The sequence below is a fragment of the Salinimicrobium soli genome (genome assembly GCF_048323655.1).
GTDB classification, from domain to species: Bacteria; Bacteroidota; Bacteroidia; order Flavobacteriales; family Flavobacteriaceae; genus Salinimicrobium; species Salinimicrobium soli.
Map to the genome: position 1 here is coordinate 230,687 of NZ_JBLUWW010000002.1, position 57,671 is coordinate 288,357.

The window sequence follows — 57,671 nt, forward strand, 5'->3', positions numbered from 1 at the left end:
TGCGGCCAGTGAATACCAGATGAACACCCATGCCATTGGAGATTCAGCAAATTATATTGTTTTGAAGACCTATGATTCTTTACTTGGAGATTCTGAAGACAGACGCTGGAAAGTGGAGCATTCTCAGGTGATCGATCCGGAGGATTTTCATTATTTCAGTAAGAATATCATTCCGTCGGTGCAGCCTACGCATGCTACCAGTGACATGTATTGGGCAAAAGACCGCCTGGGTGAAGAAAGGGAAAAAGGAGCCTACGCGTATCATCAACTGTTGGACCAGGCCGGAATTATTGCTTTGGGAACTGATTTTCCGGTAGAGAAGGTGAGTCCGTTCCTTACTTTTTACGCGGCGGTGACCCGTAAAGATCTGGATGATTACCCCGAAGGCGGTTACATGATCGAGCAGGCGCTTTCCAGGGAGAACACCTTAAAGGGAATGACGATTTGGGCAGCGTTCAGCAACTTTGAAGAAGATGAAAAAGGAAGTATTGAACCAGGAAAGTTTGCCGATTTTGTCATTTTAGACAGAAATATTATGGAGGTTCCGGAAAATGAGATTCCGAAGACGAAAGTGGAAGCTACTTATTTGGGTGGAAAGAAAGTCTACTAGAGAAGCTTCAAAAATGACATTTTTGAGCCTGTTCTTTGGAGCAGGCTTTTTATTTTCCGCCGTTGGCGATGAGGTCTTCATGACATTTTGAACCCAGTTGCATAGTTCCTTTGCTGAAGTCCAGAGTGGGGGACATTAAACACCCGGACACATTACAGTGCCCCTTTTCTGAAGAATTATTTGGATCCTTATACTCATGAGCCGATTGTGCCGGTGTTCCATTGTTTACAAGACCGAACAAATGTCCGAATTCATGCCGCAGGGTGGTATGTTCGATCGTACTGCGATTGCCGCCTGTTTCCAGGACAGATCTTTCGTAGATAACAATAGAAGTGTTTCGATAGGCAGTTCCGAGGCTTCTTTTATCAATTCCGCCATTTCCGGCAGAAGCCGCGTCATTGGCAGAATAATTATCGGCGAAAAAGATAAAGACTCCGAGATTTGTTCCGGAAGAAAAAACAGACCGGTACGTGCTTTCTACCTGCTTGACCTCCTGCAGGCTGTAATCGCCTACCCCTGGTGAGGGAATGGAATTGGTCACGATCCTTATTCCGTCAGGTTTGTACAGGTAAGTGTTCAAGAAATTTTCAAGTTCGGTGAGCGCAGCTGCCGTAGGTGCAAAACCTTCCACATAGACGATCTCCAAAGTCATGGAAGTGTAGCGATCATCTGTGAGGAAATCCTGCGAGGAGGTTCCTAAAGGTTTCTCGTTCGGGGGGATCTCATCCTTAGCACAACCCGCGAGGATGAACAGGACAACAAAAACTACAGGAAATTTCCTTAGCAGGTTAGACATAGGTTTCACAGTTATTTGAGGCTCAACTTTGCAAGATAATCGTAATGTTCTCCTTTTTTAACGCGTTCGCAAACAAAATTATTCTTTGATGCAGCTAAAGATAATGAATCAAAATCAAGATACAACCAATCAAAAACTTCTGAAGTCTCTCCCTTGTAACTCAGGCTGTAGCTGAGTTCGCCGTAATATCCTGCAGCTGCATCTACCCAAATCCCACCATCTTCATCAGCTTCAAAAAGGTAAATAAGATCTGAAGAATCTATCAAAACCTGGCCACCAGCATTCAGTAATTTCTTCAGTTTTGTGAAAAAACTATCCAGTTTCCGCATTTTTCCCACGATGCCTGTTCCGTTCATGAGCAACAGGATCGTATCGAATTTTTCTTCGGAAAGATCTTCAAAAGAGATATTTTTGGCATCCTTTACACCACGCTTTTTGCAGACTTCTATGGCTCCTTCTGAAGTATCAATAGCCAATACCTCCAATCCTTTCTCATTCTGAAGGTATAGTGCATGACTACCCGCACCACAACCAACGTCTAACACCCTTCCGCGGCAAAGTTGTAAAGCTTTTTTCTCGATCGGAGGCATTTCTTGATAGCTTCGGAAGAGATATTCTACCGGAATTACATCATCATCAAAGTCGGGAGAATGCACTACAATTTCTTCAGAATCATGAGATTCATAATATGCTTTAATGGCTTTTCCGAAGATATCGGGATTGTTTTTTTCGTTGTTCACGCGGTTGTTCTTTATATCTTTGCCGAATGCAGGAAGAGATTGATGGGCTCCCGCAAAGGGCCAAAGATAAGCATAAGGAGAACAAGAAGTTTTTCCAAAAACTTAAAAAGAAGCCGCCAAAAAATTTGGATCGCGAAATGCAGCAGCTGCATGACGAGGAATTTGAAAGAACCGATTGCCTCAAATGTGCCAATTGCTGTAAAACTACAGGTCCGCTTTTTACGAATAAAGACATTGAGCGCATCTCAAAACACTTGCGGTTAAAACCGCAGCAGTTCATTGATCAATACCTCAGGATCGATGAAGATAATGATTATGTGCTGCAACAAGTGCCCTGCACATTTCTTGACGCCGCTAATTACTGTATAATCTACGACGTACGACCAAAGGCCTGCAGCGAATTCCCACACACTAACCGGAAAGATTTTCACAAGATCTCGAATCTTACCATGAAGAACGTGGCGATCTGTCCGGCGGCGTTTAAGATTGTGGAGGAGATGAAGAAGCGGCTACCTCAGTAGTCGCTTTGTTGCAAGTTGCCAGCTGACGGTTGCACGTTGCATGTTGCACGTTTCAAGTTGCTTAATAAAAGAATTGCATTAAAGAAGTGGAAAAAGTAAATTGAGTTACTAATCTTTAAAGCTATGGCCGATTCTTACAATCAACTTGAGATCTTTCAAAAATCAATGGATCTTTTTTATACCACCCATCGCCTTAGCCATACCTTACCAAAACATGAGCTTTATGAGCTTGGCAGCCAAATAAGAAGATCTTGTGACGGAATCAATTCTAACATCGTGGAAGGTTACGGTAGAAAAAGATACAAAGCAGATTTTATTAAATTTCTAGTCTATGCCCACTCCAGTTGTGATGAGACAAAAAATCATTTCAAAAAGTTAACAGTCCTCTATCCGGAACTGGTTAAAGATCATCTATATCTAAAAGAAGAATTCAGTAATCTTAGTGCGAAGATTTACAACTTCATCAAATATGTCGAGAATAATTGGAAGACTTAACCAGAAAAAGGGCGCCTGCAAGATGGAACGTGCAACGTGGAACTTTAAACTTTTACTCGTAGAACAAATACTTCTCCCTAACCTTTGCAAATTCTTCCAGTCCTGATTTCCAGGTCATGCGAATCTCTTCTGCTGTCATGCCGCTTTCTATCTGCTCCTGAAGTTTTGTGGTTCCGGCAAGTTTGGTGAAGAAAGAATTGAAAAATTCCTCTTTTTGAGAAGTATTGTGGTAGGCATCTATAAGCCACTTTAAATTAATACTACTCAAAAATGGACTTTTTGAAAGGTCTTTTCCGTAACAGGTTTTTCCCTGATGTTTCGGATACTTTGCTCCTTCATTAGGCTCAGGTACATAGCTGTAATCATATTTTTCCTTGGGAAGGAAGGGAGAACCAAAGATCTGGAATTGTTTATCAGTTCCACGGCCGGCGTTTACATTGCTTCCTTCAAAGAAACAAAGGCTGGGGTAGAGGTTGATGGCCGTCGCATTCGGCAAATTAGGTGATGGATTTACAGGAAGTTCATACTTAAGATCATGATTGTAGTTCTCCATTTCTATGACCTGCAGGTCAGCCTTCAAACCATTTTTCAACCATTTTTGGCCATTGATCATTCTAGCATATTCGCCAATGGTCATTCCATGAACCACCGGCACCTGGTGCATTCCCACAAAGCTCTGGTGTTCGGGTTCCAAAATGGGGCCGTCAATATAATGTCCGTTGGGATTGGGTCGATCGAATACAATTACCGGAATATTGTTTTCAGCTGCTGCTTCCATCAGGTAGTGCAGTGTGGAGATATAGGTGTAGAAACGGGCTCCCACATCCTGAATGTCAAAAATGAGAATATCGAGATCCTTTAGTTGCTCGGGAGTTGGTTTTTTGTTGTCTCCGTAAAGTGAGATGATGGGCAATCCTGTTTTAGCGTCTTTTCCGTCCTTCACCACTTCCCCCGCATCGGCAGTTCCACGGAATCCGTGTTCGGGAGCAAAAACTTTTCTTATATCCACACCCAATTTCAGTAGGGAATCCACCAGATGGACCGGGCTTTTTTCGGTAGTAATAATGCTGGTTTGATTGCCCACAACACCCACTTTTTTACCTTTTAATAATGGCAGGTAGGCTTCAGTCCTTTCGGCGCCTAAACTTAGATTTTGGGTGTACTTCTCTTCCGAAGTTTTTTTAGTAGCAGTTCCGTTTTTCTGTGAGGAAATGTTTCCGCAGGCGGCAGCCAAAATAAGTAGGAATAAAAATGTACTTTTGAGGAATCTAAAAGTCATAAGCTACTCTTGAATCTGGAATTTTTTATAGCCAAACGCCTTATTAGTGCGAAGCAGCACAAAAGTAGCATTTCGGCCCCAATAATAAAAATAGCCATTGCGGCCATTTCCATTGGGGTGATCATGATGCTGGTGTCTTTTGCGACCGGACTCGGACTCCAGAAGAAGATCCGTGAGAAGATGTCTGCTTTTACCGGTCATATTACTATTTCCAATTACGACAACAACAACTCCAAGATCTCACTTACTCCGGTTTCCAAAGATCAGGATTTCTATCCTGAATTCACTTCGGTAGAAGGGGTGGAGCACGTGCAGGCCACAGCCTATAAAGGCGGCGTCATTCGCACAGCGACCGATTTTGAGGGTATTATTCTGAAAGGAGTGGGTGCCGACTTTAAATGGAGCAATTTTGAAGATTTTCTTGTGGCGGGGGAGCTTCCCGATTATTCTGATGGAGTTTCTGAGGAAGTACTGATCTCTCAGTACATCGCTAACCGATTAGGCTTTAAAGTAGGGGACAAGGTGGTAACTTATTTCCTTCGCGAAGACAGTATGAAAAGTCCGTGGGTGCGAGGGTTTACAGTGAAAGGGATCTACAATTCAGGATTTCAGGAATTTGACGAATTGTATATGCTGGGGGACATCCGGCATATTCAACGAATGAACAGGTGGAATGAGGATGAGATCGGGAATTTTGAAGTTTTTTTAGCAGACTTTGACGACCTGGATGAGAAAGGGCAGGAGATCTATGAAAACACGGGTTCTTTCCTGGATACGCGGACAATAAAGCAGAAGTATTATTCCATTTTTGAGTGGTTATCGCTCTTCGATTTTAATATCGCGCTAATCATTGGAATCATGATCCTGGTGGCGGGAATCAATATGATCACTGCTTTGCTGGTGCTCATTCTGGAACGCACCCAAATGATAGGGATCCTTAAAGCATTGGGAAGTAATGACTGGAGCGTGCGCAAGATCTTCCTGTATAATGCCGGATATTTGATCCTGTTAGGCTTGTTCTGGGGTAATCTCATTGGCCTTGGAATGCTGTACGCCCAAAAATACTTTAAACTGATCCCGTTAAACCCGGAAACTTACTATGTGACCGAAGCCCCTGTTTACATAGGCTGGGAATATATTCTGGGAGTAAACATTGGAACTCTGATCCTGTGTATGCTCATGCTGCTGCTGCCGTCTTACATTATCACCCGTATCTCTCCGGTGAAGGCGATGAAATTCGACTAGGTTCTGTAGGAATCACCTCTCAAAAATGCCATTTTCGGCACTCCTTTTGAAGCCTTTTATAAGCTGCTTTTTTTGTTACCTTTGCAGCCGAAATTTTTTGATATGGAATACGCTGAAAATATACTGGGAACTATCGGAAACACTCCGCTTGTTAAGATCAATAAACTTGCTGAGGAGATTGATGCCCTGGTACTTGCAAAATATGAAACCTTTAATCCGGGAAACTCGGTGAAAGACCGCATGGCGGTGAAGATGATCGAAGATGCTGAAGCTGCCGGACTTTTGAAGCCGGGTGGAACAATTATCGAAGGTACGTCCGGAAATACAGGAATGGGCCTTGCTCTTGCTGCCATCGTTAAAGGTTACCGCATGGTGTGCGTGATGGCCGATAAACAATCAAAGGAAAAAATTGACATTTTACGCGCCGTTGGCAGTGAAGTGGTGGTTTGCCCAACAGATGTGGCACCTGAAGATCCGCGCTCCTATTATTCTACCTCCAAAAGATTAGCTGAAGAAACTCCGAATTCATGGTACGTAAATCAATATGACAACCTTTCCAATACAAAAGCACATTACGAAAGCACAGGACCGGAGATCTGGAAACAGACCGATGGTAAGGTGACGCATTTTGTGGTGGGAGTAGGTACCGGAGGAACTATTTCGGGAGTGGGAAAATATTTGAAAGAGCAAAATCCGGATATTAAGGTGTGGGGAATTGATACCTATGGTTCAGTTTTCAAAAAATATCATGAAACCGGCATTTTTGACGAGAAAGAGATCTATCCTTACGTGACTGAAGGGATCGGGGAAGATATACTTCCGAAGAATGTGGATTTCAGCATTATTGACGGCTTTACAAAAGTGACCGATAAAGATGCGGCTATTTATACCCAGAGACTGGCCAAAGAGGAAGGTATGTTCCTTGGGAATAGTGCCGGTGCAGCGATGAAAGGTTTACTGCAGCTAAAGGATAAGTTCACTAAAGATGATGTGGTGGTAATCCTTTTTCATGACCACGGAAGCCGTTACGTTGGAAAAATGTTCAACGATGACTGGATGCGAAAAATGGGATATATCGAATAATACCCTCCAAAAATGACATTTTTGAAGCCTTTCGTTCTTGCGGAGGGCTTTTTTATTTCGGTTCAAGTCTGTATTTTCGGAAGCTTAAAACCACAGCATGAGAAAATTTACCTGTTTAGCCGTCCTGATCCTGAGCCTGATTTCCTGTAATAATTCTTCGGAAAAAGAGGTACCGGATCCGGTAGTTTATGAAGAACCAATGACCTACCTCGCTCTGGGAGATTCCTATACAATAGGCGAAAGTGTAGCAGAGGAGGAGCGCTGGCCGATGCAGCTGGTTGATAGCCTTCAGAAAAAAGGAGTGAGAATAAGAGACCCAAAGATCATAGCCAAAACCGGATGGACTACAGCAGATCTCTTGGCAGGAATGGATGAGCAACTGGAAAACGGCGTGCGGTATGACCTTGTCTCGATTCTCATTGGAGTGAATAATCAATATCAGGGAAGATCAATAGAAGAATATGAGCAGGAGCTCAGAGTGATCTTTGACCGGGCACTGGCACTTTCATTTCCGGGGAAGGCCGGCGTGTTTGCAGTGAGTATTCCAGATTATGGTGCTACGCCATTTGGGGCTTCAAAGTCTGAAGAGATTGCAAAGGAGATCGAAGAATTTAATGCTGTTTTTCAAAAAGTTGCTTTAGAATATGGTGTGGATTTTTACAACATCACTCCCATCTCAAAAAGGGCAAAAGACGAGCCTTCTTTAGTAGCCAACGACGGACTTCACCCAAGTGGGGAAATGTATAGTCTCTGGGTAGAGGAATTTTTAGATGAAATACTGGCAAAAGTCTCTTCAGAAATTTAACTAAAAGCGGGCGTTTTTAGTTTACTGGTAATCAGTTAGATGTGGGTTAATTATCTATATTTATCTGATGCAGGAAGATTACTTACACTACTTATGGGAATTCCAGAAATGGAAGCATTCTGAACTTTTGAGTTCAAAAGGAATCCCTGTACAGGTGATCTCACCGGGTAATCATAACCACCTTTCAGGACCTGATTTTTTCAACTCCCGCTTACTGATAGGGGAGCAGGAATGGGCAGGAAATGTGGAGATACACCTGAGAGCTTCAGATTGGTATCTCCATGGGCATGAAACCGATCCTGCCTATGACAATGTAATTCTTCATGTGGTGTGGGAACACGACGCAGAGATCTTCCGAAGAGATAATTCTGTCGTCCCTGTACTGGAGCTTAAGAATTTGGTCCCGGAATCTGCTTTGGCCGGTTATCGTCATTTAATAGAAGGGAACTTGCGCTGGATCAACTGCGAGCCCGATTTTTCCACTTTTGATGATTTTATTCTGGACAATTGGTTGGAGAGGTTGTTCTTTGAGCGGCTTGAAGAAAAATCCCGCTTCATTCAAACTCTTCTTGAAAAGGCCGCCGGCGATTGGGAAGAGGTGCTTTATCAGCTTCTATTCAAAAATTTTGGGCTCAACATTAATGGAGAGGCTTTCTTTAGTATTGCAGCTTCAATTCCATTTCAGGTAGTGCGAAAGTGTGGAGTGCAGAGACAGAAGCTCGAGGCGCTTTTTTTCGGTCAGGCAGGAATGCTGGAAAAAGAGGTGCAGGAACCCTATTTTTTGGAGTTGAAGAAGGAATATGAATATCTGAGGAAGAAATTTGATCTGAAAAGAGAAGGTATAATCCCTGTTCGGCATTTTCGATTACGTCCGGACAACTTTCCGGAACTGCGGTTGGCTCAACTGGCATCCGTATACCATTCAAAAAGTTCACTTTTTCAGCAGGTAATCAAAGCTGAAAATTCCACTGATCTTAAAAATCTGTTTTCCTCGGGACCTTCAGATTTCTGGCGAAGCCATTACACCTTTGAAAAAGCTCATTCGCAAAGAAAAAAGCAGCCCACTTCCGCTTTTTTGGACCTGCTGGTGATCAACACTCTGGTGCCGCTTCAGTTCACATACTTCAGGAGCCTTGGGAAAGATATTGAAGACAGGCTTCTGGAAATCATGCAAAGTTTAAAGGCTGAAGATAATTCAGTGATCAAGAAGTATAATATGCTCAGGCCAGGATCCGCAGAAAATGCGTTGCGTTCTCAGGCTTTACTGCAACTCAAGAAAGAATACTGCGATCAAAAACGCTGCCTGCACTGTGCGCTGGGGGTGAATTTATTGAAAAATCAGCAGCAAGTTTAGTATCTTCGCACTATGCAAGACCGAATGTATCAAATACGCAGCTACTTTGAACGACATGGCTTTTACGTGTCATCGAGGTTTGCCGATAAGCTGGGTATGCGCGCGAAAAACGTGCGGCTATTCTTTATTTATCTCTCCTTCGCTACCTTCGGGATTGGTTTTGCCATCTACCTGACCCTTGCCTTTTTGCTGAAGTTCAAAGATATGATCTACGCGAAAAGGACTTCCGTTTTTGATCTGTAGCAATTAAAGAAATTGTCCGAAACCTGTCACATAAAGGCTTCGGTTAACGTTTTCTTTGCAATTTAACTCATGAAAATTTGAAAACGTTAATTTTTTTAGCATCTTGCTTCGCCGTAAAAAACAATCCTAAATTTAAATTTTAAATAGATCTTATGAGAAAGTACTTGCTTTCATTTCTGTTTTCTTTTTCAATTTTAACCATGGTGGCCCAGGAGCTGCAGGTAAAAGCTGAAATTGGAAATCCTTCCAAGGTTATCAATAACGGTTTTATCGAGCTGCAGGTTGAAGGAGGAACTCCGCCATACCAGTACAAATGGTCGAGTCAGCAAACCCCTTTGGACTCTCCGCGTTCTGAAAATCTCGTGGAAGGTGTGCCTTACACCGTGACTGTGACCGATGCTGCAGGAAATAAAGTACAGGAGGAATTTACGGTACCAGCAAAGGCCATTACCGAACATTTTAACGGCACCTTTGCTCCTATAGTGGAAAGCATGGGGAGTGTCCTTTTCTGGGATCCTTTCTCTGCAATTGGAATTTATGATCCTGTTGTTTATGCAGATCAAAAACGAGTGCCTGCACCACGTTGGACTGCCACCGTTGACGCAAAATTTGTGCTGAAGGAATGGTTGCAGCCGGAAGGAACAAGAGTTCAGAAAGGTGATCCTCTAGCTATTGTGTCTAAAGACGGGGTTGATGCCACTGCTTATGCTAATGCTTCCGGTACCTTAAAATATCTTGTAAAAGAAGGAGGAGTTATTTACAACTCTGAAAATAAAGAACACGTTATCGAGCAGGGAGCTCAATACCTGGCAGCTATTCAGTATGATGAGCCAATTGCCCTGGTTCACCCTAACGGTGATCCTCAAACCAAAGATATTCCGTTCATTGTGGTGTGGCTTGTTTTTGGAGCATTATTCTTCACCCTTAGAATGGGCTTTATCAATATTAGAGGCTTCAAACATTCACTTCAGTTAGCTCGAGGAAAATATGACGATCCTAATGCACCGGGACAGGTAACCCACTTTCAGGCTCTTGCTACTGCGGTTTCAGGAACTGTAGGTTTGGGTAACATTGCCGGGGTGGCTGTAGCAGTTTCACTGGGTGGAGCCGGAGCTACTTTCTGGATGATCATTGCAGGACTTCTTGGAATGTCCTCAAAATTTGTAGAATGTACCCTTGGTGTAAAATATCGTTTCATCAACAGCGAAGGCCGTGTTTTTGGTGGTCCTATGAACTATTTGCGTTACGGGCTTGAAAGAAGGAATATGAACGGACTTGGAAAATTCCTTGCCGTATTCTTCGCTATTCTTGCTATTGGAGCTTCTTTTGGAGGTGGTAACATGTTCCAGGCCAACCAGTCTTTTGTGATCCTGGCCGGGCAGTTCCCTATCCTTGAAGGTAACGGATTCATTTTTGGTCTTATCGTTGCTGTAATCGTGGGTATCGTAATTATTGGAGGGATCAGCAGTATTGCAAAAGTTACTGAAAAGATCGTACCTATCATGGCCGCAGTATACGTGCTGGGAGCTTTGACAGTGATCTTTGTGAATATTGAAAATATTGGACCTGCATTCTCAGCTATCTGGGATGGAGCTTTTAGTCCGAGCGCACTAAAAGGTGGAGTCATAGGTGTTCTGATCGTTGGTTTCCAACGTGCAGCTTTCTCCAACGAAGCGGGTGTTGGTTCCGCGGCTATTGCACACAGTGCGGCCAAGACGAACAACCCTCCTTCTGAAGGATTTGTTTCTCTGTTAGAGCCATTTATTGATACAGTCGTAGTTTGTACGCTTACCGCTTTAGTATTGATCTTTACAGGTATGCACGAAGTAGAAGGTGTTGGAGGAGTTGAACTTACTTCAAGCGCTTTTGGAAGTGTGATCTCCTGGTTCCCTTATGTACTCGCAACGGCAGTATTCCTGTTTGCATTCTCTACAATGATCTCCTGGTCATACTATGGAATGAGAGCCTGGACTTACCTTTTTGGAAAGAGCAGAAGAACTGAGCTTGTTTACAAATCCTTTTTCCTGGTGTTTGTAGTAGTTGGAGCCTCAGTAAGTTTAGGAGCTGTACTTGACTTTTCAGATATGATGATCCTTGCGATGTCATTCCCTAATATTATTGGGTTATATATAATGTCTGGAGAAGTGAAAAACGACCTGAACGAATATCTTCGTAAATTGAAATCTGGTCAGCTTTTCCATAAACCTGAAAAAGAGAAAGTGAGAAAGGCTTCTTAAACTTTCAAAAATGAATAATTTTAAATCCCATTTTGCTTTCAATCGAAGTCAGCGAAATGGGATTTTTCTTTTGGTGTTCATTATAGTTGTGTTACAATTGTTGTGGTTCCTTGATCCTTTTGCTTCCGAAGAACCTGTCAACGCGAAAGAGCAGCAGGTGGTGGAGAAGCTTCAGCATCAAATCGACTCGCTTAAACAGATAGCTGTAAAAAAGGATTCTATTTCTTTTCAGCCTTTTAACCCCAATTTCATTTCAGATTATAAAGGTTATCTCCTGGGAATGTCTGTAGAAGAAATAGACAGGCTGCATTCCTATCGAGAAAAGGAACTTTGGGTTAATTCTGCGGAAGAATTCAGGCAGGTAACAGGAGTTTCTGATTCTTTGCTGAAAAAGATCTCACCCTACTTCAAGTTTCCGGAATTTGCTTCGGTTTCACCGAAAAAGAATAATACTCAAAAAGGGCATTTTTCAGTAGTATCCAAAAATGACATTAATTCTGCTACTTCCGAAGATCTAAGGAAGATCAACGGAATTGGAGAAAAACTATCAGCCCGGATTATCAATTACCGCCAAAGCCTTGGAGGTTTTAGAGGAATGATCCAGGTGCATGATGTATACGGACTTTCCCCGGAGGTGATTGGGAGGGTAGAAGAGCGGTTTGACGTAAAGAACAGTCTTCCCAGGCTGAATATTAATACGGCAACAGTGATCGAGCTTTCAGAACTGCCGTATTTCAATTACGAACTTGCCAGAGAGGTAATTTCTTTTCGGAAAAACAGGGATTCCATTACTTCCTTCGAGGAGCTGCGCCAGATTAAGGGATTTCCGGTTGAAAAATTAGACAGAATTAAATTATATTTGGCGATCGACTAAGGAACTATTCATTCCTTATCCCCCGAAAAATTCAGATTAAAAAAATTAATCCAGACGAAACATTTATGAATAGCAGATATTTTACAGAAGAACATGAACTTTTCCGGAAAAGCTTTCAGGAGTTTTTGCAAAAGGAAGTTGTGCCTCACATTGAGAAATGGGAAAAAACCGGAACCATAGAGCGTTTTATCTGGAAGAAATTCGGAGACATGGGGTATTTCGGTCTTAATTATCCTGAGCAATACGGTGGACTGAACCTTGATGTTTTCTATACGGTGATCTTTCTGGAAGAACTACAGAAGATCAATTCGGGAGGTTTTGCGGCGGCTATGTGGGCGCATGCTTACCTTGCGATGACGCACGTTGCAAAAGAAGGAGATGAAGCTATTAAAGAAAAATACCTCGCAGGAAGTATTTCTGGAGATCTTATAGGTTGTCTTTGTATCTCTGAACCTTCAGGAGGATCTGATGTGGCCGGGATGAGAACTACTGCCGTTAAAAAAGGTGATAAATACATCCTTAACGGTTCGAAAACTTTTATAACAAACGGGGTTTATTCCGATTACCTGGTGGTGGCAGCAAAGACCAATCCTGAGCTTAAGGGCAAAGGGATGAGTATTTTTATTGTCGATCGTGACACGCCGGGTATTTCAGCGACTAAACTCGATAAGCTGGGCTGGAGAGCTTCAGATACTGCAGAGATCGCTTTTGATAATGTAGAAGTTCCTGCTGCGCATCTTATGGGTGAAGAAGGAAAAGGATTCCCTTACATCATGCAGCATTTTGCTTTTGAAAGGCTGATAATGGGAATCAATGCGCATGCAAGAGCAGAATTTGCACTGGATTATACCTTAAAATATATGAGCGAAAGGGAAGCTTTTGGCAGCACGATAGATAAATTCCAGGCGCTACGTCACCGCATTGCCGATATGGCCAGTGAAGTGGAAATGGCTAAAGAATTTAATTACTCCATTGCCGAAAGAATGGAAAGGGGAGTATATGTGGTGAAAGAAGCCAGTATGTCAAAACTTCTTTCCACAAAAATAGCTGACCAGGTTATTTATGACTGTCTTCAGTTCCTGGGTGGGTATGGTTATATGGAAGATTATCCGCTTGCGAGGTTGTCAAGGGACAGCAGGCTGGGTCCTATTGGTGGAGGAACCTCTGAGATCTTGAGAGAGATCATTGCCAAGATGGTGATCGATAAAAAGGAGTACAAGCCGGCGGCGAAGTAATTAAGTGTTACATGTTCCAGGTTCCATGTTATTAGATTTGGAGTTTGGTACTTTAATTTTTGGAACTTTTTTAAAATTATATTGTGAGATTGTAATTAAGGATTATCTTTGCAGCTCGAAAACAATTTCTAAAGAAAGGAGGTGACACTATGTTAATTATACCAGTTAAAGACGGAGAAAATATTGATAGAGCGCTGAAGCGTTTCAAACGTAAATTTGATCGTACAGGGACAATGCGTCAGTTGAGAGATCGTCAGCATTTTACTAAACCGTCAGTAGAACGTAGGGCTCAAATCCAAAAAGCTGAATACATCCAGCACTTAAGAGATCAGGAAGAGATCTAGAATCAATTCCTAAGCCTGGTTCTTAGGTATATAATATTAACTGTTGATAGATAAAAGTTTCTAACTTTGTCTGTCAACAGTTTTTTTATGCTCCAAACCCGGTTTTTTGAATATCTCGAACTTGAGAAGAATTACTCTTCTCATACTATTACTGCTTACCAAAATGACCTGGGTTCTTTTACTGAGTTCTTAAAAATGGAATTCGGAGAAGAAGATCTTCGGCGGGTGGAATACCGGCACATAAGGTCATGGATAGTGACACTGGTGGAAAGCGGGCTTTCCAATAACAGCATCAACCGGAAAATATCTTCGCTTAAGGCCTTTTACAGATTTCTTCAGAAGACACGGGAGTTGGAAATTTCCCCTCTTGCAAAACACCGGGCTCTCAAGGTTTCACGAAAGCTGCAGGTGCCATTTTCTGAAGATGAAGTTACCCGTGCCTTATACGCAGAAGCAGGGGAAGGTTTTGAAGCTCTTCGGAATAAATTAATGGTGGAGTTATTCTATTCAACCGGAATACGGCGCAGTGAACTTATTAATATCCGCCTTAAGGATATCGATCTTGGTAACTCTCTTCTGAAGGTTACCGGAAAGGGGAATAAAGAGCGCTACATTCCTTTGCTACCTCTTGTTAAAACTTCTGTCGAGGCTTATTTGCCGGAGCGTAAAGAGGTGGAAAATGCCGATTCTCAAGGCTTTTTATTCCTCACGAAGAAGGGTGTTAAAACCTACGATTCGCTTGTCTATAGAACAATTAATAATTATTTTAGAGGTATCTCGAGTAAGTTAAAACAAAGCCCGCACATCCTGCGGCATTCTTTTGCTACTCACTTACTGAACCAGGGTGCTCATTTAAATGCTGTAAAAGAACTTTTAGGACATTCCAGTCTCGCTGCTACCCAGGTTTACACCCATAACAGTATGGCTGAGTTGAATAAAGTTCACCTGAAGGCACACCCGCGGAACAGGAAGAAGGGATCTCGTTAATTGTTTAACTAAACCTCAAATTTTATGAAAGTCAACGTACAATCCGTAAACTTCCATGCAGATCAAAAACTGGTAGATTTCATTCAGCGAAAATTGGACAAGCTGGAGAATTATTATGACAATGTGATCTATGCCGATGTGTATCTAAAGGTTCAAAACACCAGTGAAAAGGAAAACAAGATTTCCGAAATTCTATTGAGTATTCCGGGAGACGAGATCATCTGCAAAAAGAAGGGTAGGCGGTTTGAAGTAGGTGTGGATGAATGCGTTAGTTCCCTGGTGCGCCAGCTACAAAAACGAAAACAAAAATTTAATGCTCAGGTAGCTTAAAATATTTTTAAGAAATGTTTTGAGAACTGAATAAAATTAATACATTTGCAGTCCGTTAGAAATAGCGGACTTTTTTTGTGAAAAAGGTTGTGAAAGGCCGATGTAGCTCAGCTGGCTAGAGCAGCTGATTTGTAATCAGCAGGTCGTGGGTTCGAGTCCCTCCATCGGCTCTGAAATTTTGAAAAAAGGAAGTTTTTATCAGGCTAAGAATTTGATCTGATAATGTTTAAAAAAGCTTCTTTTAGAGTTCTTAAAATTTTGAATAAAAAGCTTTGGAAGATAGTTTTATTTTCTATTAATTTGCGGCTTCAAAAAACAAGCCAATCCGAAGTGATGGTTCTGTGAAATATTGGAAAAGGTAAAAATTGGGGAGATACTCAAGCGGCCAACGAGGACAGACTGTAAATCTGTTGTTTTTTAACTTCGCAGGTTCGAATCCTGCTCTCCCCACCAAGAATTTTCAAGAGATTGCTTAGAAATTTTACTTTCTTAAGCGATCGAATGAAAAGGCTTTAGTAAGGGTTCATCCTTACAGGATCATTTTCTGAAGGAAAATAATCCATACATCCAACAGAAGTATTTTATGCTTCAATTAATGCGGGAGTAGCTCAGTTGGTAGAGCGTCAGCCTTCCAAGCTGAATGTCGCCGGTTCGAACCCGGTCTCCCGCTCAAAGACAGATCTCGTGAAAACGCAGATCTTGTCTTGTGAAGTTTAGTGAATAAACCCGCTAGATTTTGTCTCCATAAAGTTCAACTTCTTGGAGATATGCTTTTTTGCCGACGTAGCTCAGGGGTAGAGCGTTTCCTTGGTAAGGAAGAGGTCACGGGTTCAATTCCCGTCGTTGGCTCTAGATTTTGTATAAAATTGAACACTAATATATAACTAAGATTAAATAAGTATTAATTATGGCAAAGGAAACTTATGATCGTTCCAAACCGCACCTTAACATAGGTACAATTGGACACGTAGATCACGGAAAAACAACTTTAACAGCTGCTATTACTAAGGTAATGGCTGATGCTGGTTATTCAGAAGCTAAGTCTTTTGATCAAATTGATAACGCTCCGGAAGAAAAAGAAAGAGGTATTACTATCAACTCTTCACACGTAGAGTATTCTACAGCTAACCGTCACTACGCTCACGTTGACTGTCCAGGTCACGCGGATTACGTAAAGAACATGGTTACTGGTGCTGCTCAAATGGACGGTGCTATTCTTGTGGTTGCGGCTACAGATGGTCCAATGCCACAAACTCGTGAGCACATCCTTCTAGGACGTCAGGTAGGTATTCCAAGAATCGTAGTATTCTTGAACAAAGTTGACATGGTTGACGATGAGGAGCTGCTTGAGCTAGTTGAAATGGAAGTTAGAGATCTTCTTTCTTTCTACGAATATGATGGTGATAACGGTCCTGTAATTTCAGGTTCTGCTCTTGGGGCGCTTAACGGCGAGCAAAAGTGGGTTGACACTGTTTTAGAGCTTATGGAAGCTGTTGATAGCTGGATCGAATTGCCACAGCGTGATGTTGATAAGCCATTCTTGATGCCTATCGAAGACGTATTCTCTATTACTGGTCGTGGTACTGTTGCTACTGGTCGTATCGAGACTGGTGTTGCTAACACTGGAGATCCTGTAGAGATCATTGGTATGGGAGCTGGGAAACTTACTTCTACTGTTACTGGAGTTGAGATGTTCCGTAAGATCCTTGATAGAGGTGAAGCTGGAGATAACGTAGGTCTTCTTCTTAGAGGTATTGAGAAAACTCAGATCTCTAGAGGTATGGTAATTACTAAGCCAGGATCTGTAACTCCACACGCTAAATTTAAAGCTGAGGTTTATATCCTTAAAAAAGAAGAAGGTGGACGTCACACTCCATTCCACAACAACTACCGTCCACAGTTCTACGTACGTACAACTGACGTAACTGGTACAATTAACCTACCAGAAGGTGTTGAAATGGTAATGCCAGGTGATAACCTTACTATTACTGTAGATCTTATCCAGCCAATCGCAATGAACGTTGGTCTACGTTTCGCTATCCGTGAAGGTGGTAGAACTGTAGGTGCTGGTCAGGTAACTGAGATCCTAGACTAGTAAATAGTTATAAATATAAAAGTTGAGGTATTCATTCCGGTGAATACCTTGACTTATATTTACGGGTTTAGCTCAGTTGGTAGAGCACTGGTCTCCAAAACCAGGTGTCGGGAGTTCGAGTCTCTCAACCCGTGCTTTAGGAATTGGTTGTAAAAACCGCTTTTTCAAATAATATTGATCAATTTTTAGGCAGTAATGATTCTCAGGATGCCTGCACTAAGCAAAAGCTTTAGTGAGTTAAATTTTATACCATGGCAGGAATAGCAAATTACATTACAGAATCATATAATGAGTTAAAGAACCATGTTACCTGGCCAACCTGGCCAGAGGCACAACGTCTTACTATTGTGGTGGTTGTTTTCTCGGTTCTTTTTGCCTTAGCGATCTGGGGTGTTGATACTGTGTTTAGTTCGGTGATCGAGCAATATTTTGAGTGGCTTAAATCATAAATTGTATTGCTATGGCAGAGGTGAAAGATAAAAAATGGTATGTAGTTCGTGCCGTAAGCGGACAAGAAAATAAAGTGAAGGAATATATTGAGCGGGAGATCGCTCATGAAGGACTGGAAGATTTTATTGATCAGGTTCTTGTTCCAACTGAAAAAGTAATTCAAATCCGTAACGGTAAGAAGGTGAACAAAGAAAGAGTTTACTTTCCGGGTTACGTGATGATTCTTGCCAATATAGGTGGGGAAGTTACCCACATCATCAAATCTATAAATGGTGTTATCGGATTTTTAGGAGAGACAAAAGGAGGAGATCCTGTGCCGCTCAGAAAATCTGAAGTGAACCGAATGTTAGGTAAAGTAGACGAGCTTTCTGTAAAAGCAGACAATGTTGCTATACCATTTACCATTGGGGAAACTATTAAGGTTATTGACGGTCCTTTCAACGGGTTCAATGGAACGGTTGAAAAAATCAATGAAGAAAAGCGTAAGCTTGAAGTAATGGTGAAGATCTTCGGAAGAAAAACACCATTGGAATTGAGCTACATGCAGGTAGAAAAAGTATAATAACTGTTACACACACATATTTTCGATAGTTTTAGTCTGCTTCCACTAATAAAACTATCAACTTAAATTTAGAAAAATGGCAAAAGAAGTAAGTAAGGTTGTTAAGTTACAAGTTCGCGGAGGTGCTGCTAACCCTTCACCACCAGTTGGACCAGCTTTAGGTGCTGCCGGGGTGAATATCATGGAGTTCTGTAAGCAGTTTAATGCCAGAACCCAGGATAAACAAGGTAAAGTATTACCTGTTGTTATCACTGTATACAAAGACAAATCATTTGACTTTGTGATCAAAACCCCTCCGGCTGCAGTACAGATATTGGAAGCTGCGAAGGCTAAAAAAGGGTCTGGTGAACCAAACCGTAAGAAAGTAGCTAGTGTTTCTTGGGATCAGGTAAGAGCCATTGCTGAAGATAAAATGCAGGATCTAAATGCATTTACAATTGAGTCTGCAATGAAGATGGTGGCAGGAACAGCAAGATCTATGGGAATTACTGTAAAAGGACAAGCACCTTTTTAATCCAAAAAGAAATTAAAAATGGCAAGATTGACTAAAAAGCAAAAGGAAGCACAATCTAAACTGGAAAAAGGTAAGACCTATTCGGTTGCAGAAGCTTCAGCTTTAATAAAAGAGATTACCAACGTAAACTTTGACCCTTCTGTGGACCTGGCAGTTCGTTTGAACGTAGATCCACGTAAGGCAAATCAAATGGTACGTGGCGTAGTTACCCTTCCTCACGGAACCGGTAAAGACGTTAAAGTATTGGCTCTTGTGACTCCAGATAAGGAAGAAGAAGCGAAAGCAGCAGGAGCAGATTACGTTGGATTAGACGAGTACCTTGAAAAGATCAAGGGAGGCTGGACAGATGTTGATGTGATCATCACTATGCCGAGTGTTATGGGTAAACTTGGACCCCTGGGAAGAATCCTTGGACCAAGAGGGCTTATGCCAAACCCAAAGACCGGTACAGTAACTATGGATGTTGCAAAAGCTGTTTCAGATGTTAAAGCCGGTAAGATTGACTTCAAAGTTGATAAGACTGGTATTGTTCATGCAGGTATCGGTAAAGCTTCTTTCGAGGCTGAGAAACTTGCAGGTAACGCAAGAGAATTATTAACTACCCTGGTAAAATTGAAGCCTCAGGCTGCTAAAGGTGTGTATATCAAAAGTATCTACATGTCAAGCACAATGAGTCCGAGTGTTGAGATAGATACTAAAAGGTTTACTGAGCAATAATATTATTGGATTATGACAAGAGAAGAAAAATCAAGAGTAATTGAAGATTTAACTGCCCAGTTAGCTGATAATAGCACTATTTACCTAGCAGATATTTCAGGACTTAATGCTCTGAATACATCAAACCTACGTAGAGCTTGTTTTAAAGCAAACGTAAAGCTTGCGGTAGTTAAGAACACTTTATTGGCTAAAGCCATGGAAAGTTCAGATAAGGATTTTGGAGAGCTTCCTTCAGTATTGAAAGGAAACACTTCGATCATGTTCTCTGAAACCGGAAATGCACCGGCCAAAGTAATTAAAGAATTCAGAAAAAAATCTGATAAGCCTGTACTTAAAGGCGCGTTTATTGAAGAGGCTATCTTCTTAGGTGATGATAAACTGGAAACCCTGGTTAACATCAAATCTAAAGAAGAAGTTATTGGAGATATCATCGGATTGCTTCAATCACCTGCTAAGAATGTTGTTTCAGCACTTAAGTCTGGTGGCGGTAAATTAGCCGGAATTCTTAAAACCCTTTCTGAAAAAGAAGGATAATCAAGTACGCACTTTTTAACAATTATAAATTAAAGAACATTTTAAAAACGATAGAAAATGGCAGATTTAAAAGATTTCGCAGAACAATTGGTTAACTTGACAGTAAAAGAAGTTAATGAGTTAGCTGATATTTTAAAAGAAGAGTATGGTATTGAGCCTGCTGCTGCAGCTGTAGCTGTTGCTGGTGGTGCTGCCGCTGGTGGTGAAGAGGCTGCTGAAGAGCAAACTGAATTCGACGTAATTCTTAAAGCTCCAGGTGGATCAAAACTTGCAGTTGTAAAATTAGTTAAAGAACTTACCGGTCTTGGCTTGAAAGATGCTAAAGAATTGGTAGATGGAGCTCCAAAACCTGTTAAAGAAGGTGTTTCTAAAGATGAAGCTGAAGCATTAAAAGCACAGTTAGAAGAAGCAGGAGCTGAGGTTGAGCTTAAGTAAGCTAAGCCAACAATCTTATATAGGTTTAGACCCGGGGATTAGGTTCCCTGAGGTCTAAACCCTTTTGCGTATATGAACGTTTCCCGTTTATTTCGCACCCATTTTTTTATAATAACATAATTCCGTCCATTGATGTTAGCAACGCAAACTGAAAGATTGAATTTCTCATCTGTGAAGAACAGACCTGATTATCCCGACTTTTTGGATATCCAAATTAAGTCGTTCCAGGATTTCTTCCAGCTGGAAACGAAATCAGAAGAAAGGGGAAATGAAGGTCTTTATAATACCTTCATGGAAAACTTTCCAATTACGGACACCCGTAATCAATTCGTACTAGAATTTCTAGACTATTTTGTGGACCCGCCAAGATACTCCATCCAGGAGTGTATCGAACGTGGTTTGACTTATAGTGTACCGCTTAAAGCCCGGTTAAAGCTTTATTGTACAGACCCAGAGCATGAAGATTTTGAAACCATCGTGCAGGACGTGTATTTAGGGACCATCCCTTATATGACCCCTAGTGGGACATTTTGTATTAACGGTGCAGAGCGTGTAGTTGTATCTCAGTTACACAGGTCTCCGGGAGTGTTCTTTGGACAATCGTTCCACGCCAACGGAACCAAATTATATTCTGCCCGTGTTATTCCTTTTAAAGGATCATGGATAGAATTTGCTACCGATATCAATAGCGTGATGTACGCATATATCGATAGAAAGAAAAAATTACCTGTTACAACTCTTTTCCGTGCTATCGGATTTGAGCGTGACAAAGATATTCTTGAGATTTTTGACCTTGCTGAAGAGGTGAAAGTTTCCAAAAGCGGACTTAAAAAAGTCCTTGGCCGTAAACTGGCCGCACGTGTATTGAATACCTGGTATGAAGATTTCGTAGATGAGGATACAGGAGAGGTAGTTTCAATTGAGCGTAATGAGATCGTTCTTGATCGTGATACCGTTCTTGAAAAAGAGCATATTGAAGAGATAGTAGAAACCGGTTCAAAGACCATTCTGCTACACAAAGAGGATAATCAAACAGGAGATTACGCGATTATCCACAATACATTACAAAAAGATCCAACCAACTCTGAAAAAGAGGCGGTTGAACATATTTACCGTCAGCTACGTAATGCCGAGCCGCCAGATGAAGAAACTGCGCGTGGTATTATTGATAAATTGTTCTTCTCAGACCAACGTTACAATCTTGGTGAGGTAGGTCGTTACAGAATGAACAAAAAATTAGGTCTTGATATCGCTATGGATAAGCAGGTGCTTACCCGCGAAGATATCATCACTATTGTTAAGTATCTTATTGAGCTTATCAACTCTAAGGCAGAGATCGATGATATCGATCACTTGTCTAACCGTCGTGTTAGAACTGTTGGAGAGCAATTGTCTCAACAATTTGGTGTAGGACTTGCCCGTATGGCAAGAACTATTCGTGAGCGTATGAACGTACGCGACAACGAGGTGTTTACCCCAATTGATTTGATCAATGCGAAGACATTATCTTCTGTGATTAACTCATTTTTCGGAACGAACCAGTTGTCTCAGTTCATGGACCAAACGAACCCGTTAGCAGAGATCACTCATAAACGTAGACTTTCGGCTCTTGGGCCAGGTGGTCTTTCCCGTGAGCGTGCTGGTTTCGAGGTGCGTGACGTTCACTATACTCACTACGGAAGGCTATGTCCTATTGAAACTCCTGAAGGACCAAACATTGGTTTGATCTCCTCACTTTCTGTTTATGCTAAAGTGAACGGAATGGGATTCATAGAGACTCCTTACCGCGAAGTTGTTGACGGAAAAGTTAATATTAAAGATCAGCCTCGTTACCTAAGTGCTGAAGAAGAAGAGGAGAAAATGATCGCTCAGGCGAACATTCCAATTTCTGATGACGGTACTATCGAGCCTGAAAGAATTATTGCACGTGAGGAAGGTGACTTCCCGGTAGTTGAGCCAAAATCTGTTCACTACATTGACGTTGCACCGAACCAGGTAGCATCTATTTCTGCTTCATTAATTCCATTTTTGGAGCATGATGATGCGAACCGTGCCTTGATGGGATCAAACATGATGCGCCAGGCCGTACCTCTATTGAGAGTAGACTCTCCAATCGTTGGAACCGGACTGGAAAGACAGGTAGCTACAGATTCTCGAGTATTGATCAATGCTGAAGGAGAAGGAACTGTAGAATATGTTGATGCAGAAAAGATCACTATCAAGTATGACAGGACAGAAGAAGAACGTATGGTAAGCTTCGATTCAGATTCGAAGACCTACGAACTTGTGAAGTTCAGAAAAACAAACCAGGGAACCTCTATTAACCTGAAGCCTATCGTAAGAGTAGGAGACAGGGTAACGAAAGGTCAGGTTCTTTGTCAGGGATACGCAACCGAAGCAGGGGAACTTGCTTTGGGTCGCAACATGAAGGTTGCCTTCATGCCTTGGAAAGGTTACAACTTTGAGGATGCGATCGTGATCTCTGAAAAAGTGGTTAGAGATGATATCTTTACTTCTATCCACATTGATGAGTACTCACTTGAGGTGAGAGATACCAAACTTGGTAATGAAGAATTGACCAACGACATTCCTAACGTTTCTGAAGAGGCTACAAAAGACCTTGATGAGAACGGAATGATCCGTGTGGGTGCTGAAGTGAAGCCGGGTGATATCTTAATTGGAAAGATTACTCCAAAAGGAGAAAGCGATCCTACTCCGGAAGAAAAACTTCTAAGAGCGATCTTCGGTGATAAAGCCGGTGATGTAAAAGATGCTTCTTTAAAAGCTTCTCCTTCATTGAGCGGGGTGGTTATTGACAAGAAATTGTTCGCCCGTGCAATTAAAGATAAGCGTAAGAGAGCACAGGATAAGGAAGATGTTGCGGCATTAGAGAAGAAGTACGAAGCTAAATTCGCGATTCTAAAATCTGAATTGGTAGACAAACTTTTCGCCCTTATCGGTGGTAAAACAGCTCAGGGAGTAATGAACGACCTTGGAGAAGAGATCCTTCCAAAAGGTAAGAAGTACACTCAGAAGATGTTGAACGCGGTAGATGATTATACGCACCTTACCCAGGGAACCTGGACAACAGATGATCACCTTAACAGGTTGGTTGCAGATCTTCTGCATAACTACCGTATCAAGGAGAATGATATCCAGGGTAACCTTAGAAGAGAGAAGTTCACTATTTCTGTGGGAGACGAACTACCTTCAGGAATTCTGAAACTTGCTAAGATCTATATCGCCAAGAAACGTAAACTGAAAGTAGGGGATAAAATGGCAGGACGTCACGGTAACAAAGGTATTGTTGCCCGTATCGTACGTCAGGAAGATATGCCATTCCTTGAAGATGGAACCCCTGTTGATATCGTGTTGAACCCACTTGGGGTACCTTCACGTATGAACATTGGGCAGATCTATGAAACTGTTCTTGGATGGGCCGGACAAAAATTAGGTAGAAAATATGCTACTCCAATTTTCGACGGTGCTACTATAGACCAGATCAACGAACTAACAGATGAAGCCGGAATTCCGCGCTTTGGTCACACTTATCTTTATGATGGTGGAACCGGAGACCGTTTTGACCAACCTGCAACTGTTGGTGTGATCTACATGCTTAAGTTAGGTCACATGATCGATGATAAGATGCACGCGCGTTCTATCGGACCATACTCACTCATCACCCAGCAGCCTCTTGGAGGTAAAGCACAATTTGGTGGTCAGCGTTTTGGTGAGATGGAGGTATGGGCACTTGAAGCCTATGGTGCTTCAGCTACCCTGCGTGAGATCTTAACTGTGAAGTCTGATGATGTAATAGGAAGAGCTAAGACTTATGAAGCCATCGTAAAAGGTGAGCCAATGCCAGAGCCAGGACTACCTGAATCTTTCAACGTACTTATGCACGAACTGAAAGGTCTGGGATTAGATATTAGATTAGAAGAATAAAGCTTTTGCGGTGCGTGACCGCGCGCCACGCACCGCAAATTTTACAATAATTAGATAGCACCATTTATTATGGCTAGAAATAATGATAAGAATACAGTACAGAGGTTTAACCAAATCTCTATAGGTTTAGCTTCTCCGGAGTCCATTTTGGCGGAATCTCGTGGGGAAGTACTGAAGCCGGAAACTATCAATTATCGTACGCATAAACCTGAGAGGGATGGTCTTTTCTGTGAGCGTATCTTTGGTCCTGTAAAGGATTACGAATGTGCCTGTGGAAAATATAAGAGAATCCGTTACAAAGGCATCGTTTGCGATAGGTGTGGTGTAGAGGTGACTGAAAAGAAAGTACGTAGAGATCGTGTGGGGCACATCAACCTGGTGGTTCCTGTAGCACATATCTGGTACTTCCGTTCTTTGCCTAACAAGATTGGATACCTGCTTGGTCTGCCATCCAAGAAATTGGATATGATCATTTACTACGAGAGATACGTGGTAATTCAGCCGGGTATTGCCAAAAATGAAGAAGGAGCGCCTTTGAAAAAAATGGACTTCCTTACCGAAGAAGAATACCTGAACATTCTGGATTCTATTCCGCAGGAAAACCAATACCTTGATGACAGCGATCCAAATAAATTCATCGCTAAGATGGGTGCCGAGTGTCTTATTGAAATTCTGCAAAGAATAGACCTTGATGCACTTTCTTATGAATTGAGACATAAAGCGAACAACGAAACTTCTAAGCAACGTAAGACGGAGGCTCTTAAGAGACTTCAGGTTGTTGAAGCGCTTCGTGACGCAAACAAGAACCGCGAGAACCGTCCTGAGTGGATGATCATGAAAGTAATTCCAATTATTCCGCCGGAATTACGTCCATTGGTGCCGCTTGATGGAGGTCGTTTCGCGACTTCAGATTTGAACGATCTTTACCGTCGTGTAATTATTCGTAATAACCGTCTGAAAAGATTAATGGAGATCAAAGCTCCTGAAGTGATCTTACGTAACGAAAAACGTATGCTTCAGGAATCTGTGGATTCGTTATTCGATAACACCAGAAAATCTTCAGCAGTAAAAACCGATTCTAACAGACCGTTAAAATCACTTTCTGACTCACTTAAAGGTAAGCAGGGACGTTTCCGTCAAAACTTACTTGGTAAGAGGGTAGATTATTCTGCGCGTTCGGTTATTGTTGTTGGACCTGAGTTGAAATTATACGAATGTGGTCTTCCAAAGAACATGGCAGCAGAGCTTTACAAGCCTTTCGTGATCAGAAAACTGATCGAAAGAGGTATTGTTAAGACCGTAAAATCTGCTAAAAAGATTATAGATAAGAAAGAGCCGGTAGTATGGGATATCCTTGAAAATGTATTGAAAGGACACCCTGTATTACTAAACCGTGCTCCTACGCTTCACCGATTGGGTATTCAGGCTTTCCAGCCTAAACTTATTGAAGGTAAAGCGATACAGTTACACCCATTGGTTTGTACCGCATTCAACGCCGACTTTGACGGTGACCAGATGGCGGTTCACTTACCACTTGGGCCTGAAGCAATTTTGGAAGCCCAGCTTCTAATGTTGGCTTCTCACAACATTTTGAACCCTGCTAACGGATCTCCGGTAACAGTACCTTCTCAGGATATGGTTCTTGGTCTTTATTATATGACCAAGCCTAGAAAATCTACTCCTGAAGTGCCTGTAAAAGGAGAAGGCCTTACTTTCTATTCTGATGAAGAGGTAGTAATCGCTTACAACCAGAAGAAAGTTGATCTTAACGCGATCATCAAGATTCGCGCGAAAGATTTCAATGAGGCCGGTTTACTTGTTTACCAGATCATTGAAACTACCGTTGGTAGAGTATTGTTCAACCAGACAGTTCCTGAAAAAGCTGGTTTCATCAACGAGGTGTTGACCAAAAAATCTCTTAGAGATATTATTGGAAACATTCTTAAGATCACCAGCGTTCCTGAAACTGCAGAGTTCCTTGACCAGATCAAAAACCTTGGATATGGATTCGCCTTTAGAGGTGGTCTTTCCTTCAGTTTAGGTGATATTATCATCCCTGAAGAAAAACAAGGAATGATCGATGAAGCAAATGAGCAGGTTGAAGGTATTATGGCCAACTATAACATGGGTCTTATTACCAACAACGAACGTTACAACCAGGTTATTGATATCTGGACCTCTACGAACGCCGGCTTAACGGAATTGGCCATGAAGCGTATCCGTGAGGATCAGCAAGGATTTAACTCGGTGTACATGATGCTTGACTCTGGTGCGAGGGGATCTAAAGAGCAGATCCGTCAGTTGACCGGTATGCGTGGATTGATGGCCAAGCCTAAGAAGTCTAACTCTGGTGGTGGTGAGATTATTGAGAACCCGATCCTTTCTAACTTTAAGGAAGGTCTTTCGATTCTTGAATACTTTATCTCTACTCACGGTGCACGTAAAGGTCTTGCCGATACCGCTCTTAAGACTGCCGATGCAGGTTACCTAACCCGTCGTTTGGTGGATGTGTCTCAGGACGTGATCATCAACGAAGAAGATTGTGGTACTTTGAGAGGTGTCGATGTTTCTCCATTGAAGAAAAACGAAGAGATCGTTGAATCTTTAGGAGAGCGTATCCTTGGTAGAACGGCATTACATAATGTGTATGACCCTATCACCAATGAATTGCTGGTATCATCAGGAGACGAGATCACTGAAGAAATAGTTAAGAAAATTACCAGCGCGCCGATCGAAAGTGTAGAAGTACGTTCTGCTCTTACTTGTGAGGCCAAGAAAGGTATTTGTGTGAAATGTTACGGACGTAACCTTGCTACCGGTAAAACGGTTCAGCGTGGTGAAGCCGTTGGTGTGGTAGCCGCTCAGTCTATTGGTGAGCCGGGTACACAGCTTACCCTTCGTACCTTCCACGTGGGTGGTATTGCAGGAAACATTTCAGAAGAAAATAAATTGATCGCTAAGTTCAATGGAATTGCTGAGATCGAAGATCTTAAGACCGTTAAAGGAGAAGCTCCTGATGGTGGAGAGGCTGAGATCGTAATATCAAGGACTTCAGAGTTGAAGATCAAAGATCCAAAGTCAGGAATTGTGTTGAGTACCAACAACATTCCTTACGGTTCACAGATCTTTATCAAGAATGGCGACAAAGTTCAAAAAGACGAGGTTATTTGTCAGTGGGATCCATATAACGGGGTGATCATTTCAGAATTCGCCGGTAAGATCAAGTACGAGAATATCGAACAGGGTGTTACTTATCAGGTTGAGATCGATGAGCAAACCGGATTCCAGGAAAAAGTAATTTCTGAATCAAGGAACAAGAAATTGATCCCAACCCTTCAGATCTTAGGTAAGAAGGATGAAGTAATTCGTTCTTACAACCTTCCTGTTGGAGCTCACCTTATGGTGGATAATGAGGAGAAGATCAAAGTAGGTAAGATCCTTGTGAAGATCCCACGTAAGTCTTCCAAATCTGGGGATATTACAGGAGGTCTTCCACGGGTAACCGAGCTGTTCGAAGCACGTAACCCATCGAACCCTGCTGTAGTAAGTGAGATTGATGGTGTTGTTTCCTTCGGAAAGATCAAACGTGGTAACCGTGAGATCATCGTTGAATCTAAGCTGGGAGAAGTTAAGAAGTATCTTGTGAAGCTTTCTAACCAGATCCTTGTTCAGGAAAACGATTATGTACGTGCGGGAATGCCATTGTCTGATGGTTCTGTAACTCCTGAGGATATTTTAGCTATCAAAGGACCAAGTGCAGTACAACAGTATCTTGTGAATGAAGTTCAGGAAGTGTACCGACTACAAGGGGTGAAGATCAATGATAAGCACTTTGAAGTAGTGGTAAGACAAATGATGCGTAAAGTAAGAATTGTTGATCCGGGTGATACGATCTTCCTTGAGAACCAGTTGGTTCACAAAGATGATTTCGTTGAGCAAAACGATGAGATCTTCGGAATGAAGGTGGTTGTTGATGCCGGTGATTCTGAGAACCTGAAACCGGGACAGATCATTTCTCCACGTCAGCTTAGAGACGAGAACTCTATTTTGAGAAGAGAAGATAAGAACCTGGCCACTGCAAGGGATGTAACCCCTGCAACGGCAACTCCAATTCTTCAGGGTATTACAAGAGCGTCACTTCAGACCAAGTCATTCATTTCTGCGGCTTCCTTCCAGGAAACCACAAAAGTATTGAACGAGGCTGCTGTAAGCGGTAAGGTAGATACTCTTGAAGGACTTAAGGAAAATGTTATTGTTGGACACAGGATCCCTGCCGGTACCGGTATGAGAGACTACGACAATATCATTGTAGGTTCAAAAGAAGAATTTGATGAAATGCTTGAGAAAAAGCAGGAAGTAAATTATAACTAGAGAAAAGGCCGCGAAAGCGGCCTTTTTTTATGCCTTGTATTTTGTAAAGCAGCCTCTCAAAAAGGTACTTTCAATGCAAGCTCTTTTTCGTACTTTTATCTAAAACAAATCAATACCATGAGCGAAGAGAAAAAACCTAAAAAAGGAAAGATCAATATAGAACTCGATGAAAAGGTTGCCGAAGGTACCTATTCTAACCTGGCGATCATCAACCATTCGGTTTCAGAATTTGTGGTGGATTTCGTGAGTATCATGCCCGGAACTCCAAAAAGCAAAGTTAAAAGCCGCATTATACTTACTCCGCAGCACGCTAAAAGACTGCTTAAGGCATTGGCAGAGAACGTGAATCGCTTTGAAAAAGCGCATGGAGAAATTAAAGATTACGAGCAGCCACCAATCCCTTTGAACTTCGGACCAACCGGACAGGCATAGTGGATGTATAGGATTTACCTGCCTTTTTTGTTCTCTTTTCAAGACCTTACGGGACTATTTTTTATCCTGATCCTTGCTCTAATCTTTGGATCCTGGGTCTTTTGCCTGATCGATATTTTGACCTCCAGATTCAGAGGTTCTGAAAAATTATTGTGGTTCCTGCTGGTGCTTTTTGCACCTTTAATTGGAATGATACTTTACCTGCTGCTCGGTAAGAAGCGCAGACCTCGAAGACGAAGATTTAATCCCTATCAAAAAAGACATTTTTAGAAGATTTATAAACCCGAAGCTTAGGCTTTGGGTTTTTTGTTTTCCTATCGTAGACCAACTTTAAAATAGGAACTCCTTTTTTTGTAACGAATTGACAGGAGCGACTACTAACTTGCTACAACTAAAAATCCTTTTGCACTCTTATAACATACTTTTTCTGTACAGAAATTGAAGTAGTATCAGACCAAGAACGATTTATTTGTAGCCAACCCTGAATTTTTAAATGAAAAAACTCTTACTATTCTTTTCAATCGTTCTGGTACTCACTAGCTGTAACAGAAGGGAACCAGATCAATTGGAAAGAACAATTGCAGAAACCCTCAAAAAGGCCAATAATAATCGAAGTTACGATCAAATTCAGCCGTTTTTATCCAATGATTTTCATTTTTCTGACAGTGATGTAAATACCTCTTTTACACTATTGTATTCCTATTTGAATTTCAGCTATTCAGAAAAAATATCCAAAGTAGAAATTGATTATGCTAAAGATTTGGGGGACTCTCTGGTTGAATTAAAAGGCACTAAGTACTTCGAGAAATCTGGGGCAGAAGGACTTAGAATACTTTACAGAATAACCAAAGACGGTCCAAAAATACTGGAGCTTAACAGCCTTAGACCTCACCAATTTCCGTTGGTTACCCGGGCTTCATACGTCAACGAAGAAATTTTTGGAGAAGATCCTGTCCGAAACATCGTTAATTTGGAAGTTTTGGATAAATCATCAGCAGATTCCATAAGTGAGTTTGGCTACACGGTTTTTTACAAGAAGTCTCTGAAAGCTGAGGGTGAAAACGCCTTAATTCTTTTTAAGAAACTTGATAGTCTTCTTATTAATGGGTTCAAAAAAAATAACATACAAAGAGAAAATCTTTTTCTTACAGATCTTAATTCGAAAAACACAATTACTATAGGTAAAGACAGGAAAATTCCCTAGACAATGGCTCTATACGAGACTGATAGTATTAATAATGCACGGTTAACCAATAAAATTGGACATACATTTTCTCACGAGATCGTAGAGGGAACTCTGATTCACGGTTACAATTTAGGAGGCTATAAATACAGGTGGTTTAGAGATGGATTATCAGATTATCTGGCTTTTAGATTTTGTAGAATAGTAGCACCTGAGGCAGCAAAAGAATATTTTGTGAAGGATCGGCTATCATCTGCTGCAGAATTTGCTGGAAAAGGAAATTTGTTGGATTGGAGAGGGAATGGCCCTATTGAAAGAGTTGATAAAGGAAAGCTGTATGGTGACAAATTCATTTATTTCAATGAGGTTGGTCAATACGGCAGGTCTTTTAAGCTTTTCAAGGACCTGTTCCAAGAGAATGAAGATGGGCTTATTCAGGTATTGGAAAAAATAGAAAGGGAGGAGAACATTTCCGTAGAAAAAGTTTTAGACATAATGTCTGAAGTGACAGGTGAAGACATTGAGCAGCTAATAAGCGAGTATTAAAATAATTCACGAGAAGCATAGCGGAATATAAGAAGTTCTTACTTCGAAATTTTTCTGATTCAGCCGTAAATTAGAGTTGCTGCTTTTAAAATATCTTCTTTTATGAAAATAGCACATCGAGGCGCCTCCGGCTATGAATTTGAAAATTCAATGGCTGCTTTTAGAAAAGCCATCGAATTAGGCGTTTCAGTTATTGAGCTGGATCTGCAGCGAACGGCTGACGGTAAGTTCGCAGTCTTTCATGATCAAAAGCTTGACCGCTGTACCAATGCGACCGGCAGGATCGATTCTTTTACCTCAGCACAACTCCGCGACGGGGTGCGCTTAAAGAACGGGGAACCTATACCCGAACTCTCTGAAATTTGCAAACTCTTCAGAGGTAATAATATTACTGGTTTATTTGAGCTCAAAAATGACAATTCTGCTGAAGATTTTTTGAGAGAACTCAGCGGACAAATACCTCTTGAAAATGTCATTTTTGAATCTTTTTTTCACCAACAATTAGTTGATCTGAAGAAAAAAAGGCCGGAGGTTCAAATCTGTCTTATCTTCAAAAATTTTTCAGATGAACTTGCTAAAAACCTCCAGTCATCAAATGCCGAATACGTAGCAGCACAATTCGGGTCGGTTACGACAGAGCAGGTGCAGGATATTAAAAAAGCAGGTATAAAAGCCCTTGTCTGGACCGTTAACGAGCCGGCTGATATTGCACAGGCAAAAAAGCTGAAATTCGATGGAATAATTTCTAACTTTCCTGACAGAATTTAGATTTCATCTATATATCCTGTAAAAAAGAACAATGAAAATTAGTTCCTTAAAAAAGTCATTTTTTCTATTAATTATATGCTTCAGTATTATGGCATGTAATTCTCCGGCAGATATTTCCGGTAAGTTAGTAGGCGTAAATGACGAAGGTGTTAAGCTTTACCTGATCCAACCAAATTCCTTACAGGAAGTCGCTGCTTCTTACTTCGGAAAAGTTATAGATTCGGCAGTTGCAGATGAAGATGGTTACTTTGAATTCCATAACCTTCCGGCAATTACAGAACCGGTTTTATTGGAAATAGCTGTAAAACAACCCGGAAAGGCTGCAAATTATTTGAATAATGATGACCCCACCAATTCCAATTATATGCCTGTTGTTTGGAAGGCAAAGCCTTTGCAGGTTACTGCCGGTGTAGATCAATTTCAAAAAACGTTTTCAATTGAAGATCCTTCCGAAGTTAATTATGCTTTATTAGAACTCAGGGATATTCGGCAGGCTGCCTATGAAAACTATTTAGCCGGAAAGCAATGGCAGGTAAAAGACGGTAGCCAGTTGTTGGAAAAGGAACACGCTATTCTCCAATATCAAACCGAGCTGATGAAATTTGCAAATAACACAGAATATTTCTTGCCGGCTTTGGTGGCTTTGAGATGGGTAAGTCCGGGAATTAATTATGAACGGGTTCCGGAATTTCTGGTAAACCAGTGTGATAAATGGAAAAAAGATCAACCAGATCATCGATGGGTTCAGCAACTCTGCCAGATGAGTGATCGCGGTAATTTGCCCGTTCTGGAAGGGGATTTTTTTCCCGATTTTGAACTTCCCATGCTGAATAAAGATACCCTCTCGCTGCAAGAGCAGCTTGGAGATAAGCTCACCATCATTGACCTGTGGGCTTCCTGGTGTGCTCCCTGCCGAAAGGAAAACCGGGAAGTCTTGGGGCCTCTTTGGGAAGAATATCACGATCGCGGTTTACAGATCATCGCATATGGTCTGGAAAGCGATGAGGCGACCTGGAGAAAAGCTGCAGAGCGTGACGGGGCCACTAAATGGCTGCAAGCTTCGGACTTGCAGGGAGATGACGCTGCATTTTTGAAAAGGATTCGCATAAGGACCATTCCCGCAAATTTCATTCTTGACGACAAAGGACGAGTCATCGCTAAAAATGTGCACGGAGAGGATCTAACAGAGTTGGTAAAAAGATATCTACAAAAAGAATAACCGGCAAATCAACACCTCCTTATTCGGTAATTATGGAAAACCGTAAACTTTGTGGTATTTTAACATTATATTCACAGTTTTAAATCAAACGGTCGATCTGATCGATTACTTCTACCAAAACTAAATTATGAAAACCAACCATTACTTTACGATCTTAGCTTTTTTCAGCTTTTTCCTAACCACTGCCCAGGAAGATTATTTAGAAATCATCGCCGAGAAATCCTGTGACTGTATTCAGCAAAAGAAAGAGGCCTTTGAAAAAGAGAGCAAAGAGATCACTACAACCGAATTGGGAGTATGTCTTTTTGAGAGTGCTAGGGAATACAAAGACCGTTTAATTGCGGATTATGAATTAGACATGACCAATCTTGCCGGGGAAGCGGGGGAAAAGTTGGGAGTTCTCATAGGATCAAAAATGGCATTTGTCTGCCCCGATATTCTTATGGCCGCTGCTGACACCGAGGAGGAATACGAGAGCTTGTGGGAGAGTGGAAAGGTTCAATCTATTTCTACAGATAATTTTATTTCGTTTGAGATCAAGAACGCAGAGGGAAAGACCCAGAAATTTTATTGGTTCACTTTTGTCAGTTCAGGTTTCGATCTGCAGAATTCTTTTAAGGAGCTAAAAAATAAAGAGGTTGAGGTTGAATACCTGGAGCAGGAGCTTTTTGATCCGAGGATCGGGGAGTACCGAAAAATGAATATTCTTACCGCATTGGAAGTAGTGGACAACATCAATTAAGTTTTCCTTTTCGGAATATTTTACAGCAGGTAGTGGAAATTGCCTGCTGTTTTATTTTTCGGAGATGTTCCTTGTGAGGAAAAAATCCTATTTTAATTAAAATTTTCAGAAATGGCTGAGCGAATAAAAACTTACAGGGAATTCTACCAATTCTATCTTTCGGAACATCAGAACAGGACCAGTCGCATTCTGCATTTTACCGGAACTTTTCTTGTATTTGTGCTCCTGACACTGGCGATTTTCAACGGCTGGGGCTGGGAATGGGTCCTTTTGCCTCTTGTGGGCTATGGCTTTGCCTGGGTAGGACATGCTTTTTTTGAAAAGAATAAACCCGCTACCTTCAAATACCCTTTTTGGAGCCTCATTTCCGATTTTAAGCTGTTTTTTGAGATCCTCTTCGGAAGTAAAAGCTTCGATTCCAGTAAAGACTCCTGATTATTTAGTTTTTCATGATTTATATCAGCAGGATTTATTCCTGAAGTAGAGAGGCTTGTATTAATTTTATTCAGGTTTCTAATACTTTAGGAAATGTCTATAAATAAAAGATCCCTCTCTTTTTTACCCTTCCTTTTTTTAACCATCCTGGGATGTAGTACAGATGAGGAAAACGGAACAAATACCTCAGATTTTTCAGGAAGTGTTTTTGTCGAAAACCAAAGTCCTTCAAATAATACCCTTAGAGTAAAAAGCACGACTATGAGCAGGGGCGGTTGGCTTCTACTTTACCGCGATAACGGGAATAGTGCTCCCAATTTGGAAGAGATGATATCGGTTCCGTTATTTCTCCAAAAAGGATATTCTCATGATTTATCGGTTCAACTTTTGACCGGCACTGAACTAAGTGATGAAGAGACATTATGGGCTATAATCCATTCAGACACCGGAAAATTAAAGGTCTTTGAATACAATGGGAGCAATGGATTGGACACACCCATGCTCACAGCTGGTAAAAAAATGGTAATGATTGCCTTTGAAATCGAGCTGCCGGAGGAGCCTGGTAGTCCGGGTGAGGTGGGAGACCTTGTTTGGCATGATGAATTTAACCAGGGCCAGTTGGATCTTACCAAATGGAATTATGAATCCGGGACAGGAATAAATGGCGACTGGGGAACTGGCCAGCTGGACCGAGCCACTTCACGGTCAGAGAATGTGAGTTTCGAAAACGGAATTGCGGGAGCAGACGGCGGTTGCCTGGTGATCACCACCAGAAAAGAAAATTATATTGACCGAAATTACACCAGTGGCAGGATCAACACTTCCGGTAAAAGTTCGTGGGGTCCCGGTTATCGAATTGTTGCCCGGGTGATGCCTAAAGGAGTGAGATATCAGGGACAGGGATTTGCCTTCTGGATGATGCCTGCCGAAAAGCCTGCAGGTGAAAGTCATTTAATGTGGCCTCAGGGAGGGGAGATCGATATCATGGAATACGTGGGGTCAATTCCCTATAACAATTTAGGCACGGTACATTACGCGTGGTTCTGGGAGAATAATGAATACAAGGACTGGAATCACGGACATTTAGGAGCCTACTATAACTACCAGGATCAGCAAGTACCGAATCCTGCCGAGCCCGGCTACGGAAATTTTCCGCCTCCCTCAAATGCACCGTACGCCGGAAGTGCCAGTTTTCACACCTATGGCATTGATTGGTACCACGATAGGATGGAATTCTTTGTAGATGATAATGTTTATCACATTCATTATTTTAAAGACGGTGGAGCTTTTACGGAAGACGGAGAGGATGACATGTCAGTTCGTACTATTGACGGTAAAAGAGTAGGAGTTTCTGAATATTCCAATCACTTCGAAGAGTGGCACCCCTTTGAGCATAAGATGTTCATGATCTTAAGTGCCGGAGTAGGAGGGTCTGATTATACCTATGGAGGTCCTATTGTACCTGAAGCACAATTTCCGGCAGCGGTATTTATAGACTGGGTAAGAGTTTACAAACTGGAATAGATTACCTCTTTAAAATGACATTTTTGGAACTTCTTATTCTTGGAGATTCCTCCTTCGTCGGAATGACACCCTTCTGTCATTCTGAACGGAGTATTACGGAGTGAAGAATCTTATTCCCTAAGAGATTCCTCTCCCGAAGTCTCGGGATCGGAATGGCAGCGGCATGTCATTCTGAACGGAGCGCAGAAGAGTGAAGAATCTCTTTTAAAAGGAGATTTAATTAAGAGGCTTCAAAAATGTCATTTTTGAAGCCTCTCGTTTTTTTAGAATTCCGAAGTAAAATGGAATTTTAAAGATTGATATTTTTGCTGCGCCATTTGAAGGGAAAAAGCAGAATCAGCTAAAAATACCAGTTGTCCCCGTTTATCTTTCGCCAGGTATTTTGATTTTACCCTTTTAAAATCCTTGAATTCTTCACTTTTTGGATCTTCCGGTTCTACCCAACAGGCCTTGTGCACGTTGAGGTTCTCATAAGTACACTTTGCTCCGTACTCATGCTCCAAACGGTATTGAATCACTTCAAACTGCAGGGCGCCTACGGTGCCAATTACCTTCCGGCCGTTCATTTCCAGGGTAAAGAGCTGTGCTACCCCTTCATCCATCAACTGGTCAATTCCTTTTTCCAGCTGCTTGGATTTCATAGGATCGGCATTGTTGATATAACGGAAATGTTCCGGAGAGAAACTCGGAATTCCTTTGTATTGTAGTTCCTCACCTTCAGTAAGTGTGTCGCCGATCTTAAAGTTACCGGTATCGTGAAGTCCTACAATGTCGCCGGGATAGGATACATCCACGATCTCCTTCTTTTCAGCAAAGAACGCGTTCGGACTGGAAAATTTAAGTTTCTTATTATGTCGAACATGGAGGTATGGGGTGTTCCTTTCGAATTTTCCGGAAACGATCTTCACGAAAGCGAGACGGTCCCGGTGTTTGGGATCCATGTTTGCATGAATCTTGAATACGAAGCCGGTAAAATCTTTCTCATCAGGTAACACTTTTCGGGTGTCACTGTCTTTAGGACGGGGAGTGGGAGCGATGGTGATAAAGCAATCCAGTAGTTCACGTACTCCAAAGTTGTTCAATGCCGAACCAAAGAACACTGGCTGCTGACTACCGGCAAGGTATTCCTCCTTGTCAAAATCAGGATAGACTCCGTGAACCAATTCCAGTTCATCACGTAAGGTGCTGGCAGCTTTTTCTCCAATTAATTTATCAAGTTCCGAAGAAGCCAGATCAGAGATCTCAACGGTCTCTTCGATATCCTTTCGCGGATCACCGGTGAAGAGGTTGACATTCTGTTCCCAGATGTTGTAGATCCCTTTAAAGTCATATCCCATTCCGATAGGAAAACTCAGCGGGGTCACGGTCAAATTTAGTTTTTGTTCGATCTCATCCAGCAGTTCAAAAGCATCTTTTCCTTCCCGGTCTAATTTATTCACGAACACGATCATTGGGATATTCCGCATCCGGCAAACTTCCACCAGTTTTTCGGTTTGTTCCTCGACCCCTTTTGCAACGTCGATCACTACGATCACACTATCTACAGCAGTAAGGGTTCTAAAAGTGTCTTCAGCAAAATCCTTGTGACCCGGCGTATCCAGGATGTTGATCTTGATGTCCTTATATTCAAATGCAAGTACAGAAGTTGCGACTGAGATCCCCCTTTGCCGCTCAATTTCCATAAAGTCACTGGTAGCGCCTTTTTTGATCTTGTTGGATTTTACCGCCCCGGCTTCCTGAATGGCACCCCCAAAAAGCAGCAGCTTTTCGGTAAGGGTGGTTTTACCGGCATCTGGGTGGGAAATGATCCCGAATGTTCTTCTTCTCTTGATCTCGTCTGAAAACTTCATATCGCAATTTAAGGCTGCAAAGATAATTATTTGATCGTGAATTCAATGCTGTGTGCAGTGCTCCTTTTCTCATTTCATGACTAGGTATCTCCTGTTTTGATTTTGTACATTTGAAGTTCTAAAAAGCGTTATGAAAGAAGAACAGGTAATACTGGTAAACGAAAAGGACGAGCAAATAGGCTTAATGCCCAAAATGGAAGCTCATGAGAAAGCACTGTTGCACCGGGCTTTTTCGGTCTTTGTTTTTAACGATAACAATGAATTAATGATCCAGCAGCGGGCCCTGGATAAATACCACTCTCCCGGACTCTGGACCAATACCTGTTGCAGTCATCAGCGGGAAGGGGAGACTAATATTGAGGCAGGAAAACGAAGGCTCCAGGAGGAAATGGGTTTTACTACAGAGCTAAAGGATACCATTTCCTTCATCTATAAAGCACCTTTTGATAACGGCCTTACCGAACATGAATTCGACCATATCCTTGTAGGTCACTATAACGGAGAACCTCACTTGAATCCTGAAGAGGCGAACGATTATAAATGGGTATCTCTCGAAGAGCTCCGGAAAGACATGGCTCAAAATCCGGAGATATACACCGAATGGTTCAAGATCATTTTTGACAAGTATTATAAACACATTCAGCAATGAAAGTAACCGTTAGCAGAAAAGCACATTTTAATGCCGCACATCGTCTGTACCGGAAGGAGTGGGATGACCGGCAGAATGAAAAGGTATTCGGCAAGTGCAGCAATCCCAATTATCACGGGCACAATTATGAGCTGATCGTATCGGTGACCGGTGAGATAAATGAGGAAACAGGATTTGTGATGGACCTGAAAGACCTGAAAGAACTTATTTATGAAAAAATAGAAGTTCCTTTTGATCATAAGAATCTGAACCTGGAGGTTCCTGAGTTCAAAGAACTTAATCCTACTGCCGAAAATATTTCGGTGATCATTTGGAGAAAACTCCGCCACGAACTGGCCGATCATCTTGATCTCGAGGTAACCCTGTATGAAACTCCGCGCAACTATGTCACCTACAAAGGCGACTAAAAAAATTCAAAAAAAATATTTTTTGAATTCATAAATAGTGTAAATTCGCTGCGCAAAATTATTTGAAGAGATGGCGAACAGAAGAACATTAAAGAGAGACATCAATTACGTATTTGGAGATATAATTGAGGCAGCTTACCTGCACCAGATCGCCAATCCTAATGAAGATCCTGCAAAGTCTGACAAGATCGTTGATGAGGCCATTGAAGGTTTTGATGAAATGATCGGGAAGATGAATGAGAAGAATGTTGAGAACAAGAAGCAACACTTCAGAAACATTCAGCAGGAGCTTGAAGCAAAAGCAAGAGCTTTAGTAGAAAAGATAAACGCCCTTTAAAAAGGCATTTTTGCCGATGTAGCTCAGCTGGCTAGAGCAGCTGATTTGTAATCAGCAGGTCGTGGGTTCGAGTCCCTCCATCGGCTCTAAGTTAAAACCTCTCATTTTGAGAGGTTTTTTTATGCCTTATTCTGAGGGACGAGAAGCCTGTGCCGAGCAGCGCCGGTCAAGGCGCTAGTCGAGGTAAGTCTCTCCATCGGCTCAAAAGCCCCTTCAGAAATGAAGGAGCTTTTTTTAAGTAGAAGGGTAGACCTCACAGGTTTTTAAAAACCTGTGAGGTCTTTCTTTAGGTTCTGATATCAGCCTTTAACCCCAATACTTCCGAATTCTCTTCCTGCAGCTCTTTAAATTCTTCTTCGTTTCCTTCGATCTTCCAGTATCAAAAGGGAGTTATTCCACACAGCTTTAAAAATTGATCTTTTGATCCAAACTTTCAAAACCTGAATAGGCACAAATAAAGAATCCCGCCAATGGCGGGATTCTTAGTTATGGTCATATTATTTTTAATTGGCCGCAGCCGAATTCTCTTCAGCTTTTCTTTCCTGAAGGTAGTCTCTCAAGCTCTTTCCATATTTCGACTCTTTTACCTGTGGGCTTAAAGAGGTGTAAATAGTGTCAAGATATTTGATGTTAGCATCAAAGATCTCAGAAATTGCCAGATATGGTGCTACTTCATAATCCTTATTGTTCATGGCGTAATTAACCGTGTATAAATATCTTCTTTTTAGAAGATCATCATATGCACGGGCAGTAGAGTCGATCAAAGCTTCGTTCTTGTCTTTTTGTGCCATTAAGTTCTTTTGGATCAGTTCCAGGTTGCGGTCGTTGATGTTCTGCATCATCTTGCGGTACTCAACCAGTTTCTTTTGATTTTCGGAACCTTCTACCACAGCATCTGTCTCAAAATTCTTTAGAGTAGTATTTACAACCATTTCCCCGGGTTCAGCAAAGAAAAGGAACCGGTCATCAAATTCGTCATTGTCTTTTTTGTTAAGATACAGATACAGGATCTGTGGCCCGTCAATAAAGGTTTCGAAGTTGAATGTCTCTTCTCCGTCCACAATTACAGAGTCAAGGGTTACAAGGGAAGTATCTTCAATTTTCTGCAGGTATAAAGTTCCTTTTTTAAGGCCCTGTACTCTCCCGTCAATACTCAGATTCTTCTCTTCCTGCGAGCAGGCTGCCAATAGCAAAAGAACCACTAATAATAATCCAAATTTTTTCATGTAGCTGTAAATAAAATGCGCGCAAAGATTAGAAAAAAAATCCTTTTTTGCTATCCTGCGGAAGCCATTTGCATGAGAATAGTACTTAAAATAGCACCATAAGTTCCCACCACATAACCAAACACGGCCAGTAAGACTCCCACGGTGGCTAGTGAAGGGTGAAAGGCTGCTGCCACTACTGGCGCTGAAGCCGCTCCTCCTACATTAGCCTGGCTTCCCACAGCCAGGAAGAAATAAGGTGCTTTTACCAGTTTAGCGACCAGGATCAATAAGCCGGCGTGAATTGCCATCCAGACTAAACCGATAGCGATCAATCCCGGATTGTCAAAGACCATGGTAAGGTCCATTTTCATTCCAATGGTTGCCACCAGGAAATAGATGAATACACTCCCTATTTTACTCGCTCCGGCACCTTCATATTCTTTTGCTCTTGTGAAAGACAGAATAATACCCACTGCAGTGGCAATAGTGATCATCCAGAAGAAGGAGGAAGCAAAGGAAGATAAAGCAGATTTGTTGTCGTTAAAAGCATCGTAGTTCGAGGTGAGGAATTGAGAGATGCCATCAGCTCCCCAATGAGCCAGACCAACAGCACCAAACGCGATGGCCAGCATGATCATAAGGTCTGCAAGGGAAGGATTACGGGTGACGCTTTCAGCATAAGCAGTAACTCTGTGTTTTAATTCGGTAATGGCAGAATTATCTGCACGCAACCATTTATCTATGCGCTCACTTTTTCCAATTCCCATTAGAAGTACAGCCATCCAGAGGTTTGCTACAACAATGTCTACAAGTACCATTCCGCCGTAAAGATCAGGGTTGTATTCAAAGATCTCCAGCATGGCAGCCTGGTTGGCACCTCCACCAATCCAGCTTCCAGCAAGCGTTGATAGTCCGCGCCAAACAGCATCGGGTCCCACCCCTCCAACCGTTTCAGGCGAAAAGAAAGAAATGAGTAAAATGGCCAGAGGACCACCAATAATAATTCCGATGGTCCCTGTAAAGAACATGATCAAAGCTTTGGGCCCAAGGTTAAATATCGCCTTAAGGTCAATACTCAGAGTCATGAGCACCAGGGAGGCGGGTAACAGGTACCGGCTCGCTATAAAATATAATTGCGAGGTCTCATCTGAGATTATATTCAAAGAATTTAAAATGGCCGGGATGAGGTAACACATAAGTAGTGCGGGAACTACTTTATAGAATTTATACCAAAAACCGGTCTTTTTAGATGAAGTGAGAAATACAAAGCCAAGAGCCAGCATCAAAATTCCAAGGACAATGGCATCATTGGTAAAAATCGGGGGAGTTTCCATAGTTTTCTAGTAAGGCCGGCAAAATACAATTTTTCCGTTATCCAAAAAAGTGGAAAAATGAAGAGGTTTAACCCATTCCAAATAACTTCCGAATACTTTTTGCCACTCCGTCTTCCTTTCCGTGGTGGGTAACTTCCCGCGCGATCTCAAGGATCTCCGGTTTTGCATTCCCTACAGCCACGCCCATCCCTACAGCCTTAAGCATTTCATAGTCATTATAATTGTCACCAAATGCCACAGCTTCCTTCAGACTAAGGTGAAAATGCCGGTCTAATAGTATTTTAATCGCTGTGAGCTTGGAAACCTCTTTATTGGCAACTTCCAGGTAAGTATCTTTCGATCTGTACAGGTGCAGTTGCTTTCCGAAGTTGTGAAAAAGATGATCAGAGATCCGGTCGATCTTCTCAGCCTCACCCATGCACATCACCTTATGGGCACCTTTGCTTTCCTTTTTCCACTTTTCCAGCACCTCTCTGTTTGAGAGCACTGTAGGTGTCACCTTCGTGTTGTTCTCTTCACGTTGCGCCCATTGATCATACTCAGGAGCATACCAGTCATCGGAATGGTACAGGCTAACGTGACAGTCTACTTGCCGGTTAGCAAGTTCTATTTCCTGTAGGATAGGTAGAGGGATCTCGGTTGAACTTATAATTTCGTCATCAGCTATGATAAGTCCGCCGTTATAACAGATAAGCGGTTGGTGCCCAATGTGGAGCTGCTCCTGCAAGTGGCGCATTGCGGCAGGCATCCTTGAGGAAATGAGCACCACCGGAATCTCTTTTTGGAGCTTCTGAATAACTTCCAGGGTGAGCGGTGACAGTTCTCTTTCCTTGTTCAGCAGGGTGCCGTCAATGTCAGAAAAAACGATCTTATATTCCATTACAGCTGCTTGATGAATTCAACGAGTGTTGGCACCAGGTCAGGATGAAGTGGAAGTCCCGGTTCATTATAAGATTTGTTATTTTCCAGGGCGTCTCCTTCAATTTTTCGGAAGATATGATTCATGTCTTTCAATATCACCATTTCTGCGGAAGGCTTTGCCTTTTGCAGGGCTACTGCTTCCTCTTCAGAAACCTGCAGATCATTGCTGCCGTTGATGATCAGAACAGGGATCTCAAGTTTGGCTATTTCCTCCATCGGGTCGTATTTCATCCAGGAGAGCAGGAATGGTTGTACCGATGGCCTGAATACCGCCTCGAGCACGGGTTCATAATTACTGCTGCTGCCATTCTCCCTCATCTCCCTGAAGGTTTGCTGCACATTTTCTGTAAGGCCCGGCGCCTGGGTGGCGATCTGTTGAGTAATAATGGAATCAATAGGTTGCGCTGCTCCGGCTACAGAAATAAAAGCATCAGCAGAATTTTTAGCGGCCAGCATTCCTACCAGAGAACCCTGACTGTGCCCAAGTACAATGATCCTTTTGAAATTTCCGGAGTTTTGAAAATAGCTCAAAGCCGCGCTTGCATCTTCTACGAAATCATCAAATCGAATATCAGCTTCTTTGTTCTTGCGGTTAAGGATGCGTTTGTCATACCTGAAAGTGGCAATGCCATTTTCGGCTAGCGCTGCGGAAAGCTTCTTGAAAGAATCATTTTTCATGAAAGGCTGATTCCCGTTGCGGTCTGTAGGGCCAGATCCCTGGATGAGGATCACCAGTGGTGAAGAATCATTACCGACAGGGTTGACCAGAGTTCCGGATACATTTTCATTTATCTGTAGATCTTGTGAAATGGGATTATCGGCCTGTGCGAGCATTGAGCCCGTAAAGATTAGGGAAAACAGTAATAAGCAGTTAAATTTCATGGGCGGTCTTGTGAAAATATAGTTTTATTATTTCGTGTGCTGCCTTGGGACGTTGTGTGCCCAGCAGGAACTTTTCATTATTGCGGGTCTCAATTTGTATGCCTTTGTTTCCGTAGATATTATAAGATTTATAATTGCTGCCGAGTCCCCTAAGGCCCCAGCCGCCAAATTCCTGTTTCGGATCATAATCTCGCACATAACATTTTTCGATCTCCTTCCAGGAATAGTGTTTTCGGGTAAAATTAAAAGGTTTAAAATAGGTGGAGATCCCTTCTTCATCGATTCGGGTCTCCAGCCGCAAATATAACAGCCCTATTACAATGGGTAAAGTAATTGCGAGGCTAATTATTGAAACCCAGAGGGCGGTATCTTCTTCGGCATTGCGGGTGGCGTAATAGGCTGTACCAACCACGATAACAATTATAGCCAGGATGAACATGAGCAACCACCAGCGATTCAAAAATTGCTTTTCCTGAAAGATCTTCATAGCCCAGGTTTTCTTTTAAAGTTACAAATTTCTTTTTGTCCTTTCTTCGGAAATAAAAAGGCAGGGTTTTTGAAACTTCCCGAATAGCTGGGTGCTTTTTTTATCTTTGCACCAATTAAACAATACAATCCTATGAAATACATTATTTTGGTTGCTGCCGTTTTGATCTCCACTTTTACTTTTGCTTCTGAAGGAGATTGGGGCAGAACAGGTCACAGGGCTACCGGTGAAGTAGCTGAACAATATCTCTCTCCAAAAGCAAAACAAAAGATCAGGGAACTGCTTAACGGCCAAAGCCTGGCCTTTGTTTCTACTTATGGCGACGATATCAAAAGTGATCCACAGTACCGCAAATACAGTCCGTGGCATTATGTAAACCTGGAACAGGGGCAAACGGAGTATTCCGAAGAAAAAGCGAATCCTTCTGGAGATCTTGTGATGGGTATCCAAAAAAGCATTTCTGTCCTTAAGGACAAGAACGCGTCGAAAGAAGAAAAATCCTTTTATCTCAAAATGTTGATCCATTTTATGGGAGATCTTCACCAGCCACTTCATGCGGGCAGAGGGGAAGATAAAGGTGGAAACGATATTCAGGTACGGTGGTTTGGACAGGGCTCCAACCTACACAGAGTGTGGGACAGTGAAATGATCAATGATTTCCAGATGAGCTATACAGAACTGGCCGAAAGTGCTGATGAACTTTCCAAAAAGGAAATGAAAGAGATCGCGTCAGGATCAATATTGGACTGGATGTATGAATCAAAAGAATTAAGCACAAAAGTGTACGATTCTGCCGAAATAGGAGAAAAACTCGGTTATGAGTATATGTACAACTGGTTTCCGGTTGTTCATGATCAATTGCAGAAAGGCGGAATTCGCCTGGCTAAAGTGCTGAATGAGATCTTCGGATAAATACCCTTTTTAAACAATTTTAGAAGCCCAAAAAAGTTTAATTTTTTGGGCTTTTTTCATGCCCAATACGGTCTCACCTGATTTTGTTTAAATAATTGCCGTTTTTCTTAATACTTCTAATTTTATTGTTGTATAATAGTTTAGAAATTAATAATTTGCGAAGCCCTGCAGCCATCTAATCTAACCGCGTTAATTTGAGGAAGAACTACTTTTTCACTGTTATTGGTCTTCTCTTTTGTCTTCAACTGTACTCACAACAGCCTCCGAAGACATATAAAGACAGTATCGAGACTATTGCAAAGGCTGCCAACGAAGCTTACGATAGTTACGATTTCAATGCTTCCCTGGAATATTCATGGAAGCTTATAGAACTTGCCTCTCCTAAAGAGGATTACTACAATTTACATGTGGGGTATAACGGCTTGGGAACTACATATGAGGTCCTTGAAGATACCCTTCGTGCAAAAGAAAATTACCTGAAGGCTCTGGAGTTCGCTAAAAAGAGCGAAAATGACACCCTTCTTTGGTATGCCTACAACAATCTGGGTAATGTGCTTACCGTTGACAAGGAGACCATAGAGGAAGGCCTGGACAGTTATGAAAAAGCTCTTGAGCTCGTATCAAAACTTGAAGTGCCGGAAGAAGCCCTTATCCCGATCATCAATATCGCCTGGACCTACCTCGAGAATGGCAAAAGTGAAAAAGCCCTGCCATACCTGAAAGAGGCCTGGAAATTGAATAAAGCACAGGATGATAAAGAAAGTGAAAGCAACTTGCTCACACTTTTCGGAATGTATCATACAGGGCGTGGAGAATACGAAGAAGCCCGAGATCATTTCGAGATAGCTCTTGAAGTCGCACAAAAGAACAATCTCCTGGTGCAGGTTTCCTTTGCATATAAAGAGTATGCAAAAATGCTTTTTAAGAGCGGTAATTTTGATGAGGCTTACCTCGCGCTGGAAAAACATCAGAAGTACAGGGAGAAAATATTTCAGAAAGAGAAGAACCTGCAGCGGGAAGCTGTCTACGGAAGGTTCCAGACCGAAGAATATAAAAGAGATCTGGCAACTGCCCAGCGGGAGCAGCTCTACAAGGATGAAGTAATAGCTAAAACACAGCAGATCACTATTATCATGGTGATCTCCCTGATCGTCATGTTTGTATTCCTTGTTCTTTTGTACAGGAATAACCGGGTGAGAAAAGAGCTAATCGCAGAGCAGGAGCAAAAGAACAAAGAACTTATTGCCGCTAAAGAAGAAGCAGAGCGGTTGTCATTGCTAAAGACCCGATTTTTCTCAACTGTTAGTCATGAACTGCGAACTCCGCTCTATGGGGTAGTGGGACTAACTTCCCTTCTTTTAGAAGACAATAAGAATGAAAAACAGCGGGAAGATCTCAAGTCCCTGAAATTCTCGGCAGATTACCTGTTGGCCCTGATCAATGATGTATTGCAAATGAACAAGATGGAATCCAATCTGGTGCATCTTGAAAACAGTGGCTTCAATATTCAGGAGTTGTTCCAGGGAATTGTAAAATCCTTTGAAACCACCGGGAATCTTAACAGTAACGAGATCCAGTTACAGATAGATGACGAGATCCCACAGACGCTTATAGGTGATTCCATGAGACTTTCCCAGATCATGATGAACCTTGTCGGGAACGCCGTAAAATTCACCGAGAATGGCCAGGTTTGGGTAAAAGCAGAGAGAAGATCCTGTCAGGAAAATAAGTGCCGCATCTATTTCGAGGTGGGAGATACAGGGTCCGGTATTCCAAAAGATAAACAGGAAGATATTTTCGAGGAATTCTCACAACTTAAATCTCAGAACCAAACCTATCAGGGCACCGGACTGGGATTACCTATCGTTAAAAAGTTACTTGACCTGTTCGGTTCGAAGATCGAATTGGAAAGTGAAGAAGGAAAAGGAGCCGTATTCAGTTTCGTGATCACATTTGATATTGGCGAAGACCGGGTGGTTGAGGTTAGTGAAGGTCAACCGGAAACTATGGCTGAAAAAGTTGTCAAAAGAATTTTGATAGTAGATGATAACCGGATTAACCAGGTGGTGACTGAACGTATCCTTCTAAAAAGAGACTTTGAATGTCGCGTGGCAGGTAGCGGAGAAGAAGCCCTCGAGATCATCAGGAATGAAACGATCGATCTTGTGTTAATGGACGTCAATATGCCGGGGATGAACGGAATGGAAGCCACCCGGGAAGTGAGAAAGTTCAATACCAATATTCCTATTATTGCGCTTACCGCGGTTGAGGTGGGTGAAATGCGAGAAGAGATCCTAAGTGCAGGAATGAATGATATCATCAATAAACCATACGACATTCCGCAGTTCTTTAGTACTATCTTCAGAAATATGCTGCAACCTGTGGCGTAACTGGAGAAAAACTGAAAAGACAACTACAAATTAAAAGGATCCAAAAAAGACATTTTTGAAGACAATAAAAAAACCGCTTCACCCTGGTGAAGCGGTTTTATATTTTAGATCAAAAGAGATCTTACTTTACCATTTCAAAGCTTCGCTTGATAAAGGCCGTCAATTCTTCCCCTTTTAAGAGGTTCTGAGAAAGCCTTGCAAGGTCAAGGGATTGTTTGATCAATCTGTCCTGTTTCTTCTCTGTTTTGGTGTTGAGAATATCAGAGATCAGCGGGTGGTTTATGTTTACCACCAGGTTGTACATCTCCGGCATATTACCCATTCCAAACATACCGCCACCGGTCTGTTGCATCTCCTTCATTCTTCGCATGAATTCAGGCTGAGTGATAATAAGCGGCGCTGCATTGCTGTCCATTGCTTCAAGTTGAATGGTGTACTTTTCATTTGGTACCACTCTCTCAAAATCAGCTTTCAGCTTTTCTTTTTCTTCATCTGAAAGTTTGGAGAGCTTCTCTTCATCCTTCTTGATCAGGTTGTCAATGTGATCAGCATCTACACGAACGAAAGAGATCTTCTCTTTCTCCATTTCCATTTTCTGAAGCAAGTGAGAAACAATCGGTGAATCCAGAAGCAATACTTTATAACCTTTTTCTTTGGCTGCCTCAATATAACTGTGCTGCTCATCTTCATTGGAAGCATAAAGGATCACCTTATTACCATCCTTGTCAGTCTGGTTATCTTTGATCTTCTCTTCAAACTCCTCAAAAGTGAAATATTTACCGTCAACAGTTGGATAAAGGGCGAAGGCCTGTGATTTTTCAAAGAATTTCTCTTCGGAAAGCATTCCGTATTCAATTACGATCTTGATATCATTCCATTTCTTCTCGAAGTCTTCACGGTTGTTGTTGAAAAGTGACTTCAGTTTGTCTGCTACCTTCCGGGTGATGTAACTGGAGATCTTTTTAACAGCACCATCTGCCTGTAGATATGAACGGGAAACGTTCAACGGAATATCCGGAGAGTCAATTACCCCTCTCAGCATGGTAAGGAATTCCGGAACGATGCCTTCCACATTGTCAGTGACAAAGACCTGGTTTTGATACAGCTGGATCTTGTCCTTCTGAATATTCATATCCTTTGTCATCTTAGGGAAATAAAGGATCCCGGTAAGGTTGAATGGATAATCAACATTCAGGTGGATATGGAACAGAGGCTCCTCGAATTGCATTGGATAAAGTTCCCTGTAAAATTCCTTATAATCTTTGTCTTCAAGATCTGTAGGTTGTTTTGTCCAGGCCGGATTGGTGTTGTTGATGATGTTATCAACTTCTTTGGTTTCAGGCTTGGCATCTTCAGGTGCATCCTCAGGTAACGGAAGGGTTTCTTCTTTTGTTCCGAATTTGATAGGGATAGGCATGAACTTGTTGTATTTCACCAACAGCTGTTCAATTCTATTCTCTTCTAAAAATTCTTTGTCAGAGTCATTAATATGAAGAATGATCTCTGTACCGTGTTCTTTTTTGTCTGCTTCTTCAAGAGTGAATTCTGTAGTACCTTCACACACCCAATGAGCTGCAGGCTCGTCTTTATAAGATTTAGTAAGGATCTCCACTTTATTGGCTACCATAAAGGCAGAGTAGAAACCAAGACCAAAATGACCAATGATCCCGCTGTCTTTTGCGGAATCTTTATATTTTTCCAGGAACTCTTCTGCTCCTGAAAAAGCCACCTGGTTGATGTATTTTTCAACCTCTTCTTTGGTCATCCCAATTCCGTGGTCAATGATATGAAGCTGCTTTTTCTCATTGTCGATCTTTACCTCGATCTTAGGATCACCATATTCAACGGTTGCTTCACCAATACTGGTAAGATGTTTTAATTTAAGAGTCGCGTCAGTCGCGTTCGAGATCAATTCCCGAAGAAAGATCTCATGATCACTGTAGAGAAACTTCTTTATAAGAGGAAAGATATTCTCAACAGATACATTAATGTTTCCGGTTGCCATATATTAAAGTGTTTTTGGTAAACGTTTATATTATTCTTCAGCCTCCAAAGGGCAAAAAAAATACCAAGACGGTTCCGCTGACAAACTGACATAAGCCCGTAATTTTTGGCTTATTTTTCCGTCTAAAGAAGGAAGCAAAAAAGTTTAACATAGTTTTGTTTAAATTATTACAGAAATATTTAAACAAAAATGTAACTTTGTGAAGACAACAAATTGATTGACATGGCAACTGTAAAAAAGACTAAAGAAAAGAAGGAAAAAAAGCTAACTAAAGATGATCTAATAAGTCTTTACATGGACCAGGTATTAGAACGGGAGGAATTTCCCGGTACAGTTTACAGATTTTGTAAAGATCATGATCTAAAGGAAGAAGATTTCTACCAGTTCTTTGGAAGTTTTAGTGCACTTGAAAAGGGGATCTGGGAACTGTTTTTTGAGCATACTATGAACATGCTCCAAAAAAGCAAGGAATATGAAGCCTATAGCAACAGGGAGAAAATGCTCACCTTTTATTTTACCTTTTTTGAGTTGTTGAGTGTGAATAGGAGCTATGTACTTTTTGCTTTAAAAAGGCACAAAGCACCTCTTAAGAATATGGAACAACTCAAAGGTTTACGTAAGCAGGTCAAAGGTTTTGCCCGCGACCTGATCAGGGACGCCAATGAAAGTAAACAGGTGAAACTTCTAAAGCAGTCTGAAATGATCTTTGCTGAAGGAGCCTGGATCCAAATGCTGTTCCTGCTTAAGTTCTGGATGGATGACAATTCACCCCGATTTGAAAGCACCGATGTTGCCATTGAAAAATCGGTTAACACGGTCTTCGAAATATTTGACAATACCCCCTTAGAACGAGTCCTGGACTTTGGTAAGTTCTTATGGAAAGAAAAAATGGCATAGTCCGCTCGTTTTTAGTCCCGCAGCCAGTTACCCCTACAAACTGTTCTGCGGGTTCTTATTATATAATTTTATGAAAACAATAGATAAAATACCCACAGGTAAGATCGGTCGAACGAGTAAGATGGTGCAAACCGGGATCAAGATCGGCGGAAATTACCTCAAATACTACGGCAAAAAGGCATTGAACGCTGACCTTACCCGGGAGGAGTTAGATCAAAATAACGCAGACGATATTTATGACGGACTAAAAAGCCTGAAGGGAAGCGCGCTAAAAGTGGCCCAGATGCTTTCTATGGAAAAGAGCCTTTTACCGGGAGCTTACGTAGAGAAATTCAGCCTGGCGCAATTCAGTGTTCCCCCGCTTTCGGCACCCCTCGTAAAACGTACTTTTAAAAAATATCACGGTAAATATCCGGAAGAGATCTACGACAGTTTTTCTTTGAATTCTGTCAATGCAGCGAGCATCGGGCAGGTGCATAAAGCTACCAAAGACGGAAAAGAACTGGCCGTAAAGATTCAATATCCGGGAGTTGCAGATAGTATTAGCTCAGACCTGGCTATGGTAAAACCTATTGCCACCCGAATGTTCAACCTGCAGGGAAAGGATTCTGAAAAGTACTTCAAAGAAGTAGAAGGGAAATTATTGGAAGAGACCGATTACCTTCTGGAGGTGCAGCAGAGCAAAGAGATCTCAGAAGCCTGTCAACATTTGCCAAACCTTGTCTTTCCGAAGTATTACGAGGAACTCTCCAGTGAAAAGGTCATAACCATGGACTGGATGCACGGAGAGCACCTGAGTGAATTTGCAAAACGGAATGAAGACCGGGAACTGGCCAACCAAATTGGTCAAACCCTTTGGGATTTTTATATGTACCAGATGCATGGCCTCAAAGCCGTTCACGCCGATCCACACCCCGGAAATTTTCTGGTAAGCAAAGAAGGAACATTGATAGCTATAGACTTTGGGTGCATTAAAAGAATACCTGAAGATTTTTACCAGCCGTATTTTGAACTTACTCGTGATGAGAATTTCAAAGATCCAAAAATACTTAATGAGCGTTTACATGAGCTGGAGATCTTAAAAGCTGAAGACACTCCCAAGGAGCGAAAATATTTTTCTGAAATGTACTTCCAGATGCTTAGCTTGTTTACCGAACCGCTGAATTCGGAAGAATTCGATTTTTCTGATAATACGTTTCTCGAGAAGATCGCGCGCTTGAGTGAAAGATACAGCAAAGATGGAGAGCTTAGAAAGTTCAATACCAATCGCGGAAGTGAACATTTTCTGTATATCAGCCGCACTTTTATGGGCTTGTATAGTCTGTTGAATGATCTGAAAGCCACAGTAAAGATCAATGACTATCAAAAATTCCTGTAGAAAAACCCATTTTTGAGAGAAAAGAAAAGCCGGATCTCAAGATCCGGCTTTTTTTATTTCTAGAGGAAAAGTTTAGTTCTTCAGCTCGGGAGTTGCATCCTCAATACTGTTTACCATTTCTTCTTCTTTTTCTTTGTTCTTCACATACTTTTCCAGCCATTGATCCTGCTCCCAAAGCACGTGTAACACAGATTCTTTTGCACGGTACCCATGGCTTTCCTTTGGTAGCATCACCAACCTTGCAGTAGCTCCCAGTCCTTTTAAAGCATTGAAATATCGTTCACTTTGCATGGGATAGGTTCCTGAATTATTATCGGCTTCCCCATGGATCAATAACAAAGGTTCGTCCATCTTATCTGCATGCATAAAAGGAGACATGGTATAATAGATCTCAGGAGCTTCCCAGTAATTACGTTCCTCACTTTGGAAACCAAAAGGAGTGAGGGTTCGGTTGTAAGCACCGCTTCGGGCAATTCCGGCGGCAAAAAGATCGGAATGTGAAAGCAGGTTTGCCACCATAAAGGCACCATAGCTATGCCCGCCTACGGCCACGCGATCCCGGTCAATATAGCCGAGGCTGTCAACAGCATCGATCGCAGCTTTCGCATTTGCCACCAATTGATTTCGGAAACTGTCATTCGGCTCCACCTCACCTTCCCCAACAATTGGGAAAGAAGTATCATCGAGGACCACATATCCCCGGGTCACCCAGTAAATTGGAGAACCATAATACGGATAGGTAAATTCATTTGGATTGGAGGTGTTTTGAGATGCACTCTGTTTATCCTTGAATTCCCGCGGATACGCCCACATGATCATGGGAGCCTTCTCCGGATTCTCTTTGTCATATCCTTCCGGAAGATAAAGGGTGGCGTTCAATTCCAGTCCGTCGTCTCTTTTGTAAGTGATCACCTCTTTATGAACTCCCTGTAAAGCTTTGAATGGGTTTTCAAAATCGGTTATCTGGGTGAGTTTATCCTGAAAGATATTCCGGATGTAATAATTGGGATATTCAACAGGAGATTCAAGTTGCACCAGGATCTTTCCGTCTTTTATGTCCAAAGCTTCCACCAGGGTCTCTTTTTTGTCAGTGTAAGTAGATCTATATAACCTTTTTGTATTTCCCGATTCAAGATTTATCTGGTCAACAAAAGGAAATTGCCCTTCTTCAGAATAGCCGGGCCCCATCAGGTATGCCGTCTTTCCTTTTAAAGAAATTACGGTTGAACCAAATTTATTTTTGTGAGTAACAAAATTTCCTGGGTCGCTGTAGTTATCCTGGTAATTCCTGTCAAACAGGATCTTTGGCTCTTTGGAAGGATTGGAAGGATCAAAAACGTAGGTCTTGGTGTTTCGATTATTCCACCAGTAGTCATAAGCAATTGCAGTGTTCTTGTCTCCCCAAAGAATTCCGGAGAAACGATTACGTGTTTTCAAGATAGGAGTTCCGTCTCCCTGGAATGGAGCCTTCAGCATATATACCTGATCCCTGTAAGGCACCTCCACTTCAGGATCACCTTTATCTAAAGCCACGGCATAGACCAAAGTAGCGGGCTCATCATCTCGCCAGCGCATATCTCTTTTTCCCTCGCGCTCTGCCATGAATCCCTGCGGAAGGACCTCGGTCAAAGGAACCTCAAGCACAGTATTCACCTTGTTTCCGGCTTTGTCATAGATCACCGTTTCTGAAGGGAAGCGGTAGTATGGTACGAGGTATGAAAAAGGCCTTTTTACAGTGGTCACCATCACATAATTCCCGTCAGGAGAAAAGCTGATGCCGCTATACATGGCTGCATCTTTCCATTCTACTGAACTTCCGTCCAATGAAACTTTGTGCAGGCTGGCTTTTGCCAGTTGTTCAAAATTGTGCTCATCGTTCGGATTTTGCAGAAGATCCTGATAGGTCCGGTTCTGAGCTTTTTCTCCATCGCTGGTAGAAATCGTAGGCCCGGTTGGTACTGCTGTTTTTGTATTGATGAGTTTTTCCCTGTTTCCGGGAAGCATTTTTACCAGCAAGGCAGTTCCGTCTTCAAACCAGTCGGCGGGATTACCCATGTTTGCATTGACCACGGCATCTGTCAATTTTTTTGCCTGTGCGGTTTTCAGGTCAAGTACCCAAAGTTCCACGCCTGTGTCAGCAGTATGTGTGAAAGCCATTTTACTCTCGTCGGGCGACCAGTTGAAATACGCAAGTTTTGGATTTTCCGGAAGTCCCTGAACCTGCCGGGGTTCTTTTCCGTTGATCTGCTTTACCTTAATATTCATATAATAATTGGTCCTGCTTCCAATGTTTGTAGCCGGATTAATACGTAGGCCTCCCAGGCGGAGCTCTTCTTCACTTAATTCGCCAATGCTCTTATAAGGATCCCGGTAAAGGAAGACCATATTTTCACCTTTGCTGTCTACAAGTGTAGAGGGGGCGAGGGTGACATCGACAAGGTCCAGGATCTCTTTAGGGGGTTTTTGATAAGTTAATTTCTCTTGTGCCCACAGAGAGAAGGGCATAGCAAGCAGTAAAAAGTAGATGAATGGTTTTTTCATAAAAATTATGTTTTATGGGTTTTAAAAGGAATAGTAAAAAGTTAATCTTTCATATATTGCGCGGCATATTTTTAGGAATTGACTAAATTTAAGAAGAATAAATAAAAGGAATTTAAATTATTATTAAAATGTATCAATCAAAAATAGCCGGTTTAGGAAGTTATGTTCCAGAAAACGTGGTGACTAATGACGATCTTGCAAAGATCATGGACACCAGTGATGAGTGGATACAGGAGAGAACGGGTATTAAAGAACGCCGGCACATAAAAAAAGGAGATGGTAACTCCACGGCGGTAATGGGAGTGAAGGCTGCAAAGATCGCGATAGAACGCGCCGGGATCACAAAAGATGATATTGACCTTATCGTTTTTGCCACTTTAAGTCCAGATTATTATTTCCCTGGCGGGGGAGTGCAGGTGCAGGATCTACTAGATATCAATACCTGTCCCGCGCTGGATGTACGAAACCAGTGTAGCGGATTTGTCTATGCGCTTTCTGTGGCCGACCAGTATATCAAGACCGGGATGTATAAAAACGTGCTGGTAATAGGTAGTGAAAACCATAGTGGAGGTCTCGATTTTTCAACCCGTGGAAGAGGGGTTTCAGTAATTTTTGGGGATGGGGCAGGAGCTGCGGTTGTTTCCCGAAGCGATCACAACGGGCAGGGAATTCTTTCTACACACCTTCATTCTGAAGGTAAACACGCATTGGAACTCTCGCTAAAAGGCCCAAGTACCTTGCACTGGGTACCCGAGATCATTGCCGAAAATCCGCAGGGAGATGACATACCTTATTATCCATACATGAACGGGCAGTTCGTCTTTAAGAACGCCGTGGTTCGCTTTTCAGAAGTGATCATGGAAGGGCTGAAGGCTAACGGACTTGAAGTAAAGGATATAGATATGCTCATCCCGCACCAGGCGAATTTGAGGATCTCCCAGTTCATTCAGCAGAAATTTAAGCTGAGTGATGATCAGGTGTATAACAATATTCAAAAATACGGAAATACCACAGCAGCGTCTATTCCGATTGCTTTGACCGAAGCCTGGGAAGAAGGAAAGGTCAAAGAAGGAGATACCGTTGTATTGGCAGCTTTTGGTAGTGGATTTACCTGGGCAAGTGCAATCTTAAAATGGTAAAAGCCAAATAATAAAGGGTCTTCAAAAATTTAATTTCTGAAGAAATAAAAAACCGCAACTTAAAACGTTGCGGTTTTTTTTGGCTAATTCAAACAAATTTAAAATAATCCACTACTGTTATTGGTGTTGTCGTCACGCTGTTTCCTTGAAAGTGCGCGGTTCTTTCCGCCGCCAAACCTGTAGGAAAAGCCAAGGTATACTGTCTGGGAATCTCCTTGGAATTGACCCCTTTGATCATAAGGAATATCGCTTGTAAACTTAAATTCCTGGGTGTCAAAAATGTCATTAAAGTTAAGACTTAAGGTGGCCTTATCTTCCAGGAAGCTATATCGCGCTCCGGCGTTTACAAAGTAAAATTCCTCGGGGCTGATCTGTAACATATCGGTGCTGCTTCTATACATTCCAAATAATTGGAACGTAAGTTTCTTGGTAACATTAAAGCTTTGGCTCAGCCTTAGACTGTAGGCAGTTGCTTCCACTTCCAGGTATTCTTCTCCTACAACCCCTTTTTCGGTACTACTGTACAATTCAAAGCTGGGATTAAGGCTCCACCAGGGAAAAAGTCTGTATCTGCCGCTCAATTCAACCCCATAAGCAGTGTTATCATCCCAGTTCAAATATGTGAGTAACAAACGGGATGGATCCTCGGGATCTATTAATAATACCTGACTTATTTCATCTTCGATCAATCGGTAGAACACACCTCCCGTAAAGCTCCCTTTTTCAAAATTGTGAGTGTAATTCAACTCCAGGGAATTGGTGAATTGCGGGTCTAATTCTGGATTACCCACGCCGGTTATTCTTGGAGTGGAAAACTCCCTCACCGGGTTTACCTGGCTAAGGCCGGGGCGGTCTACGCGTCTGCCATAACTTAACTGCAGCGTCTTCATATCATCTAATTTGTAGGATAGGAAACCTGAAAGATAAAGGGTGAAATAATCAGTTTCATATATAAGTTCATTATCCAGGATCGCTTCCACCTCATATCTTTCTAGTCGTGCGCCTAATTGGTATGACCATTTGTTCCAACTCTGCCCAAAAGTGGAGTAGAAGGAGTATATGTTATTGTCATAATCGTAAAGTGCATTATCAAGGCTTGCATTCGTCGTGCGATAATCATTGGAGCTACGCCTCAACCTTGCTTCGGCACCCAGTTCCAGTTTTGCAGTTTCTGATAATGGATTTTCGTAGTCCAGGTTGATGGTAGTATTGGTAAACTCTTCTTTTACATCATCGCGATACGAATCCAACTCACCGGCACCGGCACCGGAATATTTAAAGCGGGCGATCTCGTCCTCATCAGTTGAACTGTAATCAGCCTCAAAGATCAACTTATGACCTTCTGAATTAAAATCGTGGTTGTAAACGAAATTGTAGGTGCGGGTGGTATTGTCGTCATCTAAAGAGAAATCCTGTGTAATATTTCCGGCTGCAGGGTTGTCAAAAATAATTTTTGCCTGTCCCACAGGTTCTCCCATATAATAGTTCTGGTTGGTGTAAAAGGAAAAAGTATTCTTGTCGTCAAGATAAAAATCCATTCCTACCTTAAAGAGATAGGATTTGCCATCATTCACAAACCGCAGTTTTTCAGTGTAGTTGTTGGTGAAGTTCTGGATTGTTCCCAGTTGTTCCCGCTTTCCTCCGTTAGTTCCAAAATTTCCGAAGAAATTTACCTTTCCGGTTCTGTAGTTCATATCAAGTGATCCTGTATAGCGGGTGTTTTCGCCAACAGTTACTCCGGTGTTTAAATTTCCGTTGAAACCAATATTGGAGTTCTTGTGGAGAATGATGTTGATGATTCCACTCATACCTTCCGGATTATATTTAGCTGAAGGGTTGGTGATAAGTTCAATACTTTTTATAGAAGTACTTGGGATCTGCTTGAGAAGCTGGGCAGCAGGAATGTTGGTAGGTTTCCCGTCTACAAGGATCCTTACATTGTCATTACCACGCATAGAAATATTTCCATCCTGATCAACAGCCAAACTTGGAATATTGTTCATGATCTCACTGGCAGTGGCGCCTGCCGTGGTAAGGTCTTTTCCCACATTTACCACCTTACGGTCTATGCGTTGTTCAATGGTAGATCTTTCTGCGACAATCTCTACATCGTCCAGTTGAGCTATCTCAGCTTCCAGGAAGATCTGGCCCAGTTCAAAATCCTTTTTCTTTTCTGAAATAGTTACTTCTTCTGTAAAAGTGCGGTAACCCATGAACTGGATCTGGAAAGTATAATTTCCTGCAGGTAATTTTTCAAGGGTAAAAGTACCGTCAACGGCGCTTACAGTGCCTTCCACAATAGCACCTGCACTGTCTTTCACTGAAATAGTTGCGTAGGGAATAGGTTCGTTAAATTCTTTGTCCATGACTATTCCTGTGACTTTACCCAGGATTACAGGGTCAACAGGATCTTTCCCAAACATGGGTGCTGTCATTAATAATAAAAGAAAGATTAGTTTTTTCATTGTTGCTCGTTTAAAGATTGATTGATGATTGACTATTGATGATTATTCTGTTATAGATATTACTTGGTAAAACATACTACATAGAACAAAGATTTCCCAAAAAATGGACTTCTCTATATTAAAGACGACCATCAAAGCATTTTGTTGCAGTAAATTTCAATTTTATTTCCGCCTCCTTTAAAACTGTTCACCTAAACCCAGGCTGCGACTGGAAAAACC

The 57,671-nt window shown here is 41.9% G+C and carries 52 protein-coding genes, 6 tRNA genes and 1 pseudogene (1 of these 59 cut by a window edge); 47 read left to right on the forward strand and 12 right to left on the reverse strand.

Features of this window, described 5'->3' with window-relative positions:
• Positions 1-610, forward strand: the 3' end of a protein-coding gene (locus ACNORC_RS06465; protein WP_418334811.1) for an amidohydrolase. 1,013 nt of this gene lie to the left of the window's left edge; the window shows 610 of its 1,623 coding nt (coding positions 1,014-1,623); the start codon falls outside the window, past its left edge; it ends in the stop codon at positions 608-610.
• Between the two features lie 49 nt (positions 611-659).
• Here the strand turns inward: ACNORC_RS06465 and ACNORC_RS06470 are convergent, their stop codons facing one another.
• Entirely contained in the window at positions 660-1,406 is a 747-nt protein-coding gene (locus ACNORC_RS06470) for a hypothetical protein (protein WP_418334812.1), read from the reverse strand.
• An 11-nt stretch (positions 1,407-1,417) separates the two neighbouring features.
• Positions 1,418-2,146, reverse strand: coding sequence for a class I SAM-dependent methyltransferase (locus tag ACNORC_RS06475; RefSeq protein WP_418334813.1), 729 nt, complete (start codon positions 2,144-2,146; stop codon positions 1,418-1,420).
• A 26-nt stretch (positions 2,147-2,172) separates the two neighbouring features.
• Between ACNORC_RS06475 and ACNORC_RS06480 the strand changes: the two genes are divergently transcribed.
• Together ACNORC_RS06480 and ACNORC_RS06485 are read left to right on the forward strand one after the other, a co-directional pair.
• Positions 2,173-2,667: a YkgJ family cysteine cluster protein gene (locus tag ACNORC_RS06480; protein WP_418334814.1), complete on the forward strand. Its 495-nt coding sequence runs from the start codon at positions 2,173-2,175 to the stop codon at positions 2,665-2,667.
• A gap of 123 nt (positions 2,668-2,790) precedes the next feature.
• The gene (locus ACNORC_RS06485; protein ID WP_418334816.1) at positions 2,791-3,162 is read left to right on the forward strand and encodes a four helix bundle protein; all 372 of its coding nucleotides are present in this window, start codon (positions 2,791-2,793) and stop codon (positions 3,160-3,162) included.
• Positions 3,163-3,214: 52 nt separating this feature from the next.
• On the opposite strand, the gene ACNORC_RS06490 is transcribed toward ACNORC_RS06485, so the two are convergent.
• Positions 3,215-4,441, reverse strand: coding sequence for an exo-beta-N-acetylmuramidase NamZ family protein (locus tag ACNORC_RS06490; protein WP_418334817.1), 1,227 nt, complete (start codon positions 4,439-4,441; stop codon positions 3,215-3,217).
• A 9-nt stretch (positions 4,442-4,450) separates the two neighbouring features.
• Between ACNORC_RS06490 and ACNORC_RS06495 the strand changes: the two genes are divergently transcribed.
• The 35 genes and pseudogenes from ACNORC_RS06495 (at position 4,451) to ACNORC_RS06665 (ending at position 35,650) form a co-directional block, all read left to right on the forward strand.
• Complete coding sequence (locus ACNORC_RS06495) at positions 4,451-5,686, forward strand: ABC transporter permease (protein ID WP_418334818.1); 1,236 nt, start codon at positions 4,451-4,453, stop codon at positions 5,684-5,686.
• Positions 5,687-5,788: 102 nt separating this feature from the next.
• A complete protein-coding gene (locus ACNORC_RS06500; RefSeq protein WP_418334820.1) occupies positions 5,789-6,769 on the forward strand; it encodes a PLP-dependent cysteine synthase family protein in 981 nt (326 codons plus the stop codon).
• A 97-nt stretch (positions 6,770-6,866) separates the two neighbouring features.
• On the forward strand, positions 6,867-7,574 hold the full coding sequence (locus ACNORC_RS06505) for an SGNH/GDSL hydrolase family protein (RefSeq protein WP_418334821.1): 708 nt from the start codon (positions 6,867-6,869) through the stop codon (positions 7,572-7,574).
• Between the two features lie 67 nt (positions 7,575-7,641).
• Positions 7,642-8,928, forward strand: coding sequence for a DUF2851 family protein (locus ACNORC_RS06510; RefSeq protein ID WP_418334822.1), 1,287 nt, complete (start codon positions 7,642-7,644; stop codon positions 8,926-8,928).
• 12 nt (positions 8,929-8,940) lie between these two features.
• Positions 8,941-9,171, forward strand: coding sequence for a PspC domain-containing protein (locus ACNORC_RS06515; protein WP_418334823.1), 231 nt, complete (start codon positions 8,941-8,943; stop codon positions 9,169-9,171).
• Between the two features lie 152 nt (positions 9,172-9,323).
• The gene (locus ACNORC_RS06520; protein WP_418334824.1) at positions 9,324-11,408 is read left to right on the forward strand and encodes an amino acid carrier protein; all 2,085 of its coding nucleotides are present in this window, start codon (positions 9,324-9,326) and stop codon (positions 11,406-11,408) included.
• 10 nt (positions 11,409-11,418) lie between these two features.
• On the forward strand, positions 11,419-12,282 hold the full coding sequence (locus ACNORC_RS06525; protein ID WP_418334825.1) for a ComEA family DNA-binding protein: 864 nt from the start codon (positions 11,419-11,421) through the stop codon (positions 12,280-12,282).
• A 65-nt stretch (positions 12,283-12,347) separates the two neighbouring features.
• A complete protein-coding gene (locus tag ACNORC_RS06530; RefSeq protein WP_418334826.1) occupies positions 12,348-13,517 on the forward strand; it encodes an acyl-CoA dehydrogenase family protein in 1,170 nt (389 codons plus the stop codon).
• A 149-nt stretch (positions 13,518-13,666) separates the two neighbouring features.
• Complete coding sequence (rpsU, locus tag ACNORC_RS06535) at positions 13,667-13,861, forward strand: 30S ribosomal protein S21 (RefSeq protein ID WP_418334827.1); 195 nt, start codon at positions 13,667-13,669, stop codon at positions 13,859-13,861.
• A gap of 87 nt (positions 13,862-13,948) precedes the next feature.
• Positions 13,949-14,848, forward strand: a complete 900-nt coding sequence (locus ACNORC_RS06540) for a tyrosine-type recombinase/integrase (RefSeq protein ID WP_418334828.1) — start codon at positions 13,949-13,951, stop codon at positions 14,846-14,848.
• Between the two features lie 24 nt (positions 14,849-14,872).
• On the forward strand, positions 14,873-15,178 hold the full coding sequence (gene hpf, locus ACNORC_RS06545) for a ribosome hibernation-promoting factor, HPF/YfiA family (RefSeq protein ID WP_418334829.1): 306 nt from the start codon (positions 14,873-14,875) through the stop codon (positions 15,176-15,178).
• A 96-nt stretch (positions 15,179-15,274) separates the two neighbouring features.
• A tRNA-Thr gene (locus ACNORC_RS06550) sits at positions 15,275-15,348 on the forward strand.
• Positions 15,349-15,545: 197 nt separating this feature from the next.
• Positions 15,546-15,631: transfer RNA gene (locus ACNORC_RS06555), tRNA-Tyr, on the forward strand.
• Positions 15,632-15,775: 144 nt separating this feature from the next.
• Positions 15,776-15,848 (forward strand) — tRNA-Gly (locus ACNORC_RS06560).
• Positions 15,849-15,955: 107 nt separating this feature from the next.
• Positions 15,956-16,027, forward strand: a tRNA-Thr gene (locus tag ACNORC_RS06565).
• A gap of 58 nt (positions 16,028-16,085) precedes the next feature.
• Complete coding sequence (gene tuf, locus ACNORC_RS06570; protein ID WP_418334830.1) at positions 16,086-17,273, forward strand: elongation factor Tu; 1,188 nt, start codon at positions 16,086-16,088, stop codon at positions 17,271-17,273.
• Positions 17,274-17,334: 61 nt separating this feature from the next.
• Positions 17,335-17,407: transfer RNA gene (locus ACNORC_RS06575), tRNA-Trp, on the forward strand.
• A 117-nt stretch (positions 17,408-17,524) separates the two neighbouring features.
• The gene (gene secE, locus ACNORC_RS06580; RefSeq protein ID WP_418334831.1) at positions 17,525-17,722 is read left to right on the forward strand and encodes a preprotein translocase subunit SecE; all 198 of its coding nucleotides are present in this window, start codon (positions 17,525-17,527) and stop codon (positions 17,720-17,722) included.
• A gap of 11 nt (positions 17,723-17,733) precedes the next feature.
• Positions 17,734-18,285, forward strand: coding sequence for a transcription termination/antitermination protein NusG (nusG, locus tag ACNORC_RS06585; protein ID WP_418334832.1), 552 nt, complete (start codon positions 17,734-17,736; stop codon positions 18,283-18,285).
• A gap of 76 nt (positions 18,286-18,361) precedes the next feature.
• Positions 18,362-18,799 (forward strand): 50S ribosomal protein L11, encoded by a 438-nt coding sequence (gene rplK / locus ACNORC_RS06590; RefSeq protein WP_380737379.1) that lies wholly within the window; start codon positions 18,362-18,364, stop codon positions 18,797-18,799.
• Between the two features lie 18 nt (positions 18,800-18,817).
• Positions 18,818-19,516, forward strand: a complete 699-nt coding sequence (gene rplA / locus ACNORC_RS06595) for a 50S ribosomal protein L1 (RefSeq protein ID WP_418334833.1) — start codon at positions 18,818-18,820, stop codon at positions 19,514-19,516.
• Positions 19,517-19,528: 12 nt separating this feature from the next.
• A complete protein-coding gene (rplJ, locus tag ACNORC_RS06600) occupies positions 19,529-20,050 on the forward strand; it encodes a 50S ribosomal protein L10 (RefSeq protein ID WP_418334834.1) in 522 nt (173 codons plus the stop codon).
• Positions 20,051-20,107: 57 nt separating this feature from the next.
• Positions 20,108-20,485 (forward strand): 50S ribosomal protein L7/L12, encoded by a 378-nt coding sequence (rplL, locus tag ACNORC_RS06605; protein WP_418334835.1) that lies wholly within the window; start codon positions 20,108-20,110, stop codon positions 20,483-20,485.
• A 132-nt stretch (positions 20,486-20,617) separates the two neighbouring features.
• Positions 20,618-24,430: a DNA-directed RNA polymerase subunit beta gene (gene rpoB / locus ACNORC_RS06610; RefSeq protein ID WP_418334836.1), complete on the forward strand. Its 3,813-nt coding sequence runs from the start codon at positions 20,618-20,620 to the stop codon at positions 24,428-24,430.
• Between the two features lie 69 nt (positions 24,431-24,499).
• Positions 24,500-28,801, forward strand: a complete 4,302-nt coding sequence (gene rpoC, locus ACNORC_RS06615) for a DNA-directed RNA polymerase subunit beta' (RefSeq protein ID WP_418334837.1) — start codon at positions 24,500-24,502, stop codon at positions 28,799-28,801.
• Positions 28,802-28,918: 117 nt separating this feature from the next.
• Positions 28,919-29,233 carry a DUF3467 domain-containing protein gene (locus tag ACNORC_RS06620; protein ID WP_418334838.1) on the forward strand — a complete coding sequence of 105 codons (315 nt, stop codon included), beginning with the start codon at positions 28,919-28,921 and terminating at the stop codon, positions 29,231-29,233.
• 3 nt (positions 29,234-29,236) lie between these two features.
• On the forward strand, positions 29,237-29,503 hold the full coding sequence (locus ACNORC_RS06625) for a PLD nuclease N-terminal domain-containing protein (protein WP_418334839.1): 267 nt from the start codon (positions 29,237-29,239) through the stop codon (positions 29,501-29,503).
• Between the two features lie 223 nt (positions 29,504-29,726).
• Positions 29,727-29,780, forward strand: a pseudogene (locus ACNORC_RS06630) (lipoprotein); the annotation flags it as partial.
• Between the two features lie 156 nt (positions 29,781-29,936).
• On the forward strand, positions 29,937-30,437 hold the full coding sequence (locus ACNORC_RS06635) for a hypothetical protein (protein ID WP_418335393.1): 501 nt from the start codon (positions 29,937-29,939) through the stop codon (positions 30,435-30,437).
• A gap of 3 nt (positions 30,438-30,440) precedes the next feature.
• Complete coding sequence (locus ACNORC_RS06640) at positions 30,441-30,962, forward strand: hypothetical protein (RefSeq protein WP_418334840.1); 522 nt, start codon at positions 30,441-30,443, stop codon at positions 30,960-30,962.
• A gap of 102 nt (positions 30,963-31,064) precedes the next feature.
• On the forward strand, positions 31,065-31,730 hold the full coding sequence (locus ACNORC_RS06645) for a glycerophosphodiester phosphodiesterase (RefSeq protein WP_418334841.1): 666 nt from the start codon (positions 31,065-31,067) through the stop codon (positions 31,728-31,730).
• An 88-nt stretch (positions 31,731-31,818) separates the two neighbouring features.
• Positions 31,819-32,949 carry a TlpA family protein disulfide reductase gene (locus ACNORC_RS06650; protein ID WP_418334842.1) on the forward strand — a complete coding sequence of 377 codons (1,131 nt, stop codon included), beginning with the start codon at positions 31,819-31,821 and terminating at the stop codon, positions 32,947-32,949.
• Positions 32,950-33,076: 127 nt separating this feature from the next.
• Positions 33,077-33,691, forward strand: a complete 615-nt coding sequence (locus ACNORC_RS06655) for a hypothetical protein (RefSeq protein WP_418334843.1) — start codon at positions 33,077-33,079, stop codon at positions 33,689-33,691.
• Positions 33,692-33,802: 111 nt separating this feature from the next.
• Complete coding sequence (locus ACNORC_RS06660; RefSeq protein ID WP_386779751.1) at positions 33,803-34,126, forward strand: Mpo1-like protein; 324 nt, start codon at positions 33,803-33,805, stop codon at positions 34,124-34,126.
• Between the two features lie 93 nt (positions 34,127-34,219).
• Entirely contained in the window at positions 34,220-35,650 is a 1,431-nt protein-coding gene (locus ACNORC_RS06665) for a glycoside hydrolase family 16 protein (protein ID WP_418334844.1), read from the forward strand.
• A gap of 263 nt (positions 35,651-35,913) precedes the next feature.
• Here the strand turns inward: ACNORC_RS06665 and ACNORC_RS06670 are convergent, their stop codons facing one another.
• Positions 35,914-37,500, reverse strand: a complete 1,587-nt coding sequence (locus ACNORC_RS06670) for a peptide chain release factor 3 (protein WP_418334845.1) — start codon at positions 37,498-37,500, stop codon at positions 35,914-35,916.
• 130 nt (positions 37,501-37,630) lie between these two features.
• Between ACNORC_RS06670 and idi the strand changes: the two genes are divergently transcribed.
• The 4 genes from idi to ACNORC_RS06690 all read left to right on the forward strand — a co-directional run bounded on the left by idi (position 37,631) and on the right by ACNORC_RS06690 (position 38,979).
• Entirely contained in the window at positions 37,631-38,149 is a 519-nt protein-coding gene (gene idi / locus ACNORC_RS06675; protein ID WP_418334846.1) for an isopentenyl-diphosphate Delta-isomerase, read from the forward strand.
• The gene (locus ACNORC_RS06680) at positions 38,146-38,556 is read left to right on the forward strand and encodes a 6-pyruvoyl trahydropterin synthase family protein (protein ID WP_418334847.1); all 411 of its coding nucleotides are present in this window, start codon (positions 38,146-38,148) and stop codon (positions 38,554-38,556) included. Before idi ends, ACNORC_RS06680 begins: the two co-directional genes overlap by 4 nt.
• A 70-nt stretch (positions 38,557-38,626) precedes the next feature.
• Positions 38,627-38,893 carry a hypothetical protein gene (locus tag ACNORC_RS06685; protein WP_418334848.1) on the forward strand — a complete coding sequence of 89 codons (267 nt, stop codon included), beginning with the start codon at positions 38,627-38,629 and terminating at the stop codon, positions 38,891-38,893.
• A 12-nt stretch (positions 38,894-38,905) separates the two neighbouring features.
• A tRNA-Thr gene (locus tag ACNORC_RS06690) sits at positions 38,906-38,979 on the forward strand.
• 417 nt (positions 38,980-39,396) lie between these two features.
• Here ACNORC_RS06690 and ACNORC_RS06695 read toward each other — a convergent pair.
• The 5 genes from ACNORC_RS06695 to ACNORC_RS06715 all read right to left on the reverse strand — a co-directional run bounded on the left by ACNORC_RS06695 (position 39,397) and on the right by ACNORC_RS06715 (position 43,725).
• Positions 39,397-40,119 carry a DUF4369 domain-containing protein gene (locus tag ACNORC_RS06695; RefSeq protein WP_418334849.1) on the reverse strand — a complete coding sequence of 241 codons (723 nt, stop codon included), beginning with the start codon at positions 40,117-40,119 and terminating at the stop codon, positions 39,397-39,399.
• 50 nt (positions 40,120-40,169) lie between these two features.
• Positions 40,170-41,435 carry a DUF819 family protein gene (locus tag ACNORC_RS06700; RefSeq protein ID WP_418334850.1) on the reverse strand — a complete coding sequence of 422 codons (1,266 nt, stop codon included), beginning with the start codon at positions 41,433-41,435 and terminating at the stop codon, positions 40,170-40,172.
• A gap of 67 nt (positions 41,436-41,502) precedes the next feature.
• Positions 41,503-42,315: a Cof-type HAD-IIB family hydrolase gene (locus tag ACNORC_RS06705; protein WP_418334851.1), complete on the reverse strand. Its 813-nt coding sequence runs from the start codon at positions 42,313-42,315 to the stop codon at positions 41,503-41,505.
• Positions 42,315-43,190, reverse strand: a complete 876-nt coding sequence (locus ACNORC_RS06710; RefSeq protein ID WP_418334852.1) for an alpha/beta hydrolase family protein — start codon at positions 43,188-43,190, stop codon at positions 42,315-42,317. Before ACNORC_RS06710 ends, ACNORC_RS06705 begins: the two co-directional genes overlap by 1 nt.
• Positions 43,191-43,227: 37 nt before the next feature.
• Positions 43,228-43,725: a hypothetical protein gene (locus ACNORC_RS06715; protein ID WP_418334853.1), complete on the reverse strand. Its 498-nt coding sequence runs from the start codon at positions 43,723-43,725 to the stop codon at positions 43,228-43,230.
• A gap of 132 nt (positions 43,726-43,857) precedes the next feature.
• On the opposite strand from ACNORC_RS06715, the gene ACNORC_RS06720 reads away from it, so the two are divergent.
• Positions 43,858-44,637, forward strand: a complete 780-nt coding sequence (locus tag ACNORC_RS06720) for a S1/P1 nuclease (protein ID WP_418334854.1) — start codon at positions 43,858-43,860, stop codon at positions 44,635-44,637.
• Positions 44,638-44,831: 194 nt separating this feature from the next.
• Positions 44,832-47,027, forward strand: coding sequence for a response regulator (locus ACNORC_RS06725; RefSeq protein WP_418334855.1), 2,196 nt, complete (start codon positions 44,832-44,834; stop codon positions 47,025-47,027).
• Between the two features lie 121 nt (positions 47,028-47,148).
• Here the strand turns inward: ACNORC_RS06725 and htpG are convergent, their stop codons facing one another.
• Entirely contained in the window at positions 47,149-49,032 is a 1,884-nt protein-coding gene (htpG, locus tag ACNORC_RS06730) for a molecular chaperone HtpG (protein ID WP_418334856.1), read from the reverse strand.
• A gap of 222 nt (positions 49,033-49,254) precedes the next feature.
• Here htpG and ACNORC_RS06735 point away from each other — a divergent pair, with 222 nt between their 5' ends.
• Both ACNORC_RS06735 and ACNORC_RS06740 read left to right on the forward strand, forming a co-directional pair.
• Entirely contained in the window at positions 49,255-49,929 is a 675-nt protein-coding gene (locus ACNORC_RS06735; protein WP_418334857.1) for a TetR family transcriptional regulator C-terminal domain-containing protein, read from the forward strand.
• A 70-nt stretch (positions 49,930-49,999) separates the two neighbouring features.
• A complete protein-coding gene (locus tag ACNORC_RS06740; RefSeq protein WP_418334858.1) occupies positions 50,000-51,307 on the forward strand; it encodes an ABC1 kinase family protein in 1,308 nt (435 codons plus the stop codon).
• A 72-nt stretch (positions 51,308-51,379) separates the two neighbouring features.
• Here ACNORC_RS06740 and ACNORC_RS06745 read toward each other — a convergent pair whose 3' ends face one another.
• Positions 51,380-53,848 (reverse strand): S9 family peptidase, encoded by a 2,469-nt coding sequence (locus tag ACNORC_RS06745; protein WP_418334859.1) that lies wholly within the window; start codon positions 53,846-53,848, stop codon positions 51,380-51,382.
• 128 nt (positions 53,849-53,976) lie between these two features.
• Between ACNORC_RS06745 and ACNORC_RS06750 the strand changes: the two genes are divergently transcribed.
• Positions 53,977-54,987, forward strand: coding sequence for a 3-oxoacyl-ACP synthase III family protein (locus ACNORC_RS06750; protein ID WP_418334860.1), 1,011 nt, complete (start codon positions 53,977-53,979; stop codon positions 54,985-54,987).
• A gap of 98 nt (positions 54,988-55,085) precedes the next feature.
• On the opposite strand, the gene ACNORC_RS06755 is transcribed toward ACNORC_RS06750, so the two are convergent.
• Positions 55,086-57,452: a TonB-dependent receptor gene (locus tag ACNORC_RS06755; RefSeq protein ID WP_418334861.1), complete on the reverse strand. Its 2,367-nt coding sequence runs from the start codon at positions 57,450-57,452 to the stop codon at positions 55,086-55,088.
• Between the last annotated feature and the right edge of the window lie 219 nt (positions 57,453-57,671).

What these genes read in the sequence shown, in the direction of transcription:
- idi (WP_418334846.1), top strand. Translation starts at nt 37,631, where the DNA reads ATGAAAGAAGAACAGGTAATACTGGTAAACGAAAAGGACGAGCAAATA.
- ACNORC_RS06735 (WP_418334857.1), top strand. Translation starts at nt 49,255, where the DNA reads ATGGCAACTGTAAAAAAGACTAAAGAAAAGAAGGAAAAAAAGCTAACT.
- ACNORC_RS06715 (WP_418334853.1), bottom strand. Translation starts at nt 43,725, where the DNA reads ATGAAGATCTTTCAGGAAAAGCAATTTTTGAATCGCTGGTGGTTGCTC.
- ACNORC_RS06470 (WP_418334812.1), bottom strand. Translation starts at nt 1,406, where the DNA reads ATGTCTAACCTGCTAAGGAAATTTCCTGTAGTTTTTGTTGTCCTGTTC.
- ACNORC_RS06520 (WP_418334824.1), top strand. Translation starts at nt 9,324, where the DNA reads ATGAGAAAGTACTTGCTTTCATTTCTGTTTTCTTTTTCAATTTTAACC.
- ACNORC_RS06750 (WP_418334860.1), top strand. Translation starts at nt 53,977, where the DNA reads ATGTATCAATCAAAAATAGCCGGTTTAGGAAGTTATGTTCCAGAAAAC.
- ACNORC_RS06525 (WP_418334825.1), top strand. Translation starts at nt 11,419, where the DNA reads ATGAATAATTTTAAATCCCATTTTGCTTTCAATCGAAGTCAGCGAAAT.
- ACNORC_RS06640 (WP_418334840.1), top strand. Translation starts at nt 30,441, where the DNA reads ATGGCTCTATACGAGACTGATAGTATTAATAATGCACGGTTAACCAAT.
- rplK (WP_380737379.1), top strand. Translation starts at nt 18,362, where the DNA reads ATGGCAAAAGAAGTAAGTAAGGTTGTTAAGTTACAAGTTCGCGGAGGT.
- rplL (WP_418334835.1), top strand. Translation starts at nt 20,108, where the DNA reads ATGGCAGATTTAAAAGATTTCGCAGAACAATTGGTTAACTTGACAGTA.
- rpoB (WP_418334836.1), top strand. Translation starts at nt 20,618, where the DNA reads ATGTTAGCAACGCAAACTGAAAGATTGAATTTCTCATCTGTGAAGAAC.
- tuf (WP_418334830.1), top strand. Translation starts at nt 16,086, where the DNA reads ATGGCAAAGGAAACTTATGATCGTTCCAAACCGCACCTTAACATAGGT.
- rpoC (WP_418334837.1), top strand. Translation starts at nt 24,500, where the DNA reads ATGGCTAGAAATAATGATAAGAATACAGTACAGAGGTTTAACCAAATC.
- nusG (WP_418334832.1), top strand. Translation starts at nt 17,734, where the DNA reads ATGGCAGAGGTGAAAGATAAAAAATGGTATGTAGTTCGTGCCGTAAGC.
- ACNORC_RS06510 (WP_418334822.1), top strand. Translation starts at nt 7,642, where the DNA reads ATGCAGGAAGATTACTTACACTACTTATGGGAATTCCAGAAATGGAAG.
- rpsU (WP_418334827.1), top strand. Translation starts at nt 13,667, where the DNA reads ATGTTAATTATACCAGTTAAAGACGGAGAAAATATTGATAGAGCGCTG.
- ACNORC_RS06700 (WP_418334850.1), bottom strand. Translation starts at nt 41,435, where the DNA reads ATGGAAACTCCCCCGATTTTTACCAATGATGCCATTGTCCTTGGAATT.
- ACNORC_RS06540 (WP_418334828.1), top strand. Translation starts at nt 13,949, where the DNA reads ATGCTCCAAACCCGGTTTTTTGAATATCTCGAACTTGAGAAGAATTAC.
- rplJ (WP_418334834.1), top strand. Translation starts at nt 19,529, where the DNA reads ATGACAAGAGAAGAAAAATCAAGAGTAATTGAAGATTTAACTGCCCAG.
- ACNORC_RS06680 (WP_418334847.1), top strand. Translation starts at nt 38,146, where the DNA reads ATGAAAGTAACCGTTAGCAGAAAAGCACATTTTAATGCCGCACATCGT.
- ACNORC_RS06530 (WP_418334826.1), top strand. Translation starts at nt 12,348, where the DNA reads ATGAATAGCAGATATTTTACAGAAGAACATGAACTTTTCCGGAAAAGC.
- ACNORC_RS06515 (WP_418334823.1), top strand. Translation starts at nt 8,941, where the DNA reads ATGCAAGACCGAATGTATCAAATACGCAGCTACTTTGAACGACATGGC.
- ACNORC_RS06695 (WP_418334849.1), bottom strand. Translation starts at nt 40,119, where the DNA reads ATGAAAAAATTTGGATTATTATTAGTGGTTCTTTTGCTATTGGCAGCC.
- ACNORC_RS06650 (WP_418334842.1), top strand. Translation starts at nt 31,819, where the DNA reads ATGGCATGTAATTCTCCGGCAGATATTTCCGGTAAGTTAGTAGGCGTA.
- ACNORC_RS06505 (WP_418334821.1), top strand. Translation starts at nt 6,867, where the DNA reads ATGAGAAAATTTACCTGTTTAGCCGTCCTGATCCTGAGCCTGATTTCC.
- ACNORC_RS06645 (WP_418334841.1), top strand. Translation starts at nt 31,065, where the DNA reads ATGAAAATAGCACATCGAGGCGCCTCCGGCTATGAATTTGAAAATTCA.
- ACNORC_RS06620 (WP_418334838.1), top strand. Translation starts at nt 28,919, where the DNA reads ATGAGCGAAGAGAAAAAACCTAAAAAAGGAAAGATCAATATAGAACTC.
- ACNORC_RS06755 (WP_418334861.1), bottom strand. Translation starts at nt 57,452, where the DNA reads ATGAAAAAACTAATCTTTCTTTTATTATTAATGACAGCACCCATGTTT.
- htpG (WP_418334856.1), bottom strand. Translation starts at nt 49,032, where the DNA reads ATGGCAACCGGAAACATTAATGTATCTGTTGAGAATATCTTTCCTCTT.
- rplA (WP_418334833.1), top strand. Translation starts at nt 18,818, where the DNA reads ATGGCAAGATTGACTAAAAAGCAAAAGGAAGCACAATCTAAACTGGAA.
- ACNORC_RS06670 (WP_418334845.1), bottom strand. Translation starts at nt 37,500, where the DNA reads ATGAAGTTTTCAGACGAGATCAAGAGAAGAAGAACATTCGGGATCATT.
- ACNORC_RS06740 (WP_418334858.1), top strand. Translation starts at nt 50,000, where the DNA reads ATGAAAACAATAGATAAAATACCCACAGGTAAGATCGGTCGAACGAGT.
- ACNORC_RS06480 (WP_418334814.1), top strand. Translation starts at nt 2,173, where the DNA reads ATGCAGGAAGAGATTGATGGGCTCCCGCAAAGGGCCAAAGATAAGCAT.
- hpf (WP_418334829.1), top strand. Translation starts at nt 14,873, where the DNA reads ATGAAAGTCAACGTACAATCCGTAAACTTCCATGCAGATCAAAAACTG.
- ACNORC_RS06490 (WP_418334817.1), bottom strand. Translation starts at nt 4,441, where the DNA reads ATGACTTTTAGATTCCTCAAAAGTACATTTTTATTCCTACTTATTTTG.
- ACNORC_RS06660 (WP_386779751.1), top strand. Translation starts at nt 33,803, where the DNA reads ATGGCTGAGCGAATAAAAACTTACAGGGAATTCTACCAATTCTATCTT.
- ACNORC_RS06655 (WP_418334843.1), top strand. Translation starts at nt 33,077, where the DNA reads ATGAAAACCAACCATTACTTTACGATCTTAGCTTTTTTCAGCTTTTTC.
- ACNORC_RS06710 (WP_418334852.1), bottom strand. Translation starts at nt 43,190, where the DNA reads ATGCTCGCACAGGCCGATAATCCCATTTCACAAGATCTACAGATAAAT.
- ACNORC_RS06625 (WP_418334839.1), top strand. Translation starts at nt 29,237, where the DNA reads ATGTATAGGATTTACCTGCCTTTTTTGTTCTCTTTTCAAGACCTTACG.
- ACNORC_RS06665 (WP_418334844.1), top strand. Translation starts at nt 34,220, where the DNA reads ATGTCTATAAATAAAAGATCCCTCTCTTTTTTACCCTTCCTTTTTTTA.
- ACNORC_RS06745 (WP_418334859.1), bottom strand. Translation starts at nt 53,848, where the DNA reads ATGAAAAAACCATTCATCTACTTTTTACTGCTTGCTATGCCCTTCTCT.
- ACNORC_RS06485 (WP_418334816.1), top strand. Translation starts at nt 2,791, where the DNA reads ATGGCCGATTCTTACAATCAACTTGAGATCTTTCAAAAATCAATGGAT.
- ACNORC_RS06705 (WP_418334851.1), bottom strand. Translation starts at nt 42,315, where the DNA reads ATGGAATATAAGATCGTTTTTTCTGACATTGACGGCACCCTGCTGAAC.
- ACNORC_RS06685 (WP_418334848.1), top strand. Translation starts at nt 38,627, where the DNA reads ATGGCGAACAGAAGAACATTAAAGAGAGACATCAATTACGTATTTGGA.
- ACNORC_RS06720 (WP_418334854.1), top strand. Translation starts at nt 43,858, where the DNA reads ATGAAATACATTATTTTGGTTGCTGCCGTTTTGATCTCCACTTTTACT.
- secE (WP_418334831.1), top strand. Translation starts at nt 17,525, where the DNA reads ATGGCAGGAATAGCAAATTACATTACAGAATCATATAATGAGTTAAAG.
- ACNORC_RS06500 (WP_418334820.1), top strand. Translation starts at nt 5,789, where the DNA reads ATGGAATACGCTGAAAATATACTGGGAACTATCGGAAACACTCCGCTT.